We start from the raw sequence: 57,671 nt of genomic DNA, 5'->3' as shown, positions 1-57,671 counted from the left end.
ACAAACTGGCGCTCTACTCCGACAATGGCACCACCACCAGCTCTGTGAACTTCCCGGAAGTCGCCCTGCCCGGCCACGCCGGCGCTCACCGCCTGCTGCACATCCACAAAAATGTGCCCGGCGTACTCGGCGCGATCAACCAGGTGTTTTCCGACAATGGAATCAACATCTCCGCGCAGTTCCTGCAAACCAACGAGACTGTCGGCTACGTGGTGATCGATGTCGACGCGGAATACTCTGATCTGGCGCTGGAAAAACTGAAGAACATCCCCGGCACTCTGCGCTGCCGCGTACTGTTCTAAGCGCACACGCTCGACATCGCTAACGGGCGCCGCCGGCGTCTGTTACACTCCGCCAAAACCCGGGTGCTACTGTAAATCTACAGTACCCCGGGTTTCTTTATTGTGCTCCAGACAGATGGTTTACGGCATCTCCGGGCGATCCCCGACTCAGCCGACTCTGTACCCATTGCTGCTACGCAATACCAACCGCGAAGCATAGGTAATACCCGTGAAAAATCACAACTCAGACTCCGCCGCGACAGGCCTGCTTGCCGGCATCGGTGCCTATTTTATCTGGGGCGTCGCACCGTTGTACTTCAAGCTGCTGGACGACCTGTCGGCAATGGAGATTCTCAGCCATCGCAGTATCTGGTCGCTGGTACTGGCGCTGATCATGCTGGCGGTGCTGGGCAAGCTTACCGGGTTGCGCGAGGTACTGCGCACGCGCAAAACGGTCATCGCGCTGCTGATCACTACCGCCCTGATTACCTGTAACTGGCTGATCTTTATCTGGGCGATCAATAGCGATCATATCCTGGATGCCAGCCTCGGCTATTACATCAACCCGATTTTCAGCGTGCTGCTCGGTGTCGTAGCCATGGGCGAGCGGCTGCGACCTTTGCAATGGTTTGCGGTATGCCTGGCGGCGGTGGGTATTTCCTATGAAATATGGAGTTACGGGCGCCTGCCACTGGTGGCCCTGGGCGTTGCGCTGACTTTCGGCCTCTACGGCCTGGTGCGTAAAAAAACGCCCGTGGACAGCCTCACCGGTCTGACCGTGGAAACACTGTTCATGCTGCCACTGGCACTCGGCTTCCTGTTCTGGAGCAGCAGCCCCACCAGCAACCTGCTCAACAACAGCTGGCAAATGAACCTACTGCTGATAGCCGCCGGCCCCGTTACCCTGACGCCACTGCTGCTGTTCAATATCGCGGCGCGGCGGCTGAACCTATCCACCCTGGGCTTCCTGCAATATATCGGGCCGACCCTGATGTTTATCTTCGCCATCGTGATCTACAAGGAGCCGATGGATAGCACCAAGCTGATCACTTTTGCCTTTGTGTGGGTGGCGCTGATCTTTTATTCCGCAGACGCACTGATGCAGCGGCGGCGACACCGTCGCCGCCAACAGGCATGAACTTGAAGAAGGATTGTGAAAAGAGCGCTCGAAACCGCTAGTCCGCTAGCCACTGCTCGAGCGCATCGATGATCTGATCGCGGTAGGGCTGGGTTTCGTTGATCATCTGATGGCGCGCACCACGCACGATAACGCGCTTACTATTGGGGAAACGGTCTGCGATCACGCCCATGTTGTAGCGCCAGTCCACGGTTTTATCATCGGTGCCCTGCACCACCAGAATGGGCTTGGGGTTGCGGTTGGTTTTCGGGAACACCTTTAACCAGTCCACCATGGCGCCCAGCCATCGAATCGACATAACCGGCGATTGCAACGGGTCACGCAAGGCCTGACGACGAGCAAACTCCGCGTCGTGGGTATTGATGTTAAATCCGCGGCTGGGGTGCGGCATCAGAAAACGCCCGAGGTAATACACCCATTTGCGCAGGTGCCAGTTGGCCGGGCGTACCAGCGGTGCCAACAGCATGATCTTGTCGAACGGCTGCCACAAACTGAATTGTAAATAACTCAGCAAGGTCGCGCCGCCGGTACTCTGCCCCATGCCGTGCCAGGGTTCCGGCATTTTATTTCTGGCCTTGCTCAACAAGGCTTCCAGCACTTCGCGGTACTGCAGAAAAGTATCGATGGCCACGGGTTCGCCACTGGACAGTCCGTGCCCGGGAAAATCCACAATCACCACGTTATAGCCACGCTCCAGGCCAAAGCGGATGGCGGAACCGTAAATACCCGTATGATCAAAGTAGCCGTGACAGATAAATAACGTGCCCTTGGGGTTATCGACAAACCAGTACTGGGCAACCAGCTCAAACCCGGTGGACTTGAAGGTGCCGATGCCGGTGGCACAGGCCTCGGAGAATTGGAGTCGATAAAAATTACGGTAGGAAATCACCGCTTCCGGCAGGGGTTGGCTACAGGAAAAATCCAACTGCGGCAGTTGGCTGCGCAACGCGGAATAGTCCGGACGGCGAATCACCGGACTGGTATCAACGACATTGAGATCTTTCAGCAGTTCCATGACCCCATGGTACTGCATTTTTCAATAAAAAAGGGCGACCCCAATTCCAGATAATTTGGGTCGCCCTTTCAGCTAAGCACTTTCGATCAATTGATCTTGGGTACCAGCTCGCCTTTTTCGTAGCGCTGGGACATGGCATCCAGGCTAATCGGCTTGATCTTGCTGGCGTTACCGGCGGTGTTAAACGCTTCGTAACGGGCAACACAGATATCTTTCATGGCCTGGGTAGTCGCCTTCAGGAATTTGCGCGGGTCAAACTCGGAGGGGTTCTGGGCCAGGAAACGACGAACCGCACCGGTACTGGCAAGACGCAAATCGGTATCGATATTCACCTTGCGCACACCGTACTTGATGCCTTCGCAAATCTGCTCAACCGGAACACCGTAGGTTTCCGGAATCTCACCACCAAACTCGTTGATGACCGCCAGCCACTCCTGCGGCACAGAGGAAGAACCGTGCATCACCAGGTGGGTATCCGGGATCCGTGCGTGAATTTCCTTGATGCGATCGATCGCGAGAATGTCACCGGTGGGCGGGCGGGTAAATTTGTATGCACCGTGACTGGTGCCACAGGCGATTGCCAGCGCGTCTACCTGCGTCTGCTTCACGAAGTCTGCCGCTTCTTCCGGATCGGTCAGCAGCTGGTCGTGGGACAGTTTGCCCTCCGCACCTACGCCATCCTCTTCACCGGCCATACCGGTTTCCAGGGAACCCAGGCAGCCGAGCTCGCCTTCCACAGACACACCACAGGCGTGGGCCATTTCCACCGCGCGCTGAGTGACATCCACGTTGTACTCGTAGGATGCCGGGGTCTTGCCGTCATCCATCAGCGAACCGTCCATCATCACCGAGCTGAAGCCCAGCTGGATCGAGCGCTGACATACGGCCGGGCTGGTGCCGTGGTCCTGGTGCATCACCACCGGGATGTGCGGGAACTCTTCCACCGCCGCCAGAATCAGGTGGCGCAGGAAGGGTGCGCCGGCATATTTACGCGCACCGGCGGAAGCCTGCACGATCACCGGGGAGTCGGTCTGTTCGGCCGCCTCCATAATGGCGCGCATCTGCTCCAGATTGTTGACGTTGAACGCAGGCACGCCGTAGCCGAACTCGGCAGCGTGGTCCAACAATTGACGCAAGCTGATTAAAGCCATGAAAAAACCCTTTCTCGTCGATATTTAGCAGTTTTGGGTTAGCGGGCCATTTTCGACCCACTGAGGCGTGCGATTCCTGAAGCAAAGCTCCGGTCGCATCTCTTTTTAATTTGGTGTCAGCCCCGGCATGCTGCCGGGTGCGTTAAATCTGAATCGGGGAGCAGGGTGATTCAGCCACCCTGAAAACATCGTTCAACTTTCGCCCCGCACAACACGGGGCTTTGCGGACTACTCCGCGGCGCGGCTTTCCAACATCGCCACTGCCGGCAGCACCTTGCCTTCCACGTATTCCAGGAAAGCGCCACCCCCAGTAGAAATATAGGAGACCTGCTCGGCGATGCCGTACTTGTCGACCGCCGCCAGGGTGTCACCACCGCCAGCAATGGAGAAGGCGTCGCTCTCGGCAATCGCCTTGGACAGACGCTCGGTACCGCCGCCAAACTGGTCAAACTCAAACACGCCCACCGGGCCGTTCCAGATAATGGTCTTGGCGTTTTTCAGGATGTCACCCAGTGCTGCGGAAGAGTCCGGGCCGATATCGAAAATCATGTCGTCTTCGGTCACCGCATCGGCAGGCTTGGTTTCCGCCGCCGCAGACTCGCTGAATTCCTTGCCGGTAACCACATCGGTGGGCACAGGAATATCGCACTTCTGCATCAGAGCCTTCGCGGTATCGACCAGATCGTGCTCGCACAAAGATTTGCCTACCGGCTTGCCGCTCGCCGCCAGGAAGGTATTGGCAATGCCACCGCCCACAATCAGCTGATCAACCTTGTCAGACAGGCTCTCCAGCACGGTCAGTTTGGTAGACACTTTGGAACCACCAACGATCGCCACCATTGGGCGTGCCGGGCTGGCCAGCGCCTGCTCCAGCGCATCGAGCTCTGCGGCCAGCAGTGGGCCCGCGCAGGCGACGGGGGCGAACTTGGCCACACCGTGGGTAGAGGCCTGGGCGCGGTGCGCGGTACCAAAGGCGTCCATCACAAAGATGTCGCACAGGGACGCGTACTGCTTGGCCAGTGCCTCGTCGTCTTTCTTCTCGCCTGTGTTAAAGCGCACGTTTTCCAGCAGCGCCACTTCACCGTCCGCGAGTTCCACGCCACCCTGCCAGTCTTTGATTACCGGCACGTCTTTACCCAGCAGCTTGCCCAGGTGTTGCGCCACCGGCGCCAGGGAGAATTCCTCCGCGAATTCGCCTTCCGTGGGGCGCCCCAGGTGGGACATCAGCAGAACCTTTGCGCCAGCGTCGACAGCGGCTTTGATGGTGGGCAGTGCCGCGCGAATACGCGCATCGGAAGTCACAACCCCGTCTTTTACCGGCACGTTCAGGTCTTCGCGAATCAATACGCGTTTGCCTGCCAGATCCAGGTCCTTCATCAATTTAACCGCCATAGCCAATCCTCTTTTGCTGGTTGCTGAATACTTACTCACACTAACTGCCCCGGAGGGGCGGGAAGCGGGCGCGGATTATACGCTGATGCGCCACCAGCGGTCACGGTGCGGCGAAGTCTGCGCGGCGGGGGCTTGGGCAGGCGCGAGTATATCAACCCGTTTTGTAAATGGATTACGACATACCGTGTATAAGCCTCTGATAACGCTGTCATTTTTTACAAAAAGGCAAAAAAATTCCCAGCTCGCCCCAGAGGCGTTTGCCGCTATTTGCCGAGCCCCATACCATTACCCACGAACCCGTGCTTTGCTTGCTAATCCCATTACTTCCCCCTGTTCACCGGATCCCATATGTCGCGCAGTAAACGTCGCCACAAGGTGCGCTTCCCCAACCCCAACGGGTTGCCCCTCGCGGGCATCCTGGAAACCCCGCAAGGCACCACGCACGGCTTCGCGCTGTTTGCGCCCTGCTTTACCTGTGGCAAAGACGTACTGGCCGCCTCGCGTATCTGCCGGCGCCTCGCCGATCACGGTATCGCCACCCTGCGCTTGGACTTCACCGGCCTCGGCGACAGCGCCGGTGATTTCAGTGCGACCAACTTTTCCAGCAACGTGGCGGACCTGATTAGCGCTGCCAGCTTTCTGCGCGACGAGTACCAGCCCGCGGACTTGCTTATCGGGCACAGCTTCGGCGGCGCCGCGGTGCTCGCGGCGGCCGAGTTTATCCCTGAAGCCAAGGCCGTCGTTACCATCGCCTCCCCTGCAGACCCACAACATGTGTTGAAGCAGTTTGGCAGCGCCCTCGAGACGATTCAGCAGGAGGGGCAGGCCGAGGTGCAGCTTTCACAACGCCCGTTTGTGATCCGGAAACAGTTTGTGGACGATGTATTGGGTATACCGGAAGGGCATATCCACAAATTAGGGCGTCCGCTACTGATCTACCACTCGCCGGTTGATCAGGTGGTGTCCATTGACGAGGCTGCGGATATCTACAATCGCGCATTGCACCCGAAGAGCTTTATCAGTCTGGACGATGCCGACCACCTGCTGAGTGATCGGGCAGATGCCCTCTATGTGGCCGATACTCTAGCGGCCTGGGCCCAGCCGCACCTGAAAACGCGCTCGGAGTAACAACGCAAGGTGACCACCATGGAAGAATTCACGGATCAGTGCCCCTACTGCGGGGAAATGATTTCCATGCTGATCGATACCAGTGCCGGCGACCAGCACTACATTGAAGATTGTGCAGTGTGCTGTCGGCCGATTCAGGTGCGGGTAACGGTGGAGATGGACGGCAGCTGGCAGGTGCAGCTAAACCATGAAAACGAGGTGTAAGTCACCAGCTCTGGCAAAAACACATCGGCAAAACAAAAAAGGCCGCGAACATCCGTTCGCGGCCTTTTTTGCATCCTGTGAGATGAAGTTGGCGGACTGGGAAATTACACCGACTGGTGAATTTCCTTGGCCGCGCGCTCGCCGGTAGATACGGCACCGTCGATATAACCGAAGTACTCCAGCTCGGTGTGCTCACCACAGAAGTGGATATTGCCTTCCACCAACGGCTGGGCACCCCACCAGGAGGTGTAACTGCCAAAGGTGGGAGTGGAGTAAGAACCTTTGGACCACGGGTTGGCAGACCACTTGGACTGCATCGCAGTACCAGAGAAGGCCGCAGAGGTACCCGGGAAGACGTTATCCACAATGTTATGGAAGTGGTTAATGTCACTCTGCAGCGGCGCCGCAAAAGGCTGGTCGGTGCCGAGGTTTTTACCGTAGTCGCCACCGAAGAAGTTCACCAGAATGCCGTCTGGCTGGCCGTTTACGGAAGTGGAATCCCAGGTGTCGAACAGCTCCGGGCGGCCCACGTAGGTAACTCCGTTGGCGGTCACGGCCTGGCCGTTTACGTATTGGGTCTGGGTCCAGGGGCGGCTGTTGTGGTGCATGGCAAGTTTGCCGTTGGCACCAAAAGCCATCTGTTCTATCGCCATGCGCTTCTCAGGACGGAAGCTGTTGTACAGAGACGGTTCAATGTCCACATCACGCAGCAGGGAGAACGGCAGCGCGAGAACCAGCTTGTCACAATTGTGTACGTAGCCGTCTTCGAAAGTCAGGGTGTAAGGACCATTGATGTCGCCATTGATCGCCACCAGCTTGCGTCCGGTTTCGATGCTGCCTTCCGGCAATTCTTCGGCCATGCGGCTCCACAGCTGGTCGTTACCACCCGCAATGCGGAAACGCTCGTCGGTGCCCGCCAGCGGCGTGGCGCTGTTGATCGGGTTCCACGCCAGCAGATAAATCAGGTTCAGCGCTGTCTGCTCTTCCGGCTGCAGGCCGTACTCGGCCACCAGGTCCGCCTGGAATACCTGCCCCATATTGGAATTAGCACCAATACCTACCTGATCCATCCAGGTATTGGAGTCAAGATAATCCAGCGCTTTGTGCGTGTCATTGTGCCAGTCGTAGGTCGGCAGCCACGGGGCTTCTGGCTGGATTTTCTTGAAGATCTTATAGGTTTCGCGCCACTCTTCGTTGAGCTGGTGCTCTGAGTAGTGCTGGCCATTTACGTAATACAGCTCGCTGCCGCCAGGCACTGCGTTGCCGTTTACGTCTTCGATATCCAGACCCAGCTCGTTCGCCAGGTTACGCACAGCATTGTGCTCGGTGGAAATCAACTCACCGCCGCGCTCAACCGGGCCACCGAATATGGTGCGGTTGGTATTTACCCGGCCACCCAGACGGGTGTTGCCTTCAAACACAGTGCTGGCAATGCCGTACTGCTGCAGGCGATGCGCACAGCGAATACCCGCAATACCGCCACCGATAATCGCAACGCTGCCCGGACGGCCGTCGCCATTGCCGCCACCTGGATCCGCCTGCGCCGGCTTGGAAACACCTGCCAGAGAAGAGCCAACACCAACTGCCGCGGCCCCCATACCCAGCTGCTTAAGGAAGCGACGACGCTGTTCATTACCGGTCAGCTTGGCGCCTTCGGTAACGATGTCGAGGCTTTCGTCTGCGGAGATTCCGGTTTTATCAGACAGCGCCTGGGCGACACGCATGCGGCGCATCAGGCCCGCGATGGGGGAGAGGGACTTGCGGCTTCTCATGATTCTTCCTGTGAGTTTGGCGAAACTGGGACCTAGGTCCCAGAAGTTATTTTTTACGCCATTCTACAGGGGATGCAGAAAAATGGAATATTTATTCGGTTTTTAGCACCCAAAGAAAACTAAGTACTCACAAACATCTAATAAACTGATTTACATAGACTTTTTTAACCTCAACCCCTACTACCCAATACATCACCCCTTAATGGCCGTTTAATTTTCCGCCAATTGCATCCAATTTTGTCACTCTTGCGTAGAGTTTCATGAATATATACCAGCCCCTTTCGACCTCGCTTCGCATAGATCACTCTGCCAGCGACCGCCGCCCCTCTCTTGGGAGGCGGCGCTGGACGGGCCAAGACGTACGCTGTTGCAACCCCCTCAATCAATCAGGCACGCATTTCAACTTCAAAACTGCAGTTCGCCGACAGATTCACAGATCCGAAAATCCTCACCCTTACACACTGACTGCGCCTGCTACATTCACAACCACGGCAGGGATGGCGCCCGATGTTTACCGTGATTTCTGTCACCTACCAATCATCAAATAATCTCGTATCCAACTTTCCTGGAGTAAAAGAAAAATGAGAAAGACGCTTTCCGCGTTGCTCACGACGCTTATTGCCTTTTCCGCCACCGCTAATGCCAATGGCGAAGACCAGCGCTACATCGTGAAATATAAAAGTGGTAAAGGTCCGGCAGTAATGGCTGCGGTCAACGCAAGTGGGGGACGTTCCGCCAAAGCACTGGAAAAACACAGCGCCATGGCCGCCTACCTGCCAAGCCATGTGGCGCAGTCGCTGGCCAAAAACCCCAACGTGGAATATGTCGAGGAGGACGTGAAGCGTTATCCGCTGTCTGAGTCGGTGCCCTTCGGCATCCCCATGGTGCAGGCGGACCAGCTGAGCGATATGAGCGCGGGCAACCAAACCGTGTGTATTATCGACTCCGGTTACGACATCAGCCACGAAGACTTATCGGGTAACACCGTCACCGGTAACTACGATAGCGGCACCGGCAACTGGTACGAAGATCAGAACGGTCACGGCACGCACGTTGCCGGCACCATTGCCGCCATCGGCAACGGCAAAGGCGTGGTAGGCGTAATGCCAAACGCCAACATCAAGCTGCACATCGTTAAGGTGTTTGGCGCAGACGGCTGGGCCTATTCCTCGTCTCTCGTGGCCGCTGCAGAAGAGTGTGCGGCAAACGGTGCGAGCGTGATCAACATGAGTCTCGGCGGCACCTTAAAGTCCCGCACCGAGCAGAACGCCTTTGCCGATCTTTATGCGAACCAAAATATTCTGTCGATCGCCGCAGCCGGTAACGACGGCAATACCCGCCACTCCTATCCCGCGTCTTATGACGCTGTTGTTTCTGTCGCGGCTATCGACAGCAACAAGTTGGTCGCGGACTTCTCCCAACAGACCGGACAGGTTGAACTGTCCGGGCCGGGCGTAGACGTATTGTCTTCGGTACCTGTGGGTATGGGGCTGTCGACCACCCTCAGTGTTGCCGGTAGCGATGTCGAAGCGGCCGGTATGGACGGAAGCCCTATGGGCAGCGCCACCGGTGCACTCGTTGACTGTGGCCTCGGCGAGTCGGCCTGTGCCAACGCGAACGGCAAAGTGTGCCTGATTTCTCGCGGCAACATCAGCTTCGCTGAAAAAGTGCAGGCCTGTGAAAGCGGCGGCGGTATCGCGGCAGTGATCTACAACAACGAGCCCGGCATGCTGTTTGGCACCATGGGTGAAACCGTTACCGGCATTCCGTCTGCGGGTATTTCCGATACCGATGGCGCCGCACTGCTAGGCCAGATCGGCGACAGTGCCACCTTGGCGATCGAACCCAGCGATTACGCGTTCTTTAACGGCACCTCCATGGCAACACCGCATGTAGCCGGCGTTTCCGCTCTGGTATGGAGCCACTTCCCCGCGTGTTCCGCAAGCCAGATCCGCAATGCACTGGTCAGCACCGCAGAAGACCTGGGTAGCGCCGGTCGCGACAATGCCTACGGATACGGTCTGGTGCAGGCAAAAGCCGCGGCCGACTATCTTGCGGCAAATGGCTGTGACAACGGCGGCGGTGGTGATGACGGCAATGACAAGCCTTGCCGTGGAAAAAACTGCACCCAATAAATAGGCGCTTTGCGCTTCCAAACTTGAAAGCAGTAAACAAAAAAGGCTTGCCGGATATTCGGCAAGCCTTTTTATTCTACCTAGTTGAAAGAGTTAAGCAGGTAGAATCACTGGCACATCGAGTAACGTCTTATTGACGTTGCAGATCGCCGATACAGCGATTGTACTCATTGATGTACACAGAACTGCCTCGGTTAGGTACTGCGTTGGATTTATCCGCAGCAGCGTTACGACAGCCCTCAATCTGGTCTGAAGTCAGACCAACACCAGGATTAGTCACTACAGACGCATTTGGAGTGGACTGATGATCCATTACACGAGGCGGGTTGGTTTCATAGAAGTAACCACCTTGCTCGTTGAAACGATAAAAGGTGTCACCGCTTTTGTAATAGGTGTTACCCAAAATTTGCACTTCCTGAGCGCCAGAGGGCAGCTGAGTCATAGTGCTTTGAGCATGGGCAAAACCCGCAATGGAACAAAACAGAACTACAGGTAACAGGTAACGCATGATGATCTCCTCATCTCCCAATGTGTTCGGAAGTCTATTCACGGTATCTGGGCATCCCAACAGAATTTCTGAAAATAAAACCGTTGCAATGACTTCAAAGTGGGGATGAGTCGTAGATTAATTTTCCTGCTCGCTTTCCTGTTTTTGCTGTTCGCGCAGCTCCTCTAAACGTTGGCTCGTTTGTGCCGCCGCTGGCTTTTCCGGGGCAAAATTTTCTACACTACCGCGCTCTGAGCGCAACGCACGTTCGGTGGCCTGTTGTTCGTCACTATAGTCCGGCGCCAGCTCCAATTTCGGTCCATTGCTGCTGAAACCCAATAAAACCCAGATAAAAAACAGCAAACTGAGCAGACGAATGACCAGTGAACGGTCCAAGAGCCAGTGCAGTCCTTCGCCACGGCGGCGCAAAAACTGAATCCGCACCAGAATATTCAGCACCAGTAGCACACACGCCGCGACAACCACCCAGCTGGCGAGCCCTCCGAGGGCACCCGCCAGCCAGTTGGCCACCTGTGAGTTGAATTCCATCAGCCAGCCCTCACTTAGCGCTTGCGCGCGACCTGTTTCATTTGTTCGGAGAACACCGCCTGCTGCAAGCCAATAGTGCCCAATGCTTCGACCGGCACAAACACCTTGTTATTTGACTCGGCCATGGTCTCCAGCACCTCGAGTGTGCGGTAAGAGAGGTACTTGTCAGTAACCGACTTGGCCAGCAGGTCATTAACCTCTTTCTGCCCCATGGCTTTCTCACGGGCAATCGCACGGTTCATTTTTTCCCGTTCCAGATCCCGCTCCATCTGGATCTTCTGGATTTCAAACTGTGCCTTCTCCTGCTCAATCAGCTCGCGGCGCTCCGCGGCACGCTCCTTGGCCTCAGTGATGACCTTCGGAAACTGCACATCCGCGATACCCAGACGTTTGATCTTGATGGGTGTTCCATCCAGCGAGGAGGCGACAGCGGAAAATAGCTCCTGGCTGAGCATTTCACGGCTGGAGGCAATTTCATTGATCGAATACTTGGCGATCACCCGCCGTACCACGTCGCGAATAACCGGCTGCGCATAGGTGTTGTACACCTGGCTTACGGAAATATTGCCATTCTGCGGAGGCATACGGTCAAAGATATTGTCGATGTATTTTTCGTTTACCGCCCCGGTCATCCGGATATCAAAGCTCATATTGAGCTGATCTTTAGGCATAAACAGTTTGAATTTTTCCAGGTGGCCGAAGTCCGCAATCGCCAGGGTCACCAGTTTGTCGCAGTAGAACAGGCACATATCCAGGCGGAATTTGGACGGCGGCACGGTACTTGGCTTATAGCCATTTTTGGTGAGAACCTTGCCGACGTGTGCCGGCGGCACCTCCACCCGGTCTGCGCAGGCAGTCAGGCCCAGAAAAGGCAGTATCAAAAGAAGGACCGGCAACTTCAACAGCTTTGGCATTTCCATATATCCCTAAATTCATTATTCACTCGGGCGAGTACCTTAAAGAGCTATTTACCCCGGGGCAAGTTGCTCAATCTACGTACACCCCGCAGAACTCCCACAAGAAAAACCTACTTGCCTGTGATCTAATTACCCCTTTCTCGCCGTTTTCGGAATCCATCAAGATGCAAACTGAATTTCTTACCGCGACCCTGTTTAATCTGGGTTTGAACCTGCTGTATACCATTCTCGCGCTGCTGATCGGCATGGTTGCGCTGCTGCTGATCGATAAAAAGCTGCTCAAGCATGTGGATATCGAGGGCGAACTTAAAAATGGCAATGTCGCCGTGGCCATTTTTGCCTCAACCATCCTGATCTTCGTTGCAATGATCATCTCTTTCGGCCTCAAGGGCTAGGGCATCACCGTGAGATCCCTGTTCTTCTATCTGGCCATGGGTTTGCTGATGATGTTGCCGGAACTGGTGCGGCACTGGCAGGCTCTGCCCGCCGAGCACGCCCTGCAGCAGCACCAGCTCGCGGTCATGCAGAGTGAAAAAGGTACGGATGCGGTTAAAGATGAGCAGAAAGGGATCGTAAAGATTGCCGGTAGCTACTCCCCACTCACCGAAACGATGGTGCAGCAGGCGGTGTCGAAACGCAGTGAGCAGCAGAGCAGCTATATCTCTATCTGGAACTGGCAGGGCATCGAGGCGGTGACCGCCTCCGCCCGCGGGCTGGACAGCCAGCACCACTTTGCCAACAGCTACCTGGTGGGTTTCCAGCCATTTGAGACCGAGGCTTTATGGGTGCCGCTGTACACTCTGGCGGTCCGCAAGGAATACCAGTACGACCATCTGCAATACGCCGGCCTCGCCGATATCTGGCAGACTTCGCGCCAGGCGTATTACCAGAAGCGCGGCGATTGCGAAGACCATGCGATCCTGCTGGCCGACTGGCTGATTAATCTGGGCGTGGATGCGCGAGTGGCACTGGGAACCTACAAGGGTGAGGGCCACGCCTGGGTCGTGGCCATTGTGGATAACACCGAGTATTTGCTCGAGGCCACCAGTAAACGTCGCCAGGCCAGCTGGCAAGCCATGCCGCTCGCCGCACTGACCGAAGGCTATGAAGTGGAATTCCAGTTCAACCGCGATTACTTCTGGGCGAAAACCACCGCAGCGCCGACGCGCCGCTACCGCGGCGATCACTGGATTCGAAAGTCACAATTTATTCGCGGATAAAAGTACGCCGGCAATCTTCAGCATCAAGCATTACCGGCTCTGCACATTTCCCCCAGTTCTTGTCGCTGTCCGGCCTAGATCGGCGAGCCCGGTGGCATCGGTTTAAGATCTCCTTTCTCCACCTTCAATTCGCCATCCATAAACGCGGCGATACGGTTTGCCTCATAATAATAGTGGGCGTTGTATCCGTGTGGATCCTCGCCAAACAATTTCATCGCGCCGATCGCATGCTGAAATTTAGCCAGTTCGAAATTCGCCCGCGCGCGGGCGGACTCCGGTGCCTGCTTGTTGTCTGCCAGTAACATCAGGTGGTGGATATACACGTGGTTAACCCGCTGGTGGATGGCCGCCTGGAGCCCGGTGTATTGCCCGCTCGTCAATGACTGTTCGGTAAGCTGCGCCAGCAGGGTATTGAAGCCGGGGCCATCGCCGCGACGCGCCTGCTGCTCCTGCAGACGGGCAGCACGCTGGGGGTCAAGCAATATGGAGAAGGTATGCCCTGCAGCTGCTTCCGCCATGGCGATCCCGTCAAATGCCACCCCGGTGTAAGCGGGGAAGCTTTCATTGCTGCGACTGTAGCCAAACGCTTTGGGCGGCAAGAGTTTCAGTACGCGCTCCGGCAGGGTTAAGAACTCCGGCCGCAGGGTTTGCGCCAGCGCATCGATCGCCTGCTGCTGTTGTTCTGCGGATACCAGTTGGTAACTCGCGTCACCCGCGTCATTCGACAGGTAGTCGTAATCCAGCCCGCCGATCAGCTTGCCGACCGCCTCGGCCTGGTAGCGATGGCCGTAGTACACCGGCACCAAGGTTTCATCCAGCGACGAGCGTGCAGAATCCGCCACGTTGGCTGCAGGACCAAAGTTCTCCAGTGCGTGTTTGCGCAGCTCGGTCATCCGCTGGAATTCGTCCAGCGGCTCACGCCCGTTATCCCAGAGATGGGAATAAGCATGGGCATTATTGATGCTGCGAGAGTCCCGATCGGTAATAAAGCGCAGCTTCTGTTGTTGCGCCTCTTCGAGCACACTGTCGAGATATTCCGTTTCATCACCCTCGGCCACACCGTAGCCATAGCGGATCGCCAGCTTATCCCAGACGCCAATACCCGATGCATAAGCATTCTCCACATCGAGCTTGCTGCCAGCCAAAGTGACCAGCGGGGCTGGATAGTCCATTACCGACGCGCGATCTTCCGTGCTGGAAATAAAATTGTGCGCAAGGCCGATGGTGTGACCAACCTCGTGGGCGGAAAGCTGGCGAATACGCGCGAGCGCCATCGCCTTCAGCTGTTCCGTATCCGCATCCTTGTTGCCATAGGGCTGCAACAGGCCCTGAGCGATCAGGAAATCCTGGCGTACCCGCAGGGACCCTAGGGTGACATTCCCCTTCAGAATTTCACCGGTGCGCGGATCATAAATCGAATACCCATACGACCAGCCGCGGGTGGAGCGGTGCACCCAGTTGATCACGTTGTAACGCACATCCAGTGGATCCGCGCCTTCCGGCAGCAGCTTCACCTGAAAAGCGTTTTCAAAGCCGGCCGCCTCAAATGCGTCATTCCACCAGCTTGCGCCATCGATCAGGGCACTGCGTACCGGCTCCGGCACACCCGGGTCAATGTAATACACTATCGGCTCTACAGGCTCGTTGCTGCCCGGGCGCTTCTCCAGTCGATGCCGGAAGATAAGCCGCTGATCCATGGGTTGGTCGATGGCGGTGGCATAGTCACGGAAAATCAGCGGGAAATACCCGGAGTTACTGTGAAAGCGTCGCGGCTGGTAACCGTCGTCCGGGAGGGCCACCAGAGAAATATGCTGGCGTAAGGTGGCGAGCTGTGGGGTCGGCACCACCTCCTGCATGTATTGGCCCGGATCACTGCCGGCAAAAGTGAGCTGTGCCTCAAATTCACTATTCTGCGGAAAGTTTTTGGTGCGCGGCAGGTAGATCGCAGAACGATCTTTATCCAGACTGTAGCTGCCCTGCCCAGCCTGCTTGAGCCGTGCAGTAATACCGTGCTGGTCGCTCAAGACAAACGGAGTGAAGTCCACCAACACCGCACCCCCTTCTTCAGCCAGTACCTTAAACCCCCAAATCACCGAGGACGCAAAGGCTTCGGATACGGCGCGACGTTCTGCCGGATTATCCGACAGGGCCCGATATTTCAGATTTACCTGGTGCAACAACACCTTGTTGCCCACCCGCTCAAATTTAACCACACGGCTTTCGCCCACCTGGTTACGGTCCAGGCCAACCGGGTTGGACCCCAGCCCCTGCGCGAGCCCGGTGAGCAAGAGCAGCTCGCGGTCGAACGCATCGACCTGCAGTAACAGCCGCCCCTGCTGGGGGTCCCAGAAGTAATCAAACAGCCCCTGCTGCCGCTCCATACCGGAGGTGATTGTGGCAATTGACTCCGCGCGTGAAAAAACGCTGAGAGATAAGGCACCTATTAACAGAACAACAGCAATAATCGACCGACGTGGCATGGTCCCCCCAAAAACATATTGGTCATTGTTAGACAATGCGGAAGAGTACCATCCGCACAAATCCAGTTCACCGCATACCATGCAAAGCCTGTGATTTGGTACCGCGACTTCCACTGATCTTCAAAAACACTCGCTTCACCCTCCGAACGGGCACCCCCACCATCCATCCGCACTCGTTGGCACGGTTAATGCTTTTTACAACCTGTTCAACGAAGAACAATCTGGGGGAGCCGATGAGTTTCGAGGAAATTTCTCTATTTATCCTACTGCTTTGCGCTGCAGGTTTGATTGCAGGTATCACCGCGGGACTATTTGGAAATGGTGGCGGGTTCGTAGTGGTTCCTGCACTACTAGCGGTGTTCCCTTTCCTGCACAGTGCCAGCGACGAAATGATGCGCGTCGCGGTAGGCACCTCACTCGCCTCCATTGTAATTTCTTCGGCACGCTCGGTGCAGGCCCACAGTAAACGCGGGGCAGTAGATTTTAAGGTATTACGGGACTGGTCCATATGGATCGTTTTGGGGGTCGGCGCAGGCCTCTACATCGCATCCTTTACCGACAGCAAAAGTCTGATCTATGTGTTTGCCGGGGGTGTATTGCTGTATTCCATCTATTTTCTTTTCCCCAATTTGTTCGACGGTCTAAAGGGCAAGCTTGAAATGCCCACAGGATTTGCCCGTGCGAGCCTGGCAAGCTTTCTAGGGGGATTTTCTTCCTTACTCGGCATCGGCGGCGGCACCATAACGGTGATGACCATGGTGCTGTGCAATCGACCGGCGCACCAAGCTGTGGCAACCGCTTCGGGTATTGGTTTTCTTATCGGGCTTCCAGGCGCCATCGGTTTCCTGCTGATGGGCCTGGGCGCACCAGACCTGCCAATAGGTTCCATCGGCTATATCAATGTTCCGGCACTGATCGCCATCTCAATTTTTTCAATTATTTCTGCGCCCATCGGTGCGCGCTGGGCGCACAGCCTGAACGAGCTGCACCTCAAGCGTCTGTTTGGCGTTTATTTGATAGCAGTGTCCATGGCGATGTTTGCCAAGGCCTGACCGACAAAACACGGTGCCAATCAAATGCACCACCATTGACCTTACCGGGAGGAAAATAATGCATAAATCGCTCAGCAGAAGGTTATTTCTACAGGGGGCGACGGCCGGCGTCTCCGCCGCTCTGGCGGCGACAAGCACAGCCAGCCTGGCCGCAAGCGCCAAAGAAATAACACGCCCAACGCCACTATATGGTCCGCCTCCAGGCGTCGCAAAACTCAATGCTAACGAAAACCCCTACGGGCCAAGTCCGGCTGCACTCAAGGCAATGATGGAGGCAAGCCAAAAAGGGGCCTATTACGTCTATGACAGCGTCATGCGCCTGAAAACCATGATTGCTGAACGACATGGTTTGACCCCGGAGCATGTCACACTCGGCTCTGGCTCCAGCGCCGGACTCGCTGCCGCGGCAATCACTGCGGCGCAGACCGGGAATATTCTCGGACCAGACTTGTTCTGGGATACCACATCGCGCGTGGTTGAGATTCAGAGTATTGGTGAGATTAAACGACTGCCAAAACTGGAAAGCCTGGCCATTGATCTCGATGCCATGTACAACGCTATCGATGACAGCATCTCCATGGTTCAGGTGACCAATCCGAACAACCCGACGGGTATGCTGATCAACCCGGAAGCTATGCGCAATTTTTGTATCAAGGCATCAAAGAAATGCACCGTTCTGGCCGATGAGGCGTACAACGAACTCACCGACAACAGCGATCTGAATACAGTAATACCTCTGGTAAAGGATGGGCACGACATTATCGTCGCACGTACGTTTTCCAAGATTTACGGATTGGCCGGCATGCGCGTCGGGTATCTGATTGCCCAGCCGGAAAAGATCGAGCAGATGGAAAAGTATGGGCTCGGCTGGTACGGATTGAATCAGGCCGGTCTTGCTGCTGCGATTGCCTGTTACGAAGACCATCGTTTTATGGATTACTCGCGCACAAAAGTTCTGGAAGCCCGTGAGATGGTCACTGCGGCACTGAAAGAGCATGGACTTTCCGCACTCCCCTCAGTGACCAATTTTATGTTTGTGAACCTCGGAGATCTGAATGCGGAAACTTTCCGCGCAGAAATGGCCAAGGAAAACGTACTGATAAGAGGCATTTATCGCGATTACACCAATTGGTCGCGGGTCAGCATGGGGCATTTGGAGGATGTGGAGAAATATACCGCCGCACTACCCAAGGTACTGCATCGTATGAGCTGATGCTTTCCGTTGGATTCGCTCACTGGCCAGCTATGCTGGCCTTTTTTATGTCTGCGCTTCCGCCGTAAAAACTCAATTCAAAAAAATCCCCGCATTGCGGGGATCAAAAGTGCTAAGACAAACAACGTAATTAGAAGTCGTGGTTCAGGCTCATATAGTAGAAGCTTCCCTGCCAATCCACCACGGTGTCCGATGGGTAAAGTTGGCCACAACAGTAGTCACCTAGTGCATCTTTTTCCGGGTACTCATCAAAAATGTTGCGGCCACCAAGACTCACGTTGGTGTTATCCGTTATATGGTATTTGCCTTCCAAATCCACCTGCACCACTGAATCATAGGCTTGGTAAATCAGGCCACCATCGGAACCTTGCGAATTTTTGTAACTGCCGTACCAGTTTGCACGCGCCATAAAGGACAGCGCACCAAAGTCGTGAGTTGCAGTCACCGCGCCGCGCAGTGTTGGCTCAAAGTTTTCAAAATCGTACTGGTCCTCATCATTCAGATAGTCCGATGGATCCGAAGTAAATTCCGATTTGTTGTAATTCACCGATGCGGTGAGGTTGGTAGTGCTTTCATTGGCCCAGCTTAACGGGTACGTCGCGACCAGATCGACACCCTGGGTGCGGGTATCAAACGCATTGCTGAAATAGAAGACCCCACCAATGGACTCGGCACCAACAACGCCCGCATCGACTAGCGCCAGGTAGTTGTCGTATGCGGAGCCACTTCCACTATCGGCAGATACATCCAGGGTAGAGATCGCATAAGTACGGTCATCAACATCGATGCGATAGAAATCGATGGTCAAACTGAGATCGTCGAAATCAGCCGTCATACCAAAGGTAAAGTTGGTGGACGTCTCCGGTTTGAGAGGCTCCGCACCCAATGCCGCAGCGACATCGCTACTGGCCGGGAAAAGGCCGGTGGCAACCGGGAAGCCATTCGGCAGGCGGGTCGACACGTTGGTGGTGCCCTGCTGTCCTGGGGTGGGTGCACGAAAGCCGGTGCCAATGGATGAACGCAGGCCAATGCTGTCGGTCACGTCATATTGCATGGCCAGTTTACCGACCAGCTCTGAATCAAAATCGGAGTAGTCTTCAAAACGTACTGCGGCCTGTACAAACAATTGATCGGAAAGATCCGTGCTCAAGTCACCATACACCGCGTAGGAATCGCGGGAGTAGCTACCGCTGTACTCCGGCGCGTATCCGGGGAAGCCATTTGAGCCGACGCCCACCACCGTGTATACCGGGTCGCCGCCGTTCAGGCTACAGTCCAGGGTTGAACCGTTATCGATGACGGCTTGCCCTGAAGCTGTGGGTGTGCCGTTCGCGCTACAGAAATCCCATGGGTCCTGAGTCGCGTAGGGTCCCGCTGTGTAGGAATCGGCGTCACCGCCGCTGAGCTCATAAGACTCATCCATATAACTGAAGCCAAAGGCCGCGGTCACATCACTGGGTAGGCCAATACTCAACTCTTTGGAAAAGTCTGCCTGGATCTGCATTTCCTCATTGGCGAGCGTTCCGGGGTTAAATTTGGTTGGGCTGTCGGGCCCCATGGATGGATTGATAGTATTTTTCAGGGTGTACGCAACTTCCGAGTAACCGTAGCGCGCACTGAAATCGTACAGTAGTCCGGAAGTGGTCTCGCCTTTTACCCCGGATGCTGCCGAATAGTCGGTGACGTCACCGAAAAATCTTGGGGTAAAGCCGCCGGGGAATTTCTCCAGCGGGCTGTAAATGGAACCATCTTCGGTGCGAAGATCCATAATGGTGCCATTGTTCGGGTAACGATAATAAAAGCTGCCGTCGGCTTCGCTTTCGGAGTAGTTACCAAACGCATAAAGTTGCAGGCCGTCGGCAACATCGTAACCAGCGTTAAAGAACATGCGTGCAGCTTCCGCGTTTGGCTGCCCCCAAGGCTGCACAACATCGCCTTCCAATGAGGCAGTTTTTGCCGCTTCGATAAATTCCGGGTCCTGCTCTTCCAGACAAAACCAGGCTTCGCAGTACTGTTCACTGCGGGAAGTGAAGTCCTGCTGCGAGACCTCCGCGGAGATACTCAGGAAGCCAGCACTACCCAGGGGCATACCGACATTGCCAGTTGCAGTGGACTGGAAGCCATCACCTTCACTGTACTCACCGGTACGCAATCCAAAAGAGCCGCCCGCGGCATTGTCCTTGAGAATAAAGTTGATCACGCCCGCGATCGCGTCCGAGCCATATTGTGCAGCCGCACCATCCCGCAGCACCTCGACCGACTTCAAGGCAGAGCTGGGGATGGTTGCGATGTCCGGGCCCTGGGTGCCGGAACCGCCAATTTCCACCAGCGCCGCGCGATGCCGACGCTTTGAATTTACCAGTACGAGAGTTTTATCCGTTGGCATACCCCGTAATTGCGCCGGCCGGATAAAGGTTCCTCCATCACTGATGGGTTGGCGAGATACGTTATAGGAGGGGACCAGCGTTTTCAGAACATCGTTTGTATCCGTGTGCGATACCGATTCCAACGCGTCACTGCCAAACACATCCACCGGCACCGGCGAATCCGAGACCGAGCGCGGCTTTCCCCGCATTCCGGTTACCGCGACCTCTTCGATTTCTTCCGCCAGAGCTGGCGCACTGGATGCCATCGCACTACTGGCGATAATGGCGGCTACTGCATAACTGAGAGACTTCTGTTTAAGAGATTTGTGGTTCATTGGTGACCCCTTTTTTTTTGCGATTGCCATAACTTTTTTTTCTTGATGAATTTGTTTCGGGCAAAGGAACCCCCTGCGGCGCACTCGATTAGTGCTTGCAAACTTACGGGTAACTTTTTTGGTTCTCTAACGGCGCGACGCGGTTTGCGGCGCAATATTCAGCACAATATCCGGAGCGATATCCGTGAACATCAGTATTTGGTGATCAGTTACTCTGACACGAGCAATATGTGTGCCAGATTTTTTACCGGGCGGTGCATCCAAATACGCTCATCGATGTGTCATACCCAAAACACCTGTTATGGAATTCCCGATGAAGCTGATACTCCCCTTTACTTTCGCCGCCCTGGCCACCATGGCAACCGTCACTTTCGCGGCGGAAGATATGTCCATTTCCCATGATGGCAATAGCTGCAATGTTTCCATGCATCATCAGGTGACCGTTGGGCCGGACTTCCTGGAGGTGCGTGATGAAAACGACCTGACACCACTGATTGCATTCAGCAAGCCAGATCAGCTGGCTGTGGGCGATGATGGCCTGACTCTGACGGCGGATCAGCAAAAGCTGATGCAGCAATACCAACAGCAACTGCACCACACCGGCGAAGAGGTATCCCTGCTGGCAGTTGCCGCAGTCGACGTGGCACTGGAGGGGCTGGGCATTGCATTGACGGCCCTGGCGGGGCCCGACGACCCGGATACCGAATACTTCCTGCACGAATCCAGCCTGATCCGCAGCGAGGTTATCGCCAAGCTGCAGCACCCAGGCGATGTCTACTCATTTGGCACCCCGTGGGTGGAAGGGGTACTGGAAAGCACCCTTGAAGAAGAACTGGAACCACGCATCGCAGCACTGGCAACCCGTTCTGCCGGCAAGATCGCCTGGCACGCGATGAAGGCGGTATTTACCGGCGGCCGTAGTGTAGAGGCTCGCGCCGAAGCGGCGGCAGAAGAAGCGGAAGCATTAGTAGAAGAAAAAGCGGAAGCATTGGAAGCCCGCGCAGATACGCTGTGCGCGCAAATGGAATCTCTCGACACGCTCGAGACCGAGCTACACCGCGCCATTCCAGAGCTGAATGGGCTCGACCTGATTAAATTCGATCGCCGAGGTTAACGGACCACCTCGAGAGCGAGACTCCTAACACTCCCCAAGTGTTTGGCCGCATCCCCCTAAAGGTATGCGGCCTTTTTTATTGGGCGGTCAGGATTTTTTATCCACACCCAGCTCGCCTAGGGTCTGTGCCATATCCTGGGCACTGGTGGCAGGCTGGATATCACGATCAATCTTCAAAATATTGCCATCTTTACCAATGTAGAAAGTCACACGTTTGGCCATATTGAGTACCGGCATTTTCACGTCGTAGGCCTCGGCGACCTCACCGGTGGGGTCACTCAGCAGGGGAAAGTCTGCTTTCATCTCTTCGGCAAACTTGGTGTTGTCTTCCAGGTCGTCAGTACTGGCCATGAAATAGGTCACGTCATAAGCACGAATCAGATCACCATTTTCAGCCAGCGACTTGCACTCAATGGTGCAACCTTTGGTAAAGGCTTTCGGATACCAGGCAATCACAACCGCCTGCTTGCCCTTGAAATCGGACAGCGTGTAGGTTTTTCCATCGGAAGCCTTCAAAGAAAACTCCGGCGCCGGGCTTCCCACCTCGAGTGCCATTGCTGGAATGGTTACAACAAATAGCGCCACCAAAAAAAACAATGCTCTCACTTTCCTCTCCTTAACCTTAATTGCGACTAAAAAGGCAGGTCTGCCTTACTCAATAATTATTTGTCCACGGTCAGTGTGGGGTTTTTCCCCACAGTCTTCAATGGATAGTCCTCTGGAGAATACGGTTTTTTGTGCAATTCGGATCAGGAACCGCCTCACGCTCTACGCTCTACGCTACTATGGCACGCTTATCCAATCACGCAGGTGCCTTGCGGGACGCGGGTAGACACGAGAATGACATTCTAGCGTGCCAGAAACTCTGAAAAGCGTGCTTCCAGATCAGCAGCGGCAACAAGCTCACCTTTACGGCGCAGGATTTCAATCACACACTCGGCAGTACACAGGCCGCCGTCGCGCTGGTTGCGACGTAAATTGAAACGTGATGGGCGACCGGGTGTCAGCTCAACACGGAGGGCGCTATTCAGGTAGGCGCTGCGGTTAAACATTTTGCGCGCTTCCTGCCAGGTCGCATCCAGCAGAATAAACGTTTGGCAATCCTCCACGGAGAGAGGTTCCGTAGAGGCATTCCCTCCGTGTACTTCGCTAGCCGGATATACCAGCCCCGTATCAGCTCGCTGCAAAAGCTGCAGCAATTGCACATCCGGCTCGGTGCGCTTCCATACCACACGGCGCACTACGGCTGCCGCCTCCCCCACCAGCGCTAACTTGCCGGTATTTGTGGGCTTGGCCAGTTCACGCTCATGGGTAAGCAGTATGATCTCCACGTGGCTATGTAAGTGACTGCCCATGCAGGGCGCGGGTCACATCAAGCATACGATTGGCAAAGCCCCACTCGTTGTCGAACCAGATCAACACCTTGACCAGCTTGCCCCCAGCCACTCGAGTCTGGCTGGCATCGACGATGCCGGAGCGCGGGTCGTGGTTGTAATCGGACGAAGTCAGCGGTTCTTCACTGTACCCAAGCACTCCACAGTATCCGGTTTGCGCTGCAGCCTTGAGCACGGCATTGACTTCCGCCTGGGTGACCGACCGATGCAGCTGCACCGAGAGATCGATGGCGGAAACGTTGATGGTGGGTACACGCATGGCCTGGGCTTCAAACTTGCCGGCCATTTCCGGGAGTATGCGTTCGATGCCGCGGGCGAGCCCGGTATCCACGGGAATGATAGAGCCGATGGCTGAGCGCGTTTTACGTAAATCGGTGTGGTGATAGGCATCGTTCACCGGCTGATCATTCATCGCCGAGTGGATGGTGGTGATCACCCCTGCATCAATGCCAAAGGCGCTGTCCAGCGCGGCAATTACGGGAATGCTGCAGTTTGTGGTGCAGGAAGCGGCGGAGATGATGGTTTCCTCTCCGCTCAGCGTGCTGTGGTTAACCCCATAGACGATGGTGGCATCGACGTCGTTTTTCGCGGGCTGCGAGAAGATGACTTTTTTCGCTCCGGCCTGGAGGTGCAGTTCGGCGCGCTCGCGCTCGGTAAAACTGCCGGTGCATTCGAGGACAATGTCGACTTGAGGCGAGCGCCAGTCGAGGTCTTCCAGCTCGCTGTAATGGGTTACGGAAATCTTGTCGCCGTTCACCAGCAGGGTGTCGTCCTGCACGGCAACGTCGCCGATAAAGCGACCGTGGACGGTATCGTATTTGGTGAGATGGGCAATGGTGGCACAATCGGCCAGCTCATTGATGGCGACGATCTGCAGTTGATCGCGCAGGTTGGATTCGTACAGGGCTCGCAGAACGCTGCGTCCTATGCGGCCGTAGCCGTTGATCGCGAGTCTTATCGGGTTGGGCATGTATACCTCGGGCTATGTCCACCGCCCTTGGTCAATGCTCGGTTGTCGTGCGGTGGCGGCTGGCTACCGGATGCGGATTTTCAGGATCACTGTAAACCCATCCCTGGGCGTTGCGGCGCAAACCTCCTGTTTGCGACGCTCCTGAAAATCCGCATCCGATACCCAGCCTGCGATTCAGACCCCGCTCATTTGCTGCGGAGTCGAACGTTTTACTTCAGCAGACCTTCTACAGCCTCAACCACTTTATCGGTGGTGATGCCGAAGTGCTTCATCAGGTCACCAGCCGGTGCGGATTCACCGAAGGTTTCCATACCGATGATGGCACCGTCAAAGCCGACAAACTTATACCAGTAGTCCTTGTGCGCAGCTTCCACGGCAACGCGGGCGCGCACGGAAGACGGCAGTACGGATTCGCGGTAGTCGGCGCTCTGTGCAGAGAAAGCTTCGGCACACGGCATGGAGACAACGCGCACCTTGCGGCCGGAAAGCTGTTCGGCAGCGGCGGTGGCGAGTTCGACTTCGGAGCCGGTGGCGATGATGATCGCTTCCGGTTCGCCGTCGCAATCACGCAGGATGTAACCACCCTTTTCAACGTTGGCCAGCTGCTCATCGGTACGCGCCTGCGGGGCCAGGCCCTGACGGCTGAAGATCAGCGCGCTGGGGCCTTCGCTGCGGGCGATCGCCATTTTCCAGCTTACCGCGGACTCGGTGGCGTCACAGGGGCGCCAGGTCTGCAGGTTCGGGGTGGCGCGAAGAGCAGTCAGCTGCTCTACCGGCTGGTGAGTCGGGCCGTCTTCACCCAGACCGATGGAGTCGTGGGTGTAAACGAAGATGACCTTTTGCTTCATCAGCGCGGCCATACGTACGGCGTTGCGGGCGTATTCCATAAACATCAGGAAGGTCGCGCCGTAAGGTACGAAGCCGCCGTGCAGGGCGATACCGTTCATGATGGCGCTCATGCCGAATTCGCGCACACCGTAGTAAACGTAGTTACCGGAGGCATCGTCTGCGCTTACACCTTTGGTACCCGACCAGATGGTGAGGTTGGAGCCGGCGAGGTCAGCGGAGCCGCCGAGGAATTCCGGCAGCAGCGGGCCGTAGGCATTGAGGCTGTTCTGGCTGGCCTTACGGGAAGCGATTTTCTCGGCATCCGCCTGGCACTGCTTGATGTACTCGTCGGCCTTGGCCATGAAGTCCGCCGGCAGCTCGCCGCTCATGCGGCGTTCAAATTCGGCAGCCAGTTCCGGGTGAGCGTCTTTGTAGTCTTCGAAGATGTCTTTCCACTCGTCTTCCTGCGCTTCGCCTTTGGCGCGCGCGTCCCACGCGTGGTACAGGTCTTCAGGTACGTGGAAAGGCTCGTGTTTCCAGCCCAGGGTTTCGCGCACCAGGGCGATTTCGTCGTGGCCCAGCGGTGCGCCGTGACACTCTTCGCGACCCTGCTTGTTCGGGGAACCAAAGCCGATCACGGTTTTGCAGCAGATGATGGTGGGCTTGTCGGTTACCGCGCGCGCCTCTTCAATCGCCGCCTTGATCGCCGCCGAATCGTGACCGTCTACGTTCGGGATCACGTGCCAACCGTAAGATTCGAAACGCTTCGGCGTGTCGTCGGTGAACCAGCCTTCTACTTCACCGTCGATGGAAATGCCGTTGTCGTCGTAGAAGCCGATCAACTTGCCCAGGCCCAGGGTACCGGCCAGGGAGCAGGCTTCGTGGGAGATGCCTTCCATCAGGCAGCCGTCACCGAAGAAGCAGTAGGTGAAGTGGTCCACCAGCTCGTAGCCATCGCGGTTGAACTGGGCTGCCATCACTTTTTCGGCCAGCGCCATGCCCACCGCGTTGGTGATGCCTTGGCCCAGCGGGCCGGTGGTGGTTTCTACGCCCGGGGCATAGCCGTATTCCGGGTGACCCGGGGTCTTGGCGTGCAGCTGACGGAAGTTCTGCAGCTCGTGGATGGACAGGTCATAGCCTGCCAGGTGCAACAGGGAATACAGCAGCATGGAACCGTGGCCATTGGACAGCACGAAGCGGTCGCGATCCGCCCACTCGGGGTTGGCCGGATTGTGTTTCAGATAGTCGTTCCACAGCACTTCAGCGATATCTGCCATGCCCATGGGGGCGCCAGGGTGACCACTGTTGGCTTTTTGGACCGCGTCCATAGACAGGGCGCGGATGGCGTTAGCCTTTTCTGTGCGAGACGGAGTAGAAGACATAGGGATCTCTCGGTTTGGGATCTTCGGTTCATCAGATGCGCTGCGGTTCCGGCTCTGACGGCCAGTATGCCGCGGTACCTTTCTGCCGGCGCTTATGCTGTCCGGCAAAACGGGGGGCGTATTTTCCCGTACTACCCGGTGGGGCGTAAAGTCTAAGGGTTCGTTTCTTCCTTCAGCACAGCAACATTTTCCTAACAAATCGCAATCCAGCTGTACCCGCGGGATTCTCCATGGAATTCACCCCATCTGCATCAATTTTTTTAAATACAGCTAAATCAAAAATTTTTGATATAGATCAAAAGCACTGCTAGACTCCCCGCCATGCTTGAGTCCAATAGTGCCTCCAGCCAAGCGGCCGGGGATGACAAACAACATACCAGCAACCAGATTCCGCAACTGGCGGCGACCCTGAAGGCCGCCGGCGATCCGTTGCGCCTGGAGATATTGCGCCTGCTGGCGCAGGACTCCTACAGCGTGCTGGAGCTGTGCCACATCTTCGACCTGCGCCAGCCGGCACTGTCGCACCACCTGAAGGTGCTCTCCCAGGCTGGACTAGTGAGCAAACGCCGCGAGGGCAACAACCTGTTCTACCGGCGCACCGCCAACAGCGACCTCCTCCAGCAACTGTTCAGTGGTCTCGACCAGCTGCCGCTGGCCGCTGACCGCGCCGCCACCGTGGCCCAGGTTGCCGCCGAGCGTGCCGAGGCCTCGCGCCGCTTCTTTGCCGACTACGGCAACCGCTTCCGCGAACAGCAGGAGCTGATCGCCAGTTATAGCGTCTATGGGCCACAGGTAGCACAGCTGCTGAAACCCGGCCGTCACGCGCTCGAGGTTGGCCCAGGTGAGGGAGAGTTCCTGGAAGAGCTGACCAGTCGCTTCGGCACGGTAACCGCGCTGGACCTTTCCCAGACCATGCTCGAGCGAGCGCAGGCGTTTTCCGATGAAAAGGGCCTGCAGAATATCGAGTTCGTGTGTGATGACACACGTGCCGCCGCAGCCCGCCCGGAGAGTGCGGACTGCATTGTGGTGAATATGGTGTTGCACCACACGCCAGATCCCGCGCAGATTTTTCACGATCTGCAAAAGTCTTTAAGGGCCGGCGGGCAGCTACTGATTACCGACCTGCACGACCACGCGCAGGACTGGGCACGGGATGCCTGCGGCGACTTGTGGTTAGGTTTCGCGCCCCAGCAGTTGATCGAATGGGCGTCGGACGCAGGCCTGAGCAAAGGGCGCAGTGTGCACAGCGCGCTGCGCAATGGCTTCCAAATTCAAATTCAGGAATTTGTGAAACCCTGACAATTCCCAAAAAACGTCTTCAAGCAGCAAACCATTTACGTACTAGCCAAGTACTAGGCAGTGTCGGCGGGAGAAACCGCAGTTCCCCGCGCCAGCATAGGAATAACGGAAGCGCGCCAAGCGCAATAGGAGAACTCAGCATGAGTGAATACAGCATTTTTACTTCGGAATCTGTCTCCGAAGGCCATCCAGACAAAATCGCCGACCAGATTTCCGATGCGGTACTGGACGCCCTGCTGGCACGCGACAAAAACGCCCGTGTTGCCTGTGAAACCCTGGTAAAAACCGGTATCGCAGTTATTGCCGGTGAAATCAGCACCAGCGCCTGGGTCGACCTGGAAGACCTGGTGCGCAAGGTAATCACCGATATCGGTTACACCTCTTCTGCGGTGGGATACGACGGTGAAACCTGTGGTGTAATCAATGTGATCGGCAAGCAGTCTGTGGATATCGCCCAGGGCGTGGATCGGGTAAAACCGGAAGACCAGGGCGCCGGTGACCAGGGTCTGATGTTCGGCTATGCCACCGACGAAACCCCGACCTTCATGCCGTCCCCGGTGTACTACGCACACCGTCTGGTAGAGCGTCAGGCAGAAGCGCGCAAGTCCGGCCTGCTGCCGTGGCTGCGCCCAGACGCGAAGAGCCAGGTTACCTTCCGCTACAACGAACAGGGCGAGCCCTGTGCGATCGACGCGGTAGTGCTGTCTACCCAGCACAACGAAGAAGTGTCCCAGGAAGATCTGCGCGAAGCGGTTATGGAGCTGATCGTGCACCACGTGCTGCCGGCCGACCTGCTGCATGAAAACACCAAGTACCACATCAACCCGACCGGCAAATTTGTGATCGGTGGACCTGTGGGCGACTGCGGTCTGACCGGCCGTAAAATCATCGTGGACACCTATGGCGGTTCCGCCCGTCACGGCGGCGGCGCTTTCTCCGGTAAGGATCCATCCAAGGTTGACCGTTCCGCAGCGTATGCAGGCCGCTACGTAGCGAAAAATATCGTCGCCGCCGGTCTCGCCAAGCGCTGTGAAATCCAGGTTTCCTATGCGATTGGCGTCGCCGAGCCGACCTCTGTTTCTATTAACACCTTCGGCACCGGCAACATCAGCGACGAAAAGCTGATCGAACTGGTGCGGGAAAACTTCGACCTGCGCCCCTACGCAATCTCCAATGCGCTGGACTTGCTGCACCCCATGTATCAGCTGACTGCTGCCTATGGCCACTTCGGCCGCGAGCCGTTCGAGCACAGCTACAAGTGGATCGACAGCAACGGTAAGGAACAGGTAGAGACCTTCACCGCTTTCCCGTGGGAAAAAACCGACAAAGCGGAAACCTTGCGCGCTCAAGCGGGCTTCTAATCAAAAAAACACCGAATACAGAGGCCCGCACGGGCCTCCAAGAAAATTCTCAAGGATCTAACTAGTGAACCAAATGAGCACCGAATTTAAAGACTTCAAGGTTGCAGACATCAACCTGGCCGACTGGGGCCGCAAGGAAATTGAAATTGCCGAAGGCGAAATGCCGGCACTGATCACCCTGCGTGAAAAGTACCGTGCGGAGCAGCCGCTGGCAGGCGCCCGCATCATGGGCTGCATCCATATGACCATCCAGACCGCGGTGCTGATTGAAACCCTGGTGGCGCTCGGCGCAGAGGTGCGCTGGTCTTCGTGCAACATTTTCTCCACTCAGGATCACGCCGCTGCGGCCATCGCCGCGCGCGGAATCCCGGTATTTGCCTGGAAAGGTGAGACCGAAGAGGAATACGAGTGGTGCCTGGAACGCACCATCGGCGCAGACGCCGCTGGCTGGCAGCCAAACATGATTCTCGATGACGGCGGTGACCTCACTGAACTGCTGCACCGCAAGTACCCCGAGCTGCTGGACAACTGTCACGGCATCAGTGAAGAAACCACCACCGGTGTACACCGCCTGCAGGACATGCTGAAGGCAGGCACCCTCAAGGTGCCGGCGATCAACGTGAACGACGCCGTAACCAAGAGCAAAAACGACAACAAGTACGGTTGTCGCCACAGCCTGAACGATGCCATCAAGCGCGGCACCGACCACCTGCTGTCCGGCAAGAAGGCGCTGGTTATTGGTTACGGTGATGTGGGCAAAGGCTCAGCCGCGTCCCTGCGTCAGGAAGGCATGATCGTAAAAGTGACCGAGGTTGACCCCATCTGTGCCATGCAGGCCTGTATGGACGGTTTCGAACTGGTTTCCCCGTACATCAACGGCGAGAACAATGGCACCGCAGATTGCATCGACCGCGCCCTGCTCGCCAATACCGACCTTATCGTGACGACTACCGGCAACGTGAATGTGTGCGACGCGCACATGCTGGCGGCGCTGAAGTCCGGTGCAGTGGTGTGCAACATCGGCCACTTCGATAACGAAATCGACACCGCGTTTATGCGCGAAAACTGGGAATGGCAGGAAGTAAAACCGCAGGTGCACAAGATTGTGCGCGACGCGGCGAGCAACGATCACCTGCTGCTGTTGTCCGAAGGCCGCCTGGTGAACCTGGGTAACGCCACCGGCCACCCCAGCCGCATCATGGACGGCTCCTTCGCCAACCAGGTACTGGCACAGATCCATCTGTACAAGGAAAAGTTTGCCGACCTGCCCGCAGACCAGAAAGTGTCCGCGCTGTACGTAAAAGTACTGCCGAAGCACCTGGACGAAGAAGTGGCCAAGTACATGGTCGAGGGCTTTGGCGGTGTAATCACACGCATGACCGAAGACCAGGCCAAATACATTGGCGTATCGGTTGACGGCCCGTACAAGCCAGAAAGCTACAAGTATTAAGATGCCTCAGGACCGGTCGCGCACCACCCTCGCGACCGGTATCCGAGGGAACGGAAAAGAACAATGAGTGATTTACGTATTAGTTTTGAGTTTTTCCCCCCCAAGACCGAAGAGGGTCGGGAGAAACTGAAGAACACCCGCGAGCAACTGCAAGCATTTAACCCGGAGTTTTTCTCCGTTACCTACGGTGCCGGCGGCACCACTCGCGATACCACCGCCAATATTGTGTGCGGCCTGCGGGAAAAGGGGGTTTCCATTGCGCCACACCTGTCATTTGGCGGCGACAACGAAGAGATCGTGCTGGGCCTGCTGAACCGCTACAAGGGAGCCGGTGTCGATCGTATCGTGGCCCTCCGCGGTGACATGCCTTCCGGTATGGGTGCAGTCGCCCAGCTGGTGTATGCCAACGAACTGGTGGCTTTTATCCGCCGCCATACCGGTGACCACTTTCACCTGGAAGTTGCGGCCTACCCGGAAATTCACCCGGAAGCAGAAAGCTACGACGACGATATTCGCTACCTGAAAGGCAAGTTTGACGCAGGTGCAGATAGCGCCCTGACTCAGTACTTCTTTAACCCGGATGCGTACTTCTACTTCCTGGACCAGTGCGCCAAGGCCGGTATCGATGCGCCGATTTATCCGGGCATCATGCCAATCACCAACTTCACCAACCTGGCACGCTTCTCGCGCAATTGCGGTGCAGAAATTCCGCGTTGGCTGAAATACCGCATGGAAAGTTTCAGCAATCCGGAAGATGTGAAAAAGTTGGGGTTGGAAGTGGTTACTGACCTGTGCGAAACCCTGCTCGAGGGCGGCGCACCGGGGCTGCACTTCTACACCATGAACCAGGTGGGACCGACGGCCAGTATTCTGGATGCACTCCAGTTGCAGCAAGAAGCCTGATTCCATTTCGCGGGCGGCGCCGTTAGCGGCGCTGCCAACTCTCAATTCGCTGGCGCTCCACTTCCCCCGTCTCGGCCAGCTTTCTTCGGCGACCCCAGGCGCACATTGAGTGGCTTGCCGTCAAAGTCGATCACCCGCACCACCAGCCGTCGATTTTTCTCACGCCCGCGCTGGGTAGCATTATCCGCGATAGGATCGGAATCACCGAGACCTGCGGCTTCCACTCGGCCGGAATCAATCCCTCGCTCCAGCAAAAACTGACGCACCCAGTCTGCACGCCACTGCGAAAGCTTGCGGTTTTTGTCGGGATCACCGGCATTGTCCGTATGCCCCTCCACCACAATTTTGAGTGCGGGAAAATCGCGCATGATGACAAGCAGGGCCTCGACGTCCCCCAGCGTATCCATCTTCGGAGCAAAGCCACCGGGAATGAAATCCACAGTCAGTACAAAGGTATCCCCCTGCTCTCGCGCCTGCCCCATCAAGTAGCGCACCATATCATCGCCAAATGGCGCCGCTGCGCGGGCGGTTTGCTCGCTCAAGCCGTTGCTCACGAGATCCCGCGGATCAAGGGTGTATTTCTTGGTGGGGTCGGTACAGCCCGTCGCAAGCATGATCGCGAACACAACAGGCGACACTGTGTGGGTATAACTACGACGGGTACGCGATGAAGACTTCGGACATGCGTGGGGCATGGGGCCAACTCCTTAACCAGAACGGGCGCCCGCAACGAAAACAGGCGCCTAGCGTTTTATCGATTCTAGAGTCGGAGAAAAGTATTCCCTAGGCGCTGCTACCCTAGGCGCTACTAGAGAACGCCCCCAGCCAGCATTTGCTATGGCCATATACCCTTTGGATTGCGCGATGCACAAGCGAATTTCTGATAAGACCGGAGGGACTCTAACCTTCACAAAATGCCCCAAGCCCTCTGGGAGATGGCTATGAACAAACAGCTCCTGCTTACTATCCTCGGCATTGCCGCTATTGCCTGGGCACTGGTATTTAACGCCAAGGTCACCGCGCAGCAAATCGTCACCGTCGATCCGGGAGATGCCTGGCTGAATGCCAGTGAAGGCTATCAGGAGAAAGTAACCTGGCGCATTGCCAGTAAGGGCGGTGCCGCCTCACCGCGCGGAGTATTTGTCAATCTGGATAACAATGAAGAGCTTGCGGTAGTGGACCAAATTCTCGAGTTCAGTGGCGACAGCGGTCAGCTGACGGAGATCGTACAGATTTCTCCGGTGCAGGCGCGCAGCTGGCATCAGAAAGGGGTGAGAAGAGTTGGCTACCGCCGCGTGTTTGCCGGCCCTGCAGGTAGCCTTTCCAACCATATCCTGTTTGATCTGGACTCCAGCGGTCGCCTGGCACAGGTAGAAGCCTCACCACCTTCACAGACCGTGAGCGGCAAATCCCGTCAAATGATGATGGCATGGAATCTGGATAGCGACCTGGGCAACATCAGCGCGACATCCACCAGCGGACAATTTCTGGTGGGCGACACAGTGATTTACGAGGTTGCTGAAGCGGTCACCGCGCAGGCCGGTAAGCCATTGCGAGAAACCGTTGAATTACCGCCGGGCCTGGTGCGGTCACTGCTGGCGCAGGGGATTAATGAGGTGCGCTACACCCGGACTTTTGTGGATGAAAAGGATACGCGGCGCAGCGCTTCGGTGGAAGTTCAATTGACGGAGTAGCGACCCACTACGTCAGGCCCGCTTGCAACGGGTTAGCTGGAACCAGAAAAACCCTTCCAGCAGTATGCCAAGCACAAGGAAGATGGCACCGCCGGCCGGGATGCCGAATACATAACAAGCGATCGCTGCAAACAGACACGCGAAGGCGATAAATATCCTTTTCAAGGTGCTCATAGCTTTAGTCTCTTTTTGCCTCGTTATTTTTCTATTTAGTTACTTTCTGTATGTCAGTTTTCCAGTGTTTCTCAAAAATAATCCAGCAGCAACTGCATATCGTTGATCACCCGCGCACCCTCCGCTTCCAGTTGGCGCGTGCGTGTAGCGTGCTGACTATATCCGATCACTGGCATGCCTGCCGATACCGCCGCTTGTACCCCGGCAATAGAATCCTCAACCACGAGGCAGTGCTCGGGGGCCACATTGAACTGCGCCGCACTGTGCAGAAACAGGTCCGGCCAGGGCTTGCCGCGACCGACATCGTCGGCGCTGTAGATGCGCCCGGCAAAGTAATCCCACAGACCGGTCTTGTTTAGCGTGATCTGCATTTTCGCGTGCGGACCGGACGAGGCCACGCAGGTTTGCAGGTCTGTGGTCTGTAACTTGTCCAGCACCTCATGAATACCGGTCACCGCCTCCAGCTCTGAGTGGAACGCGGCGCGAATACGGCTCTCTGTTGCATTGAAGTAAGACTGCGGCAGCGGGCCACCATAACGGGTTTCGATGTCGAGAATACAGTCTTGGGTAGAGCGGCCGCTGAACTCTTCATCCAACTGCTCGGCGGTTGCCGGCATACCGAGTTTCGTCATTTCCTCGGCAACCACGCGACACACGATCGATTCGCTGTCCACCAGCACGCCATCGCAATCGAAAATAACCAAACGGGTTTGGGTGGCAAAGCTATCCATGTTACTTCCAGTGTTACTTCTATCAGGTTGCGGAGATTAACAGGATGCCGATCAATACACCCGCAGCGCCCGCGACACGGACAACGTTTTCATTGCCATGGGCAATATTCAGTACGAACTCGCGGGTGCGCTCATAACCAGCCTGCAACGCGTAGGCACCGATCACCACCAGCAAGATGCCCAGCACATTGAACAATGTGTCCCAACTGCGGGTATCGGAAATCAACAGGAAGATAATGCCAATAACAATCCGCGCCCAGGCACCAAAGTAAAACATCTGCGGGTTCATGCGCTCGCCGAGATCGCGCGCGATCTGTGGCTTGAGGATAATCAGAATCGACATGGCGGTAATGGCAACGCCAATCAACCAAACGAGAGCTTTCATAGTGTATTCCCTGTTAGATATCGCCCCATTGATATTGCAGCACCGACAGTGCCGCTACCGGCGCCGTCTCGGTACGCAACACCCGCGGCCCCAACCGCAGCGGGTGAAAGTCCTGCTGCAGTGCCAGCTCAATTTCCTCTGCCGACAAGCCACCCTCCGGCCCCACCAATAATAGCGCGGCATCTGGGCGCCCGGATTGCTGTTCCAGCTCCGCCAGGGTCGCATCGGTGCGATGGTGCAACACCAGCTTCAGCGCCTCGCTGTCCTTGGCCTGATCGAGCAACTGCGGTAATTTCAGTGGCGGTAAAATCTCCGGCACCAGATTGCGCGCGCATTGCTCACAAGCACTGATGGCAATCTGCTGCCACTGGCCCAGCTTTTTCAGCAGGCGATCACCGGAAAGTTTCACCTCACAGCGCTCGGTAAACAGCGGCTGAATCTGCGCCACCCCCAACTCGGTGGCCTTCTGGATCACCCAGTCAAAACGATCGCCACGGGAAATACCAATCGCCAAGGTGATAGCCAGGGGCGACTGCCTGTCACCCTCACTAAAGGCGCCAATTTTCACCCGCGCCTTTTTGCCCGCCTCAACCAGTTCGGCCGCGTACTCACCGCCATAACCATCAAACAAAATAAGCGGACGCCCCGGCCCCAGGCGCAACACCTTAACCAGATGACGCGACGCCGCTTCATCGAGTTGAAGCTCTGCTTGGCCAGCCAAAGGCTGCGAAGAAAAAATACGAGGAATACGCAAAGGAACTTCCAGATCCAGGAAAACATTGCGAGAAGAGTAATACAGGCAGAGAGGAAGTTGTAGCTAGACAGGAATACGGGATAAGGCCGTTTGGTGGCCCTGCACGGAACAGTTGCCGCCCAGGTTGTGGAGTGCAGGGCCACCAAGCGGCCGCCACTGCACCCACAAAGTGCTCGAGTTATGCCCGTCGCTCTGGGGGGCGCGGTGGGGGGGGGGCGCCCCCCCCCCCCCCCGCCCCCCGCCACTGCACCCACAAAGTGCTCGAGTTATGCCCTCTCAATATCCAGCGGCAGTTCTTCAGCAGGCTTGTCGCCCTTCACCTTAACCCGCATAGTCTCAATGACTTTATACAGGTTGGGTACCAACACCAGCGTCACAAAGGTCGCACACAGTACGCCAAACGCCAGACTGACCACCATCGGAATCAGGAACTGCGCCTGAATCGAACGCTCGAACATAATCGGCACCAGACCGATAAACGTGGTGATGGACGTCAGGATGATCGGACGGAAGCGATCACGCCCCGCCTGTACCACCGCATCCATCACCGCCATGCCCTGCGCACGCAACTGATTAATCCGATCCATCAATACCAGGTTATCGTTCACCACCACGCCCGCAGCCGCCAGGAAGCCCAGCATGGACATGATGCTGATGTCGTAGCCCATCAGCAGGTGCCCCAGAACTGCACCAAAGAAACCAAACGGCACCGCCGTCAGGATCAACAGCGGCTGTGAGTAAGAGCGGAACGCAATCGCCAGCAACGCGTAGATGGTGAACAGGGACAGTACAAAGAAGGCACCAATGGCACTGCCGAACTCTTCCTCTTCCTGCATTTCACCGGCGGTCTTCAGACTGAAGCCCGGAAACTCGTTCTCCCATTTCTTCAGGTTCTTTTCACGCACCTGTTTCAAAATCTCGTGTGCCGGCGAGGTACCCGGGATCAACTCCGCGGTGATCTGCACCGTGCGCTCGCGATCGTTGCGGCGAATAGTGGTGTAGCCTGGCACATAGACCGCATCGGCCACCGCACTGAACGGGATTTCACCTTCATTGGTGCGGACACGGATACGGTCGATCTGCTCCTCACTGGCACGCTCTTCCTGTGGATAACGCACCATCACTCGCACATCTTCACGGCCGCGCGGGATACGCTGTACCTCTTCACCGTAGAAACCCTGACGCACCTGCTTGGCCACGTCGGCGAGGCCGATGCCCATATTGGTGGCGTGGGGCTTCAGCTGGATCTCAATGTCCTGACGCGCGGCGATCAGGTTGTCGCGTACATCGTAAACGCCAGCAAAGTTATTCAGCGCTTCTTTCACTGCATCGGCCGCACGGCGCATTTCCGCCATGTCACCGGAGGCAGTGCTGAGGTTGAGAGACATTCCCCTGCCACCATCGTTGATGGTGTGCTGAATATTCATCTCCTCAACACTTGCCGGCAACTTGCCCACATAGTCGCGCCATTTAAGCGCCAGTTGCTCGGAGGTAACGTCGCGCTCTTCACCTTCGGTAAGCTGCAGTAGCACGGTTACGTTGCCGCGCCACAGAAATACCATGGTGTTATCGACAAACTCCTTACCGCCGTTCAGCGCCAGCATTTCCGGGTCTTTCGCCAGCTGCATACCAGCGCGCTCGAACTGCTCCAGCACCCGCTTGGCCTCTTCAAAGGACTCGCCCTGGGCCATGGTGGTTCTGAGTTCCAGCAGGTCCGAGGGTACCGAAGGCGAAAACGCCTTGCCCACGTAGCCCTTGCCGAACAACACGAACGACAGGATCAGGGCGAGGAAGAAAACCATCACCGTGGTGCGGCTGTTACTGAGCGATTTTTCCAGCAACGGCAGATAGTACTTGTCGCCCGCAGTCTTCATGGCACCGGCGAACTTACCGCGCACGTCCTGCAGCTTGCGCCCCACACTCGAAGTGGCTTTCTTTTCGGGTTTCAGGCCCACCAGGTGCGCAGGCAGGATCAGCAGCGATTCCACCAGCGAGAACACCAGGCACAGCAATACCACCACCGGCAGCGCCATCATCATCTGTGAGGTGTAGCCCGGCAGGAACAGCATGGGCACGAAGAACACCATGGTGGACACCACCGCGAAAATCACCGGTGCGGATACGGTTTTCACCCCGGCCTCGGCGGCTTTCAACCCGGTCTCGCCACGGTCGTGGGCGGCGTGCACCGCCTCGCCCACAATAATCGCATCGTCCACCACGATACCGAGAATCATCAGGAAGGCGAACAATGACAGCATGTTCAGGGTGATACCGGTAACCGGCAGCAACCAGAAGGCGCCCATAAACGCGGTAAAGATGCCCACGGTTACCCACACTGCCAGTGCCGGGCGCAGGAACAGCATCAGCAACACAAACACCAGCGCCAGACCGGTTACCGCGTTCCAGAACAGCATGCTCATGCGGCTTTCGTAGGATTCAGAGAAATCGAACCAGGTCTCGAACTCCATGCCCGGCGGCAGTGTTTTACGCGCTTCTTGCATAAATTCGCGGATGCCTTCGGCGGTGGCCACCACGTCCAGCGGCTCACCCTGCATAACCCGCAGGTTCATCGCCGGCTTGCCATTGAAGCGGATAATGGAACCCTCTTCCTCGAAGCCGTCATTGATCGCCGCCACATCACGCAGCAACAACTGGGTACCGTCCGCGCGGCTGATCACCGGAATACGCGCGAAGTCTTCCGCAGTGTACGCCTGCCCACGGGTCTGCACCTGGATATCCCCGCGGTCGGAACGCACGCGACCGGCGGACAGGTCCAGTGACGAACGACGGACCGCATTGGCGACATCATCGAAGGACAGATTGAAGCGACGCAGATTCACTTCGGAGACTTCAATGGAAACCTCGTCGGCGCGATCACCCCACACATCCACACGGCGCACGCCGGGAATCAGCATCAGTTTGTCGCGCAGGTCCAGCGCGGTTTCCTTGAGCTGGCGCGCAGAAACCGGACCACCGATGGCGATCATCATCATCTGCTGTTCCCACTCTTCCAGCGAGATCACCGGGCGTTCGATATCCGCCGGGAAGGTGTTGATGGAATCCACCTGCACCTTGATGTCGTTCAGCAAACGTAGTTCGTCGTAACCGTCGACCGCCTGAATACGTACGGTGCTGTTACTGCGCGAAGACCAGGAGTTCACCTCCTTAATGCCCTTCACTTCGGAAATCGCCTGCTCGACCCGCTGGGTTACCTGCTGTTCCACCTCCGCGGGGCCGGCACCAGGGAAGCTGATGTTGATCCGCACCACCCCGGGGTTAATCGCCGGGAACACTTCGCGCCCGACGTGAGAAATACCAAACATACCGCCGATGATGATCATCACCATCAGCAGGTTGGCCGCCTTACTGTTGCGGACGAACCATCCAATAATGCCCTGCATAATTAATAGGCTCCCTGTGCGGATGCGGCACTGCCACCGGCAGTATCGGTACCCTCGCTCTGTGGTTCATCGGATGGCATTTCGGGTTGCCCGCCCAAGTACAGGCCGGACGGTTTCTCATTCAGTGGATTGGGGCTCAGCACCATGCCCTCGCGGGAATAGCCGAGGCTGGAAATAACCACCTTGTCGCCGGCATTAATGTCGCCACGCAGCCAGACCTGGTCGCCCGCAGCCTGCAGCAACTGCACAGTTTTAAAGCCCAGCTGGTTCTCTTCGTTCAGCACCAAGATGTGGTCACCCTCGTGCAGCGCCTGACGCGGCAACAATGTGATGTCGTCGTAGGTTTTACCGGCAATGTGCGCCTCCACGAACAGACCGTTGATCAGCGGCGCATCCCCCTGATACGGGTTCGGCACCTGAGCCACGGCGTAGACGAAACGGCTGTTCGGATCGATCGCCGCCTCGGTGCGCACAATCTGGCCACGCCACTCGCGAGGCTGGCCGGCGAGGTTGGCGCTCAGGCGCACCGCCGGGCCATTCTCAATGGCGCGACCCAGCGGCAACTCCAGCAGCGACAATTGATGGTCGGTCAACGGCAGGCGCACTTCGGCGATACCCACACTGTGAATACGGGCGAGCTTGGTACCTGCAGTCACGTACTGGCCGATATCCACCAAGGTTTCCACCACACGGCCGGCAAACGGCGCTTTGACCGCGGTGCGCTCCAGGTTCAGTTTGGCCTGATCGCGATCGGCCTTGGCCGCTTCCAGCTCCGCTTTGGCGGCAGCCAGCTGCGGCTTGCGCAGGAACAGGTTGTTGGCAGCTTCGCTGCCCAGGTCGCGCCATTCACGCTTGGCCTGCTTGGCACGTCCCTCCTCCTGGGCCAGCGCTGCAGCGGCATTAGCGACCTGGGACTGGGAACGGGTCAGCTGATGGCGGTAATCCGCGGGCTCGATTTGCAGCAGGGAATCGCTTTTCTCGAAGAAGCCACCGGCAACAAAGCCGTCGCTCACACTTTCGATAACACCGCCCACGCGGGCCACAACTTCGATCTCGTGGCGGGCGTGCACCGAGCCCTGGCTGGGCACCAGCAGGGTGTGACGGCCGGGCTCCGCATACAGAATATCCGCTACCGGCGGTACCGCGGCCTCGGCAACTTTTTCCTCAGGTTTTGGCGCAAACACAATCACTGCAGTCATCAAGACCACACCGACTAGAACCACAAGACCCAAAATTTTATTCTTGCTAGAGCGTTTGTTCGAAGGATTCACAGCTGTCCCATTGATCAAAATTTAACTAGTTGCGCATTCTACAGGGCTGGCAGCGTATTGGAACCAGCGCCAGCTTCAGAACACCGCAGCAAAATTCCAGTTGATCGCAAACCGTCAGCAGGCGGCTTCCGCACTGAGAAATCGAACCACTTTCCACCTTGGTGACCGCCGCCGCATGGCCCATAATGGCCGCCGATTTTTTTGGTCGGGCACGAGCTGTCAGCTCTCGATTTCCCCACCGCAAAACACCTGATGTGACATTGAGGAAGTAGATAACAAGATGTTGGATATCAACGCCCGTATCGCCGAAGAACTGAACGTGCGCCCACAACAGGTGGCTGCCGCCGTGGGACTGCTGGATGAAGGCGCGACCGTGCCCTTTATTGCCCGCTACCGGAAAGAGGTGACCGGGGAGCTGGATGACACCCAGTTGCGCACCCTGGAAGAGCGCCTGCGCTATCTGCGCGAGATGGAAGAGCGCCGCGCGGCCATCCTGAAAAGCATCGACGAGCAGGGCAAACTTACGCCCGAGCTGGCCCAGCAGATCAACGCGGCCGATACCAAGAACCGCCTTGAAGACCTCTACCTACCTTACAAGCCCAAGCGCCGCACCAAGGGCCAGATCGCCATCGAAGCGGGCCTCGAACCACTGGCCGACGACCTGTACGGCAACCCGAGTCTTAACCCCGAAGAAGAAGCGCAAAAGTACCTCAACACCGATAACGAAGACGCCGCTCTGCATGTAAAAGACATCAAAGCCGCGCTGGACGGTGCCAAGTTCATTCTGATGGAGCGTTTCGCCGAAGACGCCGAGCTGCTGGGCAAGCTGCGTGACTTCCTGAGCCGCGACGGTCAGGTGAAATCCAAACTGCTGGACGGCAAGGAAGAGGAAGGCGCCAAGTTCCGCGACTACTTCGAGTACGGCGAAGAGTGGTCCAAGGTACCGAGCCACCGCGCGCTGGCGATTTTCCGTGGCCGCAACGAGGGCATCCTCGCCATCAATCTGGGACTGGAGGGCGATGAAGAGCGTCCCGCCACCGCCGGCCACCCCTGCGAAACCCTGATTGCGCGCCATGTGGACATCGAAGACCAGGGCCGCCCCGCCGACAAATGGCTGGGTGAGGTGGTGCGCTGGACCTGGCGCATCAAGCTGCTCACCAGCCTGGAAACCGATCTACTGGGTCAGTTGCGCGAAAAAGCCGAAGAAGAGGCCATCAAGGTCTTCTCCCGCAACCTCAAGGATCTGCTGCTGGCCGCACCCGCCGGTCAAAAGGCTACTATCGGTCTGGACCCGGGCCTGCGCACCGGGGTGAAAGTGGCCGTAGTCGACGCCACCGGCAAGGTACTCGACCACACTGCGATTTACCCCAACCCGCCGCAGAACAAGCTGGCCGAGTCCGCCGCGGTGATCGCCGCACTGTGCAAAAAATACGACGTGGGCCTGATTGCCATCGGCAACGGCACCGCCAGTCGCGAGACCGACAAGTTTGTCGGCGAGACCATCAAGCAGTTCAAACTGACCGCGCAGAAGGTGATGGTGAACGAGGCCGGTGCGTCCGTGTACTCCGCCTCCGAATTTGCCGCTAAGGAATTCCCGGATCTGGACGTAACCATCCGTGGGGCAATTTCCATTGCCCGCCGCCTGCAGGACCCGCTGGCGGAGCTGGTGAAGATTGAGCCCAAGTCCATCGGTGTGGGCCAGTACCAGCACGACGTGTCCCAATCCCAGCTGGCGCGCTCCCTGGATGCGGTGGTGGAAGACTGTGTGAATGGCGTGGGTGCCGAGCTGAACTCCGCTTCCGCGCCGCTGCTGACCCGTGTGTCCGGCCTGAGTGCGTCCATCGCCGCCAACATCGTCACCTATCGCGATATGAATGGTGCCTTCAAAAACCGCGACCAGCTGAAAGAAGTCCCGCGCCTGGGACCCAAGGCGTTCGAACAGGCGGCGGGCTTCCTGCGCATCAACAACGGCGAAAACCCGCTGGACCGCTCCGGGGTACACCCGGAGTCCTACATTGTGGTCAAGCGCATCGCCGAGAAGAACGGCCGCGAGATCAACGGCCTGGTCGGCGACTCCGCCTTCCTGCGCCGCCTGAACCCGGCGGACTACACCGATGAGAAGTTCGGTGTACCGACAGTGAAAGACATCATCAGTGAACTGGAAAAACCCGGCCGCGACCCGCGCCCGGAATTCCGCACCGCCAAGTTCGAGGACGGTGTCGAGGAAATCAAAGACCTGCGCCCGGGCATGGTACTGGAAGGCACGGTCACCAACGTCACCAACTTCGGTGCCTTCGTGGATATCGGTGTCCACCAGGACGGTCTGGTGCATATCTCTGCGCTTTCAGAGAAGTTCGTGAAAGACCCACACGAAGTGGTCAAGGCGAACGACATCGTCAAGGTGAAGGTGATGGAAGTGGACGTAGCGCGCAAACGTATCGGCCTATCCATGCGCATGTCTGACGAGCCCGGCGAACAGGGCAGCGGCGGCGTGAAGCGTGGTGATCACCGCGAGAGCAGACAAGCTCAGCGGCACAACAACCGCAGCCGCCAGCAACAGGGCGGCGGCAACGGTGGCCGCGGCAGTATGGGCGACCTGCTGGCGGCGGCGATGAAGGGTAAGAAGTAATTACCCAGGTAATAAGTCCGGATAATAATCCCGAGCAATCAAAAAGGGCGACCCACTGGATCGCCCTTTTTCGTTTGGGTGCCTGCGCCCTAGGAACTGAGTTCGAGGAAGTCTTCTCCAGGGTTACACAAAAAGTGCACCTCTTTCTCCAGCACCGGGTGCGCAAAGCCCAGCTCCTGCGCGTGTAACAGAAGCCTCGACGCGGCAGCGCGCGCCTCCGGATGAGCGTAAAACGGATCGCCGAGTATCGGGTGCCCCAGGGCCTGCATATGCACCCGCAATTGATGTGAGCGGCCGGTTACCGGGGTTAGCTGTAACAAACTGGTGTGCCCGTCGCTGTCGAGTTTTTGCCAGCGGGTCAGGGATGGCTTGCCGGATTCGAAACAGACTTTCTGCCGCGGTCGATTGGGCCAGTCGCAAATCAGTGGCAGGTCGACCTCGCCCTCATGCTGCTCGGGCTCACCCCAGACCCGCGCCAGATAGCTTTTTTCCACCTTTCGATTCTGAAACAGGACGCTCAACTGTCGGTGCACCTCTGCGCCCAGTGCCATCACCACCAGACCGGAGGTGTCCATGTCCAGGCGATGCACAATCAACGCCTGTGGATATTCTTGCTGAGCGCGCAGCGCCAGGCTGTCTTTGTGGGCGGGATCGCGGCCGGGCACAGTGAGCAGGCCGCTCGGTTTGTCCAGCACCAGCAGGTGGGCATCGCTGTATACGACATCCAGAAGGGGATCAGAGGGGGGATTGTAGGGGCGCAAAACTCGGGCTCGGCTATCAGTCGGCGATCTATCGGGAATGGGCCGCAAGCTTACGCAATTTTTCCCGGCCGCGCATTTGGCGGCCGGACTAGGTATTCAGAAACAGCGAGTTAGACTAGTTAGACTAGTTAAACTAAAAAGCCGCGCAACAACCGCACCAGTACTTCGCGGCTGGACTGCCCCTTGATACCCGCGCTAGTTACTTGCGAGAACTCCAGACTCTGGATCATCCACAGAAACATCTGCGCATCCAGGTCGGGAGAGCGGGTTGCCAGCGGCGCAATAAAATCACGGGCATGGCCTGCTAGCTCATTGTTATAGGACTGGGTCTCTTTCTCCAGTGCAGGTGACGGATGCTGCTCGTACAAGAACTGGCACTCGATCTGTAACTGACGCAAACGGATAGTAGGCCCGGTATCGATCAGCTCGGCAAAAATACCGGCGAGCCCTTCAATGTAAGCGTCGCGCTCCGTCAGCTCGCCCTGCTCGTTTACGCACCGCGCCAATAACTCCGAATAGGCCGTAATGAGCCCCATGTTCACCGGTTCCATGGACTTTCTATATTCGCGGAAAGCCTCGACCAAAATATTGTCGATGGTACCGAAGTAATAAGTGGTCATCGCCAGCTGCACGCCCGCCTCACTCGCAATCGACCGGTGAGACAGGGCCGCAAGACCTTTGCGCGCAATGAGGTCCAGGGTGGCATTCAGGATTTTCGCCATCGCGACTTCGCGCTTCTCCGCCTTCTTGTTCACAGAGGAAGGCTTAGCACTGGGTGCTGTAGACGCAATTTCGCCCGCTCCGCTGCTGGAAACCATGTCGTAACCTCAAAAGAGAAAAAATTCAGTGCGCCAAATGTACGAAACACCAACCCTATACAACGGTCAATTATTGGTCAATCGTACAAGGTAAGTGATACTTGGCGTTACGCTCGACAAAATGCTGACCAAGGAGACAAAATTCGCGCAAGAACCTCTCTTGTAACCTTTTCTACGTATTCTCTGCGCCAGCAGGTCATTTTGCTGCGCTTTGCGAGAAACGCGTGATTAGGGGCTAGCGACACGCCCCTGTACCAGGGTTTCAACTCCGACTGGCGACACACGGAAGGAAACCAAATAATTCCACTGCAATTGGTACTGCCGTGCAAAATCTTCGCGCAATTGCAGAACCAGAATACGCTTTTCCGTATTGATTGAGGTCAGTCGTGCGCATTCGAAGCCAAAGTAACACTGCACAGTCGGATACAGTGCCTTAAACAGACTTTCCTTGGCCGAAAAGATCAGGGTCGCTGCCTGCTCGGGGGACAAGCGCAGGTCGGCAACTAGCGCCAACTCGTCTGCATTCAAAACGGAAGGCACAACCTCCTTATACACAGCCGGGGTCATCCAGTTTTCGTGATCGATGCCCAGATAGTGCAGGCGCGCCGCGCTGGCAAGCACACAGGCCACCTCGCTGCCGCAGTGAGTGATGCTACCCACCACCCCGCTCGGCCACACCGGATTGCGCTGTTGACCAATACCAATATGCGGGACTTCCCGATCCGGCGAGTGGAGTTCACCAAGTATGCTGTGGGCGAGATAACGACCCGCAAGGAATTCTGCCTGACGCCCAGGCACCGCCCGCGCAATCTGAGCGGGCAACAGAATGCCGGCGGCGGCAAAGAGCGAGGGGTGGTAATGGTCGATGTCGAAACGACAGCGGGCCCGATAAAAACCCGCGGTGTCGTGGTGTTCATAGGTTGGGGCGAGAATAAATCCGCTGCGCAGCAGCGTGCTGGTCGACGACTTCGCTGGTGCTTGCTGTTCTGTTGTAAGACTCATCCGCTCGATCCTTGGCAGATTCGGCCGCACGAAAAAGTGCTACCGATTATTCTGTGGCATCAGTGGGTGCGGCCACTACCTCGGGAAGCAGCGACTGCAACAAGGCATATAACATTTCGACGCGCGCCTGGTTGGGAAAGTATTTATTCGCCAGCATCACAAATCCAAACCGCTGCTGGGGAATAAATGCCACATAGGTGGAAAAACCCCCGGTGGAACCCGTCTTGTTAATCAGCACATTTTGCTGCGGCGCCATAGGCGGCTGGATTGCATCCACGGGACGGTCGCCGCTGATATTCTTCCAGTTGTTGCCCGCGAGCAGGCGGCTTCGCTCCACCGGCAGAGCGTACTGCTCCCAAACCATATCCTGCACGTAATACTGGGTACTGAAATACCCGCTGCGCGTTTTTTCCAGTGCCTGCTGCAGATCTTCGTCGACCTTCACCAGTTGCATCTGCGCGGCAATATAGCGGGTCAAATCGGCGGCACTGGCGCGCACGCCATAGGCCTCTTCACCGAGCAGCCCCATATTTACCCGCACCGGCTCATTCCGCCGGTTGTGCCCCTCGGCGTAGTCCAGCATCTTTTCTGCAGGGACCTGCACGTAGGTCTCGGACAAACCCAGGCCACGAAAAATATGCTGATCCATTGCCTCGGCAAACGGCTGGTTCAGGCTGCGTGCCGCAACCAGGCCCAGCAGGCCGCTGCTTGGGTTGGAATAAGTACGCTTGCTGCCGGGACTGTACTGCGGTTGCCAGACGCGAAAATAGCTGAGCAACTGGTCTTCATCCTGCACCTCGGACGGAACCTGCAGCGGAAAGTGCCCCGCCGTGTGGGTCGCGAGATTGAGTACCGACACCCGGTCCATGGCGCTGCCGCGCAACGGCGGCAGGTAGGTACTCACGGGTTTGGCAAAATCCAGCGCGCCTTTGACTTCCGCGTACGCCGCCAGGGTGGCAGTGAACGTCTTGCTGACCGAGCCCACCTCGAACAGGGTGTGCTCGGTTACCGGCGCACCGTCTTCCAGCGCGGTTTCACCCAGATTGAAAAAGTACGGCTCGCCATCGATGGTGAGGGCCAGTGCCATGCCTGGTACCTGGTATTTTTCCACCACGGGTTGAATCGCTGCGACCACCGCAGCTTCCAGCTGGCCGGCACTGATTTTCACGTCAGATTCAGCGTGCGCCAAGCCGCCCAGAATAACGCCGGTACCGGCAAGTAGGCTCTTCAGCGAGCGCGAAGTAAACAGTGTGAGCGACATCTTGTCTTCCTTATTGTGCAGACGAGTGAGTGATGGAAACTCACGGACGGTTTTTTTGTCTGACCATGTACCCGGGATAAAGTGCAGTTTAGCCGGAATAACTTCCCGCCTCAGCGCCTGCACCTTAAATGTGCATACAAACTAGCGCTCGAAACATGCCGCCACTGTCGGATACACTTTACCCACTGTGCACTCAGCTTCAGGGCCACCGCAACGCAACGGGCTCTGGCGCTTGGTTTTGAGCCATTAATGACCGCGAGATAAGCCGTACCGGACCCATGCGATCTTTTGTCTTAAAAAGCTTCCTCTTACTGCTGCTGCTCGGCGTACTGGCGGCGGGGGCGTTTGTGGCTTTTCCGGGACTGAAGTATGAGCTGTACCGCAAACTCCCCCCCAAGATCCGCTGGAATATCTCCTACGCCCTGACAGATAAGTTTGTGGTGGGGATGGTGTATTTCGTCGAGCGCAACAATCAGCTGCTGCTGGTGCGCCACACCTATCAGGACAAGTGGTCCCTGCCCGGCGGCTGGGTAGAGCGCAATGAATCGTTTGAAGAATCGGCGCGCCGTGAGCTGCGCGAAGAGCTGGACATCAAGATCGACGATTTCGAGGTACTCGAGGTCGACAAGGTGCCGCGCTCGGGGATTATCAATATCGCCATTCGCGGGCGCTTGAAGGACAAGCAGGTGGCAATCCGCGACGGTGAAATCTATGGCTACCGCTTCTTTGACCTGCACCGCCTGCCGGAAGATGTGATTTACACCCACAAGCCCTATATCAAGCGCTATCTGGATGCGCGGAGGCCACCACGGCAATTGCCGGTGGAAGAGCCGGCGCCGCCCTCACCACCGGAACGGCAGTCACCGTCACCCTGATGCTACCGCGGGCGGTATCCGCATCAGCCCTTTATGCCGTTGGCAATCTGAAACACTACCCGTGCGGCGGTGCGCGCTGCGTGATCTTCGATATCGAAGTAAGGGTTAAATTCGGCAATATCCGCCAGACAGACCTTTTTCGATTCCAGCACCGTATCCAGCAGTGGCTCGAACAGCTCGAAGGCCACACCGCGGCCGGCGGGCGCACTCACTGCGGGCATGACCGCCGCGGGCAGAAAGTCCAGATCGATGGTCAGGTATACGAAATCCACGCGGTCGATAAAGTCGGCAATCTGGCGCTGCACCAGTTCGATACGCCAGGGCACGATCTCCCGATCGGAGATGACCTGCGCACCCAACTCTTCCGCGCGCTGATACAGCGCCGGGGTATTCGCGGTTGCCGCGGCACCCACACAGAGATAATTGAACGGGCGGCCGTTCAGGTCGCACTGTTCCGCGATCTGGTAAAACGGGGTACCGGATGACCCCTGCGGCGCAGGCAGTCGGATATCCAGGTGGGCGTCGAAATTGATAATGCCCAGGGTTTTGTCCCGGTGCTGCTCGCGCATCCAGCGCGCGATGCCCTGATAGCTGCCGTAGGCGATCTCGTGGCCACCGCCGAGTACCATGGGGAAGTGTCCGGCACTCATCAGTTCGGTAATCCGCGCGCCGAGCATTGCCTGCCCGGATTCCAGGTCGTCCTTTTCCACCCGCACATTGCCCGCATCGTACAGCGGTGCACCAAAGGTCTTGGGCAGATTGGCCAGTGCCAGACGCAGGATACGCGGGCCCTTGGCGGCACCGATACGCCCCTTGTTACGACGCACACCTTCATCACTGGCAAAACCCAGAATCGAGAACCCCGGCGGGCTATCCAGATGCAGCGGTACTATGTCCTGATGCCAGCGCTTGCCCGCCTTGCCGTCTTCACCATCAACGCGGCCACTCCACAGGCGCATATCAGCCAGCTGTAACATGTTGTCCCCCTAAAAACATTTCCGCGGGTTTCAGCGCACCCACCTCATAGGCAAGCTGATCCGGCGTTTCCATCGGCCACAGCGCCATATCCGCGCGCAGCCCCGGGCGCAATACACCCCGCGAGCAACAAATCCCCAGTGCGCGCGCCGCGGAGCGCGTCACGCCGGCGAGTGCTTCTGCCGGGGTCAGCCCGAACAGGTTGCAGCCCATATTCATCATCAGACGCAGCGAAGCGATCGGGCAGCTACCCGGATTCAGATCCGTGGAAATCGCCATGGGCACACCGGCGGCGCGCAGCTTGTCCACCGGTGGCACGCGGGTTTCCTTCAGTGTGTAAAAGGCCCCGGGCAGCAATACCGCAGCGGTACCGCTCTCCGCCATCGCCGCGACATCTTCATCGGTGATGTATTCAATATGCTCCACCGACAGCGCGCCGGCACGGGCCGCCATTTTGGTGGCGCCGGTGGAGGCAAGCTGTTCCGCGTGTACCTTGACCGGCAAATCGAGTTTGCGTGCCGCGCTGATTACGCGCTGGCACTGCTCCACCGAGAAGGCGATGTTTTCGCAAAACATGTCCACCGCATCGGCCAATTGTTCCCGCGCGACCGCGGGCAAAATTTCGTTGCACACCAGGTCGATGTATTCGTCGGCGCGACCATCGTATTCCGGTGGCAGGGCATGGGCGGCGAGGCAAGTGGTGAGGATATTCACCGGGTAGTGCTGGGCGAGGCGACGCGCAACGCGCAGCTGCTTCAATTCATTGTCGAGGTCGAGGCCATAGCCGGATTTGATTTCGACGGTGGTGACCCCTTCGCTCATCAGGGCTTTCAGGCGTGGCTCGGCGGCGTGATACAGCTCTTCGGCACTGGCGGCGCGGGTAGCGCGCACGGTGGACAGGATGCCGCCGCCAGCGCGGGCGACGTCCTCGTAGCTTTCGCCACCCAAACGCCTGGCAAACTCGCTGGCACGGTGGCCACCGTATACAAGATGGGTGTGGCAGTCGATCAGCCCCGGGGTCAGCCATTGCCCCTCGCCATCAATCACCAGATCCGCCACAGTTTCCGGCAGTTCCCGGCGCGGGCCGATCCAGACAATTTTGTTGCCCGTCACCGCCACCGCAGCGTCTTCCACCGCGCCATAGGCGCCGGGCAGAGACGGATCCATCGTGGCCGCATGGACATTAGTAATCAGCAGATCACAGCGTTCGGTCATAGTCGCTCACTGAATTGGCGTTATTTGTAACCATAGCCCTGTTGGGGGGATTTGGCGCGGATTCTCACCCTATACCAAGTAGCTAGAACTCTGTTCTCGCTCCGGTGGCGGGCAAGCACCAGGTATGACTTTTTGAAACCACTGTGAATACGTCCCTGTACGCTGCGTCAGCGGCGTCCATGCCGCTGACGCTTTCAAAAAGTCATACCCGGCACTCGCCCTTCAATTTGGCCCTCAAAGCTCCGTTAGCCTCTCAGATTGCCTGCCCCACCAGTCTTGACAGGGAAAAGTCTCCGCTCCATAGTTGGCCCCAACCAAGCTTGTATATACAAGAGTGTACAAGATGGTAGCCACTTTACCCGAGCAGGCAAAGACCACACAAGTATGAGCAGTCAGATTTCCAGCACGACCACCGGAGCCAGCAGCCAACCGCGCTATGCCGCCATCAAGGCACACATCCGCGCGCAGATCGAATCCGGTGAGTGGCCGGCCCACTTTCGTGTGCCCTCGGAGAACCAGCTCGCGCAAGACTTCAACGTCAGTCGCATGACCGCCCGACGCGCCCTGTCAGAGCTCACCGACGAAGGCGTACTCATGCGCTCCCAGGGCCTCGGCACCTTCGTGGCAGAACCGGTACCGGCCGGTTCCCTGCTGGAAGTCCGGAATATCGCCGACGAAGTTGCCGCACGCGGTCACAGCTACGGTAATCGCATTCTTAAATTGGAACAGGCCATCGCCAGTACCGAAGTGGCCGTTGCGCTGGGTCTCGCCGAAGGCGCAGCGGTGTACCACTCGATCATCGTGCATCTGGATAACGGCCTGCCAATCCAGTTCGAAGAACGCTATACCAACCCCACACTGGTGCCGGAATACCTGCAACAGGACTTCAGTGCGGCCACACCAAATGAATACCTGACCCGCGTGGCCCCCTTGACCGAAGCCGATACCACGGTGGAAGCCATTGGTGCGGACGGCGCTGTGGCGGAAGCGCTGGAAATCGACAAAGGAAGCGCCTGCCTGCAGATCTGGCGGCGCACCATGAGCCGTGCGGGCACTGTGAGTTTTGCGCGCCTGGTACACCCGGGAAATCGATACCGACTGGGCGCGCAGCTGAGGTTTTGATAGCCAGGTAAAAAACCACAGAAGTACGAATTGAAGGCGAGGTGCCGGGGGGAGGTTTTCAGGATCGTCGCAAACAGGAAGTTTGCGCCGAAACGCCCAGGGATGGGTTCACAGTGGTCCTGAAAACCTCCCCCCGGCGCCTCGCCGCCACAAGACAAACGAAAGACCAACGGGCCACAAGCCCAAAAAATCCAATTCAAACTATCCACAGAATTTGGAACAGACGAGGCAACCATGACCGACAAACGTCACGACCCTAGCCGCAAAATTGCCGCACCCACCGGCACCAAACTAAATGCAAAAAGCTGGCTTACCGAAGCCCCGCTACGCATGCTAATGAACAACCTCCACCCCGACGTAGCCGAACGCCCGGAAGACCTCGTGGTGTACGGCGGGATCGGCCGCGCCGCGCGCGACTGGGAGTGCTACGACAAAATCGTCGAAGTACTGCAGCGTCTGGAAGACGACGAAACCCTGCTGGTGCAATCCGGCAAACCCGTCGGCGTATTCAAAACCCACACCGACGCCCCACGCGTACTGATCGCCAACTCCAACCTGGTACCCCACTGGGCAAACTGGGAACACTTCAACGAGCTGGATAAAAAAGGCCTCGCCATGTACGGCCAGATGACCGCCGGCTCGTGGATCTACATTGGCTCCCAAGGCATCGTCCAGGGCACCTACGAAACCTTTGCTGCGGTAGCGCGCAAACATTTCGATGGTCAGGCCAAAGGCAAATGGGTTCTCACCGGCGGCCTCGGCGGCATGGGTGGTGCTCAACCACTCGCCGCCACCATGGCCGGCTTCTGTATGATCGCCGTCGAGTGCGACGAGACCCGCATCGACTTCCGCCTGCGCACCGGCTATGTGGATAAAAAAGCCACCAGCCTCGACGAAGCCCTGGCAATGATCAACGACGCCATGGAAAAAGGCGAAGCTATTTCCGTGGGCCTGCTCGGCAACGCCGCCGACGTCTTCCCGGAAATTGTCGAGCGCGGCATCCTCCCCGATTGTGTTACCGACCAGACCTCTGCCCACGACCCGCTGAACGGCTACCTGCCGAAGGGCTGGAGCATGGAGCACGCCGCCGAGATGCGTCAGAAAGACGAAGCGGCCGTGGTAAAAGCTGCGAAGGAATCCATGGGTATTCAGGTGGAAGCCATGCTCGCTCTACAGGAACGCGGTGCGGCCACTCTCGACTACGGCAACAACATTCGCCAGATGGCCTTCGAAGTGGGTGTGGAAAACGCCTTCGACTTCCCGGGCTTTGTGCCCGCCTATATCCGCCCACTGTTCTGTGAAGGCATCGGTCCTTTCCGCTGGGCAGCACTGTCCGGCAACCCGGAAGACATTTACAAAACCGACGCCAAGGTAAAGGAACTGATTCCGGACAATCCGCAACTGCACAACTGGCTGGATATGGCGCGTGAGCGCATTCAGTTCCAGGGACTGCCAGCGCGTATCTGCTGGGTCGGCTTGAAAGACCGTGCGCGCCTGGCGCTCGCCTTCAACGAAATGGTGGCCAACGGCGAACTGGAAGCGCCGGTGGTCATCGGTCGCGATCACCTGGACAGCGGCTCCGTTGCCAGCCCCAACCGCGAAACCGAATCCATGATGGACGGCAGCGACGCCGTCTCCGACTGGCCCCTGCTGAACGCACTGCTGAATACCGCCAGCGGCGCAACCTGGGTCAGCCTGCACCACGGTGGTGGTGTGGGCATGGGCTTCTCCCAGCACTCCGGTGTGGTGATTGTGTGTGACGGTACCGAAGCCGCGCGTAAACGCATCGAACGCGTGCTGTGGAATGACCCGGCCACCGGTGTGATGCGCCACGCCGATGCGGGCTATGACATCGCCAAGAACTGCGCACGGGAGCAGGGCCTCGACCTGCCAATGCTCAAAGACTAAAAATTTGCGAAGAGATTTGCGGTAAAAAATTATGTATCAACTGGAAATTATCCCGGGTCAATTGAGCCTGGAACAACTGCGCCGCGTTGCACGGGAACCGGTGCAGCTATCGCTACACAAAGACGCCCACGCGGCAATTGAAGCCTCGGCTAAAACCGTGGCGGATGTGATCGAACAGGGCCGCACCGTCTACGGGATCAACACCGGTTTTGGTCTGCTGGCCAACACACGTATCGAAAAGAAAGACCTGGAAACCCTGCAGCGCGCCATCGTACTGTCGCACGCGGCCGGTACCGGCAACTTTATGGATGCCAATACCGTGCGCCTGCTGATGGTGTTGAAGATCAACTCCCTCGCGCGCGGTTTTTCCGGCATCCGCCTGGAAGTGATCGAGGCACTGATCAAGCTGGTTAACGCCGGCGTTTACCCGGCGATCCCGGAAAAGGGTTCCGTGGGCGCCTCCGGTGACCTGGCGCCACTGTCGCATATGAGCGTGGTACTGCTCGGTGAAGGCGAGTGCTTTATCAATGGCGAACGCAAGTCTGCCGCCGAAGGCCTGAGCTTTGCAGGCATGACCCCGCTGGTACTGGCACCGAAAGAAGGGCTGGCACTGCTGAACGGCACCCAGGCCTCCACTGCCTTCGCACTGGAAGGCATGTTTTCCGCGGAAGACCTGTTTGCCGGCGCGGTGGTAACCGGTGCACTGACCCTGGAAGCGGCCAAGGGCTCACGCCGCCCGTTCGACGACCGCATTCACGCAGCGCGCGGACAGGTTGCCCAGCGCGACGTCGCCGCCAGCTACCGCGACCTGCTCGGCACGGCCAGCGACATCGGCGACTCCCATGAAAACTGTGAAAAGGTGCAAGACCCCTACTCCCTGCGCTGTCAGCCACAGGTAATGGGCGCGTGCCTGCAGCAGATCCGCTTTGCCGCCGAGGTATTACTGGCGGAAGCCAACGGTGTTTCCGATAACCCGCTAGTGTTTACCGACGAGGAAAACCCGGAAAACTCCGACATCATTTCCGGTGGTAACTTCCACGCGGAGCCGGTGGCCATGGTTGCCGACAATTTGGCCCTCGCCATTGCCGAAATCGGCTCCCTGTCCGAGCGCCGCATGGCGCTGCTGATCGACTCCAACCTGTCCGGCCTGCCACCCTTCCTGGTGGACAACGGCGGAGTGAACTCCGGCTTTATGATTGCCCAGGTGACCTCTGCGGCGCTGGCCAGTGAAAACAAAACCTTCGCCCATCCAGCGAGCGTCGACTCACTGCCCACCTCCGCCAACCAGGAAGACCACGTGTCCATGGCCACCTTCGCCGGTCGTCGCCTGCGCGACATGGCCGATAACACCTGCGGCATTCTCGCGGTGGAATTACTGGCCGCCTGTCAGGGCCTCGACTTCCGCGCGCCACTGAAAACTACCGACAAACTGGAAAATGCCAAGGCTGCCCTGCGCGAGCGCGTTCCCTTCTATGACAAGGACCGCTACTTCGCACCGGATATCGAGGAAGCCAAGCAACTGCTGGCGAGCGCCTATTACCGCGATTACCTGGCCACAGAAATGTTGCCCAGCAATCAGTAATTAGTCTGCCGCCGACCTTCGCTTGTACGCAGTGTTCATCTGCGTGTGAGCGAAGGTTTTTCTACTTATACCTTAGCCTTAGCCTGCAAACGTTAACTGGCGGACGCCTGCGGGGACTCGTACTTCTTCGCCAGCTTGCCGCTGAGCTTTCCCGTCACCGCCCATACCAGCAACGCTACCCAGGCAATCCACGACAGTCCCGCGGGTACATTGGCGAGAAAAATTTTCCCCAAATACTTGCGGTTGAAAAAGATCGCCAGCAGGCTCGGCAAAAACCACACCGCAAAGAAAAACACCACAAAGATAGCAGTCTGCACTGGGTCCAGTCCCGCCAGTAACTCGAGAAAGTCCTGAGTTTTTTGTTCAAGGTTCGACAACATAAGCAAGGTCTCTATATCTGATGGAAAATTGAATCAGGTTGTCCGATCGACGCTTGCGTTAGTACCGGTGAACAGGACTTTCTTACAATTTATTTTTCTTATTTTTCATTCGTTGCAATATTTTCTCGCTGCCAGCGATAAATCTGCTGTGCGCTGCGCTGTATACGGCGCCAATACCACAGGCTCCAGACTGCCATCGCCAGGGTAAAAACACCGAGCAGGCCGATGCTGGCTGCACTGTTCCGCCCGAAAATGGGTTCCAACCAACCAAATTGCGACAGCCACTGCCACAGCGCAAGAATCACCAGCTCTGCGACAAACAGCAGCCAGGCGAATTGCAGGGTACGACGCTTGCGCACCAGCCGCAGCCGCGCGCGCTCCAGATATGCCTGCGTGGTTTCCTCCAGCGGCGCCGACAGGCCTCGACGATTGGAGACCGAGAACGCCATCGCCCCGATCAACAACACCAGCACCAGCAGCGCACGCCACGGTGCGTCGCGCACCTCACTGGTCAGCATCAGGTAAATTCCGAAAAAGCCAACCACTATTGCCGCACCCCATTCGAGCAGCGCATACAAGCGCATCTTCCGCTCCTCGCGACGAATCCTGCTGCGAATAGTGTCTGGTACCGGCGGCGCAACTGCCGCCTGTTGCCACACTTCCGCGAGGGCCTGCAGCTCGTCATCTTCTGCCGCATCGTTTACCGACTTGTTGTTTGCGTCGCCACTCATACCGTCTTACCCAATTTTGTATTCAAGCGCTCGCGGGCGCGATTCAGGCGCACCGCCACATTGGATTCACTAATACCCAATACTTCGGATATCTCGCTGTAGCTGAGCCCCTCAAAGCGCAGGCTCAGCACCTGGCGCATGCCCAGGGGCAGCTGGGCCACCGCGCGCATCAGTCTCTCCGCGTCCCGCGCCTGTATCAGGCTACCCTCCGGTCCCGGCCGCTCATCACACACGCTCTCCAGCAGGTCGCTGTCGCCCGCGTCTCGTCGCCGCACCAGCTGAGTCACACTGCGGTTGTGGGCAATGCGGTAGACAAAGGTGCGCAGGCTCGAGTCGCCGCGGAAATTCGGCAGTGCCCGCCAGATGGCCATCCAGATCTCTTGCACGAGATCTTCCTGCTCCGCCCGATTGCGCACGTAGCTACCCGCGACACGGGCAATACCGCCGCCGCATGCATCCACCAGCTGCTGAAAGATCTGTTCCCGAGTGTCCAAGTTATCGTTATCTATCCGTTGAAATGGGCCGCTGGGCCATCACTGGCAGCGGTTGATACGGGCTACTGTACCCAGCGGGATCGAAACCTTACATAAAATTTCCCGCTTTCAACGAAAACGTTACCTCCGCTGAAGGCCCCACAGTCCCTGCACCTTGGCGCCCAAATCGCCCCCGCTTGTGCCCCATGAAGACAGCAAAGACTATTTCGGTCACATTCCGGCCCAGATTGACGTTTACGTTAACGTAAACGTCAACTAGACTTCGGACAGATCAGAGGAGCTCAAATGAACGCCACCGCCACCAATAGCGCCGACAGCTACAGTATTTCTGAGCTGGCCCAGGAGTTCGGGATTACCACCCGCACCATCCGCTTTTATGAAGACAAGGGACTGATCAGCCCTGAGCGGCGTGGACAGACGCGGGTGTATTCCCCGGAAGACCGGGTGCGCCTGAAGCTAATCCTGCGCGGCAAGCGTCTGGGATTCTCTCTGGATGAGAGCCGGGAAATCATCGATATGTACGACCCGGCCCACGGCAATCTAGAGCAGCTCAGCCGCCTGCTGGAGCGTATCGAAAGCAAGCGCGAGCAACTGCGCCAGCAGCAGCGCGATATCGAGAAGATGCTCGCGCAGCTGGATGAAGCCACCGCCCGCACCCAGGCGGCCCTCAAAGAACACAGTAACTAATTTCAACCTAATAACACTCTGACTGAGTCATCGCGGAGCAACCCATGAATACGCCTTACCCAACTCTCAACTTCGGCCTCGGCGAGGACATCGAAATGCTGCGGGATATGGTCTACAAGTTCTGTCAGGCAGAACTGGCCCCGCGCGCAGCGCAGATTGACGAAGACAACCTGTTTCCTGCGGATATGTGGAAGAAGTTTGGCGAACTCGGTCTGTTAGGCATGACCGTCGAAGAAGAATACGGCGGCTCGAATATGGGTTACCTGGCCCACGCGGTGGCGATGGAAGAAATCTCGCGCGCCTCGGCCTCTGTTGGCCTTTCCTACGGCGCGCACTCCAACCTGTGTGTTAACCAGATCCGCAAGAACGGCACCCCGGAGCAGAAAGCCAAGTACCTGCCGAAGTTGTGCTCCGGTGAGCATATCGGCGCGCTGGCTATGAGTGAACCGAACTCGGGTTCCGATGTAGTGAGCCTGCAGTTGAAGGCGGAAAAGAAGGGTGACCGTTTCATCCTGAACGGCAACAAGATGTGGATCACCAATGGTCCGGATGCGCACACCTATGTGATCTATGCGCGTACCGAACCGGGCATCAGCTCCGGTGGTATCACGGCGTTTATCGTGGAACGCGGGTTTAAGGGTTTCTCCCAGGCGCAGAAGCTGGACAAGCTGGGCATGCGTGGCTCCAACACTTGTGAGCTGGTGTTCGAGGACTGTGAGGTGCCGGAAGAGAATATTCTGGGCCAGCTGAACGGCGGTGTGCGCGTGCTGATGAGCGGCCTGGATTACGAGCGCACGATTCTGTCTGGCGGCCCGGTTGGCATTATGCAGGCGTGTATGGATGTTGTTGTGCCGTACATTCACGAGCGCAAACAGTTTGGCAAGGCGATCGGTGAGTTCCAGCTGATGCAAGGCAAGATTGCAGATATGTATGCGGACCTGAATGCGAGCCGCGCGTATCTGTATGCGGTGGCTCAGGCTTGTGATCGCGGTGAGGATTCGCGCAAGGATTCTGCGGCGGTAATCTTGTTTACTGCGGAGCGTGCCACGCAGATGGCGCTGCAGGCGATCCAGACCCTGGGCGGCAATGGCTATATCAACGAGTACGCCACCGGCCGCCTGCTGCGCGATGCCAAGTTGTATGAGATTGGCGCGGGTACTTCTGAGATTCGTCGCATGTTGATCGGGCGCGAGTTGTTTAACGAGACCCGATAACTTTTTGAAATTCCGTGGCGGTGCTGCCGCCGTAGCCGCTTTTCCAGACACGCCGTGAACCCATCCATGGG

The 57,671-nt window shown here is 57.4% G+C and carries 51 protein-coding genes (1 of these 51 running past the window's edge); 22 read left to right on the top strand and 29 right to left on the bottom strand.

The genetic code is table 11. The features are described from left to right. Nucleotides 1-302: the 3' portion of a phosphoglycerate dehydrogenase gene (gene serA, locus ACP15R_RS22490; RefSeq protein WP_224868602.1), read on the top strand. 946 nt of this gene lie to the left of the window's left edge; 302 of the gene's 1,248 nt are visible here — the last part of the coding sequence; its start codon lies off the left edge, out of view; the stop codon is at nt 300-302. Between the two features lie 208 nt (nt 303-510). Continuing rightward, complete coding sequence (rarD, locus tag ACP15R_RS22485) at nt 511-1,419, top strand: EamA family transporter RarD (RefSeq protein ID WP_224868601.1); 909 nt, start codon at nt 511-513, stop codon at nt 1,417-1,419. 37 nt (nt 1,420-1,456) lie between these two features. Here the strand turns inward: rarD and ACP15R_RS22480 are convergent, their stop codons facing one another. The 3 genes from ACP15R_RS22480 to ACP15R_RS22470 all read right to left on the bottom strand — a co-directional run bounded on the left by ACP15R_RS22480 (nt 1,457) and on the right by ACP15R_RS22470 (nt 4,977). Beyond that, complete coding sequence (locus tag ACP15R_RS22480) at nt 1,457-2,434, bottom strand: alpha/beta hydrolase (protein ID WP_224868600.1); 978 nt, start codon at nt 2,432-2,434, stop codon at nt 1,457-1,459. A gap of 86 nt (nt 2,435-2,520) precedes the next feature. Further along, nucleotides 2,521-3,585 (bottom strand): class II fructose-bisphosphate aldolase, encoded by a 1,065-nt coding sequence (fba, locus tag ACP15R_RS22475; RefSeq protein WP_224868599.1) that lies wholly within the window; start codon nt 3,583-3,585, stop codon nt 2,521-2,523. Between the two features lie 228 nt (nt 3,586-3,813). Then, the gene (locus ACP15R_RS22470) at nt 3,814-4,977 is read right to left on the bottom strand and encodes a phosphoglycerate kinase (protein WP_224868598.1); all 1,164 of its coding nucleotides are present in this window, start codon (nt 4,975-4,977) and stop codon (nt 3,814-3,816) included. Between the two features lie 348 nt (nt 4,978-5,325). Between ACP15R_RS22470 and ACP15R_RS22465 the strand changes: the two genes are divergently transcribed. Further along, nucleotides 5,326-6,105 (top strand): alpha/beta hydrolase family protein, encoded by a 780-nt coding sequence (locus ACP15R_RS22465; RefSeq protein ID WP_224868597.1) that lies wholly within the window; start codon nt 5,326-5,328, stop codon nt 6,103-6,105. 18 nt (nt 6,106-6,123) lie between these two features. Next, complete coding sequence (locus ACP15R_RS22460) at nt 6,124-6,309, top strand: CPXCG motif-containing cysteine-rich protein (RefSeq protein ID WP_224868596.1); 186 nt, start codon at nt 6,124-6,126, stop codon at nt 6,307-6,309. 104 nt (nt 6,310-6,413) lie between these two features. Here the strand turns inward: ACP15R_RS22460 and ACP15R_RS22455 are convergent, their stop codons facing one another. Further along, nucleotides 6,414-8,081 carry an FAD-dependent oxidoreductase gene (locus ACP15R_RS22455; protein WP_224868595.1) on the bottom strand — a complete coding sequence of 556 codons (1,668 nt, stop codon included), beginning with the start codon at nt 8,079-8,081 and terminating at the stop codon, nt 6,414-6,416. 581 nt (nt 8,082-8,662) lie between these two features. On the opposite strand from ACP15R_RS22455, the gene ACP15R_RS22450 reads away from it, so the two are divergent. Continuing rightward, a complete protein-coding gene (locus ACP15R_RS22450) occupies nt 8,663-10,216 on the top strand; it encodes a S8 family serine peptidase (RefSeq protein ID WP_224868594.1) in 1,554 nt (517 codons plus the stop codon). Nucleotides 10,217-10,346: 130 nt separating this feature from the next. On the opposite strand, the gene ACP15R_RS22445 is transcribed toward ACP15R_RS22450, so the two are convergent. The 3 genes from ACP15R_RS22445 to ACP15R_RS22435 form a co-directional block, all read right to left on the bottom strand. After that, on the bottom strand, nt 10,347-10,724 hold the full coding sequence (locus ACP15R_RS22445) for a hypothetical protein (protein ID WP_077407230.1): 378 nt from the start codon (nt 10,722-10,724) through the stop codon (nt 10,347-10,349). 117 nt (nt 10,725-10,841) lie between these two features. After that, the gene (locus ACP15R_RS22440) at nt 10,842-11,252 is read right to left on the bottom strand and encodes a hypothetical protein (RefSeq protein WP_224868593.1); all 411 of its coding nucleotides are present in this window, start codon (nt 11,250-11,252) and stop codon (nt 10,842-10,844) included. A 14-nt stretch (nt 11,253-11,266) separates the two neighbouring features. Then, complete coding sequence (locus tag ACP15R_RS22435; RefSeq protein WP_224868592.1) at nt 11,267-12,166, bottom strand: SPFH domain-containing protein; 900 nt, start codon at nt 12,164-12,166, stop codon at nt 11,267-11,269. Nucleotides 12,167-12,333: 167 nt separating this feature from the next. On the opposite strand from ACP15R_RS22435, the gene ACP15R_RS22430 reads away from it, so the two are divergent. Together ACP15R_RS22430 and ACP15R_RS22425 are read left to right on the top strand one after the other, a co-directional pair. Beyond that, nucleotides 12,334-12,564, top strand: coding sequence for a DUF350 domain-containing protein (locus ACP15R_RS22430; protein ID WP_010132325.1), 231 nt, complete (start codon nt 12,334-12,336; stop codon nt 12,562-12,564). A 9-nt stretch (nt 12,565-12,573) separates the two neighbouring features. Continuing rightward, nucleotides 12,574-13,389, top strand: a complete 816-nt coding sequence (locus ACP15R_RS22425; RefSeq protein WP_224868591.1) for a transglutaminase-like domain-containing protein — start codon at nt 12,574-12,576, stop codon at nt 13,387-13,389. 74 nt (nt 13,390-13,463) lie between these two features. Here the strand turns inward: ACP15R_RS22425 and ACP15R_RS22420 are convergent, their stop codons facing one another. Then, nucleotides 13,464-15,869 (bottom strand): zinc-dependent metalloprotease, encoded by a 2,406-nt coding sequence (locus tag ACP15R_RS22420; RefSeq protein WP_224868590.1) that lies wholly within the window; start codon nt 15,867-15,869, stop codon nt 13,464-13,466. Between the two features lie 233 nt (nt 15,870-16,102). On the opposite strand from ACP15R_RS22420, the gene ACP15R_RS22415 reads away from it, so the two are divergent. Next, nucleotides 16,103-16,921 carry a sulfite exporter TauE/SafE family protein gene (locus ACP15R_RS22415; protein ID WP_424988270.1) on the top strand — a complete coding sequence of 273 codons (819 nt, stop codon included), beginning with the start codon at nt 16,103-16,105 and terminating at the stop codon, nt 16,919-16,921. Between the two features lie 58 nt (nt 16,922-16,979). Next, nucleotides 16,980-18,134: a pyridoxal phosphate-dependent aminotransferase gene (locus ACP15R_RS22410; RefSeq protein WP_224868588.1), complete on the top strand. Its 1,155-nt coding sequence runs from the start codon at nt 16,980-16,982 to the stop codon at nt 18,132-18,134. Nucleotides 18,135-18,264: 130 nt separating this feature from the next. Here the strand turns inward: ACP15R_RS22410 and ACP15R_RS22405 are convergent, their stop codons facing one another. Then, on the bottom strand, nt 18,265-20,835 hold the full coding sequence (locus tag ACP15R_RS22405; protein ID WP_224868587.1) for a TonB-dependent receptor plug domain-containing protein: 2,571 nt from the start codon (nt 20,833-20,835) through the stop codon (nt 18,265-18,267). A gap of 313 nt (nt 20,836-21,148) precedes the next feature. Here ACP15R_RS22405 and ACP15R_RS22400 point away from each other — a divergent pair, with 313 nt between their 5' ends. Next, nucleotides 21,149-21,949 carry a DUF2884 family protein gene (locus tag ACP15R_RS22400; protein WP_224868586.1) on the top strand — a complete coding sequence of 267 codons (801 nt, stop codon included), beginning with the start codon at nt 21,149-21,151 and terminating at the stop codon, nt 21,947-21,949. Between the two features lie 87 nt (nt 21,950-22,036). Here the strand turns inward: ACP15R_RS22400 and ACP15R_RS22395 are convergent, their stop codons facing one another. From ACP15R_RS22395 to tkt, 4 genes are all read right to left on the bottom strand, one after another. Next, nucleotides 22,037-22,555: a peroxiredoxin gene (locus ACP15R_RS22395; protein WP_224868585.1), complete on the bottom strand. Its 519-nt coding sequence runs from the start codon at nt 22,553-22,555 to the stop codon at nt 22,037-22,039. Between the two features lie 242 nt (nt 22,556-22,797). Continuing rightward, nucleotides 22,798-23,280 carry a tRNA-uridine aminocarboxypropyltransferase gene (locus ACP15R_RS22390; protein ID WP_318247433.1) on the bottom strand — a complete coding sequence of 161 codons (483 nt, stop codon included), beginning with the start codon at nt 23,278-23,280 and terminating at the stop codon, nt 22,798-22,800. 4 nt (nt 23,281-23,284) lie between these two features. Beyond that, a complete protein-coding gene (gene gap / locus ACP15R_RS22385) occupies nt 23,285-24,313 on the bottom strand; it encodes a type I glyceraldehyde-3-phosphate dehydrogenase (protein WP_224868583.1) in 1,029 nt (342 codons plus the stop codon). A 209-nt stretch (nt 24,314-24,522) separates the two neighbouring features. After that, entirely contained in the window at nt 24,523-26,523 is a 2,001-nt protein-coding gene (tkt, locus tag ACP15R_RS22380) for a transketolase (protein WP_224868582.1), read from the bottom strand. A 321-nt stretch (nt 26,524-26,844) separates the two neighbouring features. Here tkt and ACP15R_RS22375 point away from each other — a divergent pair, with 321 nt between their 5' ends. From ACP15R_RS22375 to metF, 4 genes are all read left to right on the top strand, one after another. Continuing rightward, on the top strand, nt 26,845-27,822 hold the full coding sequence (locus ACP15R_RS22375; RefSeq protein ID WP_224868581.1) for a metalloregulator ArsR/SmtB family transcription factor: 978 nt from the start codon (nt 26,845-26,847) through the stop codon (nt 27,820-27,822). A 140-nt stretch (nt 27,823-27,962) separates the two neighbouring features. Beyond that, nucleotides 27,963-29,183 carry a methionine adenosyltransferase gene (gene metK / locus ACP15R_RS22370; protein WP_222248754.1) on the top strand — a complete coding sequence of 407 codons (1,221 nt, stop codon included), beginning with the start codon at nt 27,963-27,965 and terminating at the stop codon, nt 29,181-29,183. A gap of 73 nt (nt 29,184-29,256) precedes the next feature. Beyond that, nucleotides 29,257-30,633, top strand: a complete 1,377-nt coding sequence (ahcY, locus tag ACP15R_RS22365) for an adenosylhomocysteinase (RefSeq protein ID WP_224868580.1) — start codon at nt 29,257-29,259, stop codon at nt 30,631-30,633. 63 nt (nt 30,634-30,696) lie between these two features. After that, on the top strand, nt 30,697-31,536 hold the full coding sequence (metF, locus tag ACP15R_RS22360; protein ID WP_424988269.1) for a methylenetetrahydrofolate reductase [NAD(P)H]: 840 nt from the start codon (nt 30,697-30,699) through the stop codon (nt 31,534-31,536). 41 nt (nt 31,537-31,577) lie between these two features. Here metF and ACP15R_RS22355 read toward each other — a convergent pair whose 3' ends face one another. Next, nucleotides 31,578-32,231 carry an OmpA family protein gene (locus ACP15R_RS22355; RefSeq protein WP_224868578.1) on the bottom strand — a complete coding sequence of 218 codons (654 nt, stop codon included), beginning with the start codon at nt 32,229-32,231 and terminating at the stop codon, nt 31,578-31,580. A gap of 246 nt (nt 32,232-32,477) precedes the next feature. Here ACP15R_RS22355 and ACP15R_RS22350 point away from each other — a divergent pair, with 246 nt between their 5' ends. Further along, the gene (locus tag ACP15R_RS22350; RefSeq protein ID WP_224868577.1) at nt 32,478-33,230 is read left to right on the top strand and encodes a hypothetical protein; all 753 of its coding nucleotides are present in this window, start codon (nt 32,478-32,480) and stop codon (nt 33,228-33,230) included. Nucleotides 33,231-33,242: 12 nt separating this feature from the next. Here ACP15R_RS22350 and ACP15R_RS22345 read toward each other — a convergent pair whose 3' ends face one another. From ACP15R_RS22345 to ACP15R_RS22320, 6 genes are all read right to left on the bottom strand, one after another. Next, the gene (locus tag ACP15R_RS22345) at nt 33,243-33,404 is read right to left on the bottom strand and encodes a hypothetical protein (protein ID WP_224868576.1); all 162 of its coding nucleotides are present in this window, start codon (nt 33,402-33,404) and stop codon (nt 33,243-33,245) included. A gap of 71 nt (nt 33,405-33,475) precedes the next feature. Beyond that, nucleotides 33,476-34,135: an HAD family hydrolase gene (locus ACP15R_RS22340; protein ID WP_224868575.1), complete on the bottom strand. Its 660-nt coding sequence runs from the start codon at nt 34,133-34,135 to the stop codon at nt 33,476-33,478. A 22-nt stretch (nt 34,136-34,157) separates the two neighbouring features. Then, nucleotides 34,158-34,520, bottom strand: a complete 363-nt coding sequence (locus ACP15R_RS22335; protein WP_224868574.1) for a hypothetical protein — start codon at nt 34,518-34,520, stop codon at nt 34,158-34,160. 13 nt (nt 34,521-34,533) lie between these two features. Then, nucleotides 34,534-35,274, bottom strand: a complete 741-nt coding sequence (locus ACP15R_RS22330; RefSeq protein WP_224868573.1) for a 16S rRNA (uracil(1498)-N(3))-methyltransferase — start codon at nt 35,272-35,274, stop codon at nt 34,534-34,536. A 266-nt stretch (nt 35,275-35,540) separates the two neighbouring features. Then, complete coding sequence (locus ACP15R_RS22325; RefSeq protein ID WP_224868572.1) at nt 35,541-38,675, bottom strand: efflux RND transporter permease subunit; 3,135 nt, start codon at nt 38,673-38,675, stop codon at nt 35,541-35,543. Nucleotides 38,676-38,677: 2 nt separating this feature from the next. Continuing rightward, nucleotides 38,678-39,874 carry an efflux RND transporter periplasmic adaptor subunit gene (locus ACP15R_RS22320; protein ID WP_224868571.1) on the bottom strand — a complete coding sequence of 399 codons (1,197 nt, stop codon included), beginning with the start codon at nt 39,872-39,874 and terminating at the stop codon, nt 38,678-38,680. Nucleotides 39,875-40,226: 352 nt separating this feature from the next. Between ACP15R_RS22320 and ACP15R_RS22315 the strand changes: the two genes are divergently transcribed. After that, nucleotides 40,227-42,575 carry a Tex family protein gene (locus ACP15R_RS22315; RefSeq protein WP_224868570.1) on the top strand — a complete coding sequence of 783 codons (2,349 nt, stop codon included), beginning with the start codon at nt 40,227-40,229 and terminating at the stop codon, nt 42,573-42,575. Nucleotides 42,576-42,664: 89 nt separating this feature from the next. On the opposite strand, the gene ACP15R_RS22310 is transcribed toward ACP15R_RS22315, so the two are convergent. From ACP15R_RS22310 to ampC, 4 genes are all read right to left on the bottom strand, one after another. Next, the gene (locus tag ACP15R_RS22310) at nt 42,665-43,336 is read right to left on the bottom strand and encodes an RluA family pseudouridine synthase (protein WP_224868569.1); all 672 of its coding nucleotides are present in this window, start codon (nt 43,334-43,336) and stop codon (nt 42,665-42,667) included. A 128-nt stretch (nt 43,337-43,464) separates the two neighbouring features. Further along, the gene (locus ACP15R_RS22305; protein ID WP_224868568.1) at nt 43,465-44,154 is read right to left on the bottom strand and encodes a TetR/AcrR family transcriptional regulator; all 690 of its coding nucleotides are present in this window, start codon (nt 44,152-44,154) and stop codon (nt 43,465-43,467) included. 228 nt (nt 44,155-44,382) lie between these two features. Further along, nucleotides 44,383-45,156, bottom strand: a complete 774-nt coding sequence (locus ACP15R_RS22300) for a 4'-phosphopantetheinyl transferase family protein (RefSeq protein WP_224868567.1) — start codon at nt 45,154-45,156, stop codon at nt 44,383-44,385. 46 nt (nt 45,157-45,202) lie between these two features. Continuing rightward, entirely contained in the window at nt 45,203-46,417 is a 1,215-nt protein-coding gene (gene ampC, locus ACP15R_RS22295; protein ID WP_224868566.1) for a class C beta-lactamase, read from the bottom strand. A 278-nt stretch (nt 46,418-46,695) separates the two neighbouring features. Here ampC and ACP15R_RS22290 point away from each other — a divergent pair, with 278 nt between their 5' ends. Next, entirely contained in the window at nt 46,696-47,292 is a 597-nt protein-coding gene (locus tag ACP15R_RS22290; RefSeq protein WP_224868565.1) for an NUDIX hydrolase, read from the top strand. A gap of 23 nt (nt 47,293-47,315) precedes the next feature. Here ACP15R_RS22290 and hutG read toward each other — a convergent pair whose 3' ends face one another. Beyond that, the gene (hutG, locus tag ACP15R_RS22285) at nt 47,316-48,269 is read right to left on the bottom strand and encodes a formimidoylglutamase (RefSeq protein ID WP_222231514.1); all 954 of its coding nucleotides are present in this window, start codon (nt 48,267-48,269) and stop codon (nt 47,316-47,318) included. Further along, nucleotides 48,253-49,482: an imidazolonepropionase gene (gene hutI / locus ACP15R_RS22280; RefSeq protein ID WP_224868564.1), complete on the bottom strand. Its 1,230-nt coding sequence runs from the start codon at nt 49,480-49,482 to the stop codon at nt 48,253-48,255. The genes hutG and hutI overlap by 17 nt, the downstream gene beginning before the upstream one ends. Nucleotides 49,483-49,866: 384 nt before the next feature. Here hutI and hutC point away from each other — a divergent pair, with 384 nt between their 5' ends. The 3 genes from hutC (at nt 49,867) to hutH (ending at nt 54,094) form a co-directional block, all read left to right on the top strand. After that, complete coding sequence (gene hutC / locus ACP15R_RS22275) at nt 49,867-50,604, top strand: histidine utilization repressor (protein ID WP_224868563.1); 738 nt, start codon at nt 49,867-49,869, stop codon at nt 50,602-50,604. 234 nt (nt 50,605-50,838) lie between these two features. Further along, a complete protein-coding gene (gene hutU / locus ACP15R_RS22270; RefSeq protein ID WP_224868562.1) occupies nt 50,839-52,512 on the top strand; it encodes a urocanate hydratase in 1,674 nt (557 codons plus the stop codon). Between the two features lie 31 nt (nt 52,513-52,543). Beyond that, nucleotides 52,544-54,094 carry a histidine ammonia-lyase gene (hutH, locus tag ACP15R_RS22265; RefSeq protein ID WP_224868561.1) on the top strand — a complete coding sequence of 517 codons (1,551 nt, stop codon included), beginning with the start codon at nt 52,544-52,546 and terminating at the stop codon, nt 54,092-54,094. A gap of 92 nt (nt 54,095-54,186) precedes the next feature. Here the strand turns inward: hutH and ACP15R_RS22260 are convergent, their stop codons facing one another. From ACP15R_RS22260 to ACP15R_RS22250, 3 genes are all read right to left on the bottom strand, one after another. Then, the gene (locus tag ACP15R_RS22260) at nt 54,187-54,474 is read right to left on the bottom strand and encodes a superinfection immunity protein (protein ID WP_224868560.1); all 288 of its coding nucleotides are present in this window, start codon (nt 54,472-54,474) and stop codon (nt 54,187-54,189) included. A 98-nt stretch (nt 54,475-54,572) separates the two neighbouring features. Beyond that, entirely contained in the window at nt 54,573-55,205 is a 633-nt protein-coding gene (locus tag ACP15R_RS22255; RefSeq protein WP_224868559.1) for a hypothetical protein, read from the bottom strand. After that, on the bottom strand, nt 55,202-55,699 hold the full coding sequence (locus tag ACP15R_RS22250) for an RNA polymerase sigma factor (protein WP_224868558.1): 498 nt from the start codon (nt 55,697-55,699) through the stop codon (nt 55,202-55,204). The genes ACP15R_RS22255 and ACP15R_RS22250 overlap by 4 nt, the downstream gene beginning before the upstream one ends. A gap of 285 nt (nt 55,700-55,984) precedes the next feature. On the opposite strand from ACP15R_RS22250, the gene ACP15R_RS22245 reads away from it, so the two are divergent. Then, nucleotides 55,985-56,386, top strand: a complete 402-nt coding sequence (locus ACP15R_RS22245) for a MerR family transcriptional regulator (protein ID WP_224868557.1) — start codon at nt 55,985-55,987, stop codon at nt 56,384-56,386. Between the two features lie 44 nt (nt 56,387-56,430). After that, the gene (locus ACP15R_RS22240; protein ID WP_077407340.1) at nt 56,431-57,600 is read left to right on the top strand and encodes an isovaleryl-CoA dehydrogenase; all 1,170 of its coding nucleotides are present in this window, start codon (nt 56,431-56,433) and stop codon (nt 57,598-57,600) included. Nucleotides 57,601-57,671: the final 71 nt, after the last annotated feature.

It is taken from the genome of Microbulbifer sp. S227A (assembly GCF_049800935.1).
Note: the sequence above shows the minus strand (reverse complement) of the source record. Positions and strands in the feature narration are given on the sequence as shown.

Coding starts and splice junctions, on each gene's coding strand:
- ACP15R_RS22480 (WP_224868600.1), bottom strand. CDS start 2,434: ATGGAACTGCTGAAAGATCTCAATGTCGTTGATACCAGTCCGGTGATT.
- fba (WP_224868599.1), bottom strand. CDS start 3,585: ATGGCTTTAATCAGCTTGCGTCAATTGTTGGACCACGCTGCCGAGTTC.
- ACP15R_RS22470 (WP_224868598.1), bottom strand. CDS start 4,977: ATGGCGGTTAAATTGATGAAGGACCTGGATCTGGCAGGCAAACGCGTA.
- ACP15R_RS22465 (WP_224868597.1), top strand. CDS start 5,326: ATGTCGCGCAGTAAACGTCGCCACAAGGTGCGCTTCCCCAACCCCAAC.
- ACP15R_RS22460 (WP_224868596.1), top strand. CDS start 6,124: ATGGAAGAATTCACGGATCAGTGCCCCTACTGCGGGGAAATGATTTCC.
- ACP15R_RS22455 (WP_224868595.1), bottom strand. CDS start 8,081: ATGAGAAGCCGCAAGTCCCTCTCCCCCATCGCGGGCCTGATGCGCCGC.
- ACP15R_RS22450 (WP_224868594.1), top strand. CDS start 8,663: ATGAGAAAGACGCTTTCCGCGTTGCTCACGACGCTTATTGCCTTTTCC.
- ACP15R_RS22445 (WP_077407230.1), bottom strand. CDS start 10,724: ATGCGTTACCTGTTACCTGTAGTTCTGTTTTGTTCCATTGCGGGTTTT.
- ACP15R_RS22440 (WP_224868593.1), bottom strand. CDS start 11,252: ATGGAATTCAACTCACAGGTGGCCAACTGGCTGGCGGGTGCCCTCGGA.
- ACP15R_RS22435 (WP_224868592.1), bottom strand. CDS start 12,166: ATGCCAAAGCTGTTGAAGTTGCCGGTCCTTCTTTTGATACTGCCTTTT.
- ACP15R_RS22430 (WP_010132325.1), top strand. CDS start 12,334: ATGCAAACTGAATTTCTTACCGCGACCCTGTTTAATCTGGGTTTGAAC.
- ACP15R_RS22420 (WP_224868590.1), bottom strand. CDS start 15,869: ATGCCACGTCGGTCGATTATTGCTGTTGTTCTGTTAATAGGTGCCTTA.
- ACP15R_RS22415 (WP_424988270.1), top strand. CDS start 16,103: ATGAGTTTCGAGGAAATTTCTCTATTTATCCTACTGCTTTGCGCTGCA.
- ACP15R_RS22410 (WP_224868588.1), top strand. CDS start 16,980: ATGCATAAATCGCTCAGCAGAAGGTTATTTCTACAGGGGGCGACGGCC.
- ACP15R_RS22405 (WP_224868587.1), bottom strand. CDS start 20,835: ATGAACCACAAATCTCTTAAACAGAAGTCTCTCAGTTATGCAGTAGCC.
- ACP15R_RS22400 (WP_224868586.1), top strand. CDS start 21,149: ATGAAGCTGATACTCCCCTTTACTTTCGCCGCCCTGGCCACCATGGCA.
- gap (WP_224868583.1), bottom strand. CDS start 24,313: ATGCCCAACCCGATAAGACTCGCGATCAACGGCTACGGCCGCATAGGA.
- tkt (WP_224868582.1), bottom strand. CDS start 26,523: ATGTCTTCTACTCCGTCTCGCACAGAAAAGGCTAACGCCATCCGCGCC.
- ACP15R_RS22375 (WP_224868581.1), top strand. CDS start 26,845: ATGCTTGAGTCCAATAGTGCCTCCAGCCAAGCGGCCGGGGATGACAAA.
- metK (WP_222248754.1), top strand. CDS start 27,963: ATGAGTGAATACAGCATTTTTACTTCGGAATCTGTCTCCGAAGGCCAT.
- ahcY (WP_224868580.1), top strand. CDS start 29,257: ATGAGCACCGAATTTAAAGACTTCAAGGTTGCAGACATCAACCTGGCC.
- metF (WP_424988269.1), top strand. CDS start 30,697: ATGAGTGATTTACGTATTAGTTTTGAGTTTTTCCCCCCCAAGACCGAA.
- ACP15R_RS22355 (WP_224868578.1), bottom strand. CDS start 32,231: ATGCCCCACGCATGTCCGAAGTCTTCATCGCGTACCCGTCGTAGTTAT.
- ACP15R_RS22350 (WP_224868577.1), top strand. CDS start 32,478: ATGAACAAACAGCTCCTGCTTACTATCCTCGGCATTGCCGCTATTGCC.
- ACP15R_RS22345 (WP_224868576.1), bottom strand. CDS start 33,404: ATGAGCACCTTGAAAAGGATATTTATCGCCTTCGCGTGTCTGTTTGCA.
- ACP15R_RS22340 (WP_224868575.1), bottom strand. CDS start 34,135: ATGGATAGCTTTGCCACCCAAACCCGTTTGGTTATTTTCGATTGCGAT.
- ACP15R_RS22335 (WP_224868574.1), bottom strand. CDS start 34,520: ATGAAAGCTCTCGTTTGGTTGATTGGCGTTGCCATTACCGCCATGTCG.
- ACP15R_RS22325 (WP_224868572.1), bottom strand. CDS start 38,675: ATGCAGGGCATTATTGGATGGTTCGTCCGCAACAGTAAGGCGGCCAAC.
- ACP15R_RS22320 (WP_224868571.1), bottom strand. CDS start 39,874: ATGACTGCAGTGATTGTGTTTGCGCCAAAACCTGAGGAAAAAGTTGCC.
- ACP15R_RS22315 (WP_224868570.1), top strand. CDS start 40,227: ATGTTGGATATCAACGCCCGTATCGCCGAAGAACTGAACGTGCGCCCA.
- ACP15R_RS22305 (WP_224868568.1), bottom strand. CDS start 44,154: ATGGTTTCCAGCAGCGGAGCGGGCGAAATTGCGTCTACAGCACCCAGT.
- ACP15R_RS22300 (WP_224868567.1), bottom strand. CDS start 45,156: ATGAGTCTTACAACAGAACAGCAAGCACCAGCGAAGTCGTCGACCAGC.
- ampC (WP_224868566.1), bottom strand. CDS start 46,417: ATGTCGCTCACACTGTTTACTTCGCGCTCGCTGAAGAGCCTACTTGCC.
- ACP15R_RS22290 (WP_224868565.1), top strand. CDS start 46,696: ATGCGATCTTTTGTCTTAAAAAGCTTCCTCTTACTGCTGCTGCTCGGC.
- hutG (WP_222231514.1), bottom strand. CDS start 48,269: ATGTTACAGCTGGCTGATATGCGCCTGTGGAGTGGCCGCGTTGATGGT.
- hutI (WP_224868564.1), bottom strand. CDS start 49,482: ATGACCGAACGCTGTGATCTGCTGATTACTAATGTCCATGCGGCCACG.
- hutC (WP_224868563.1), top strand. CDS start 49,867: ATGAGCAGTCAGATTTCCAGCACGACCACCGGAGCCAGCAGCCAACCG.
- hutU (WP_224868562.1), top strand. CDS start 50,839: ATGACCGACAAACGTCACGACCCTAGCCGCAAAATTGCCGCACCCACC.
- hutH (WP_224868561.1), top strand. CDS start 52,544: ATGTATCAACTGGAAATTATCCCGGGTCAATTGAGCCTGGAACAACTG.
- ACP15R_RS22260 (WP_224868560.1), bottom strand. CDS start 54,474: ATGTTGTCGAACCTTGAACAAAAAACTCAGGACTTTCTCGAGTTACTG.
- ACP15R_RS22255 (WP_224868559.1), bottom strand. CDS start 55,205: ATGAGTGGCGACGCAAACAACAAGTCGGTAAACGATGCGGCAGAAGAT.
- ACP15R_RS22245 (WP_224868557.1), top strand. CDS start 55,985: ATGAACGCCACCGCCACCAATAGCGCCGACAGCTACAGTATTTCTGAG.
- ACP15R_RS22240 (WP_077407340.1), top strand. CDS start 56,431: ATGAATACGCCTTACCCAACTCTCAACTTCGGCCTCGGCGAGGACATC.